This window comes from uncultured Clostridium sp. (assembly GCF_934754925.1).
Lineage (GTDB): Bacteria > Bacillota > Clostridia > Clostridiales > Clostridiaceae > Clostridium.
This window is the reverse complement of sequence record NZ_CAKVJA010000007.1, coordinates 1-57671: the sequence shown is the minus strand read 5'-3', so window position 1 is coordinate 57671 and position 57671 is coordinate 1. Positions and strand designations below refer to the sequence as shown.

Annotated in this window: 52 protein-coding genes and 1 pseudogene (1 of these 53 running past the window's edge); 14 read left to right on the top strand and 39 right to left on the bottom strand. The window is 27.9% G+C overall.

The window, feature by feature from the left end; translation table 11 throughout:
* The 12 genes from asrC to Q0G30_RS04430 all read right to left on the bottom strand — a co-directional run.
* Positions 1-154: the beginning of a sulfite reductase subunit C gene (gene asrC / locus Q0G30_RS04485; RefSeq protein WP_294387075.1), read on the bottom strand. Its footprint begins 818 nt before the window's first position; the window shows 154 of its 972 coding nt (coding positions 1-154); its start codon is at positions 152-154; its stop codon lies off the left edge, out of view.
* A gap of 13 nt (positions 155-167) precedes the next feature.
* Positions 168-962 carry an anaerobic sulfite reductase subunit AsrB gene (gene asrB / locus Q0G30_RS04480; protein WP_294387073.1) on the bottom strand — a complete coding sequence of 265 codons (795 nt, stop codon included), beginning with the start codon at positions 960-962 and terminating at the stop codon, positions 168-170.
* Positions 955-1971 (bottom strand): anaerobic sulfite reductase subunit AsrA, encoded by a 1017-nt coding sequence (gene asrA, locus Q0G30_RS04475; protein ID WP_294387071.1) that lies wholly within the window; start codon positions 1969-1971, stop codon positions 955-957. Before asrA ends, asrB begins: the two co-directional genes overlap by 8 nt.
* Before the next feature lie 149 nt (positions 1972-2120).
* Complete coding sequence (locus tag Q0G30_RS04470) at positions 2121-2810, bottom strand: Crp/Fnr family transcriptional regulator (protein WP_294387124.1); 690 nt, start codon at positions 2808-2810, stop codon at positions 2121-2123.
* Positions 2811-3032: 222 nt separating this feature from the next.
* On the bottom strand, positions 3033-5684 hold the full coding sequence (gene adhE / locus Q0G30_RS04465) for a bifunctional acetaldehyde-CoA/alcohol dehydrogenase (RefSeq protein WP_294387068.1): 2652 nt from the start codon (positions 5682-5684) through the stop codon (positions 3033-3035).
* Between the two features lie 483 nt (positions 5685-6167).
* Positions 6168-6971, bottom strand: a complete 804-nt coding sequence (locus tag Q0G30_RS04460) for an ATP-binding cassette domain-containing protein (RefSeq protein WP_294387066.1) — start codon at positions 6969-6971, stop codon at positions 6168-6170.
* Entirely contained in the window at positions 6937-7857 is a 921-nt protein-coding gene (locus Q0G30_RS04455; protein WP_294387063.1) for an ABC transporter permease, read from the bottom strand. The genes Q0G30_RS04460 and Q0G30_RS04455 overlap by 35 nt, the downstream gene beginning before the upstream one ends.
* On the bottom strand, positions 7857-8897 hold the full coding sequence (locus Q0G30_RS04450; protein WP_294387062.1) for an ABC transporter substrate-binding protein: 1041 nt from the start codon (positions 8895-8897) through the stop codon (positions 7857-7859). Before Q0G30_RS04450 ends, Q0G30_RS04455 begins: the two co-directional genes overlap by 1 nt.
* Before the next feature lie 266 nt (positions 8898-9163).
* The gene (locus Q0G30_RS04445; protein ID WP_294387061.1) at positions 9164-9586 is read right to left on the bottom strand and encodes a HutP family protein; all 423 of its coding nucleotides are present in this window, start codon (positions 9584-9586) and stop codon (positions 9164-9166) included.
* A gap of 52 nt (positions 9587-9638) precedes the next feature.
* Positions 9639-10097 carry a MarR family winged helix-turn-helix transcriptional regulator gene (locus tag Q0G30_RS04440; RefSeq protein WP_294387058.1) on the bottom strand — a complete coding sequence of 153 codons (459 nt, stop codon included), beginning with the start codon at positions 10095-10097 and terminating at the stop codon, positions 9639-9641.
* Positions 10098-10258: 161 nt separating this feature from the next.
* A complete protein-coding gene (locus Q0G30_RS04435; RefSeq protein WP_294387055.1) occupies positions 10259-10672 on the bottom strand; it encodes a hypothetical protein in 414 nt (137 codons plus the stop codon).
* A gap of 298 nt (positions 10673-10970) precedes the next feature.
* The gene (locus Q0G30_RS04430) at positions 10971-12095 is read right to left on the bottom strand and encodes an SEC-C metal-binding domain-containing protein (protein WP_294387053.1); all 1125 of its coding nucleotides are present in this window, start codon (positions 12093-12095) and stop codon (positions 10971-10973) included.
* A gap of 337 nt (positions 12096-12432) precedes the next feature.
* Here Q0G30_RS04430 and Q0G30_RS04425 point away from each other — a divergent pair, with 337 nt between their 5' ends.
* Positions 12433-13383 carry an alpha/beta hydrolase gene (locus Q0G30_RS04425; RefSeq protein ID WP_294387050.1) on the top strand — a complete coding sequence of 317 codons (951 nt, stop codon included), beginning with the start codon at positions 12433-12435 and terminating at the stop codon, positions 13381-13383.
* A gap of 69 nt (positions 13384-13452) precedes the next feature.
* Here the strand turns inward: Q0G30_RS04425 and Q0G30_RS04420 are convergent, their stop codons facing one another.
* The 5 genes and pseudogenes from Q0G30_RS04420 to Q0G30_RS04400 all read right to left on the bottom strand — a co-directional run bounded on the left by Q0G30_RS04420 (position 13453) and on the right by Q0G30_RS04400 (position 18619).
* The gene (locus Q0G30_RS04420) at positions 13453-14415 is read right to left on the bottom strand and encodes a tRNA-dihydrouridine synthase family protein (RefSeq protein ID WP_294387047.1); all 963 of its coding nucleotides are present in this window, start codon (positions 14413-14415) and stop codon (positions 13453-13455) included.
* Between the two features lie 72 nt (positions 14416-14487).
* Positions 14488-15468 (bottom strand): U32 family peptidase, encoded by a 981-nt coding sequence (locus Q0G30_RS04415; RefSeq protein WP_294387044.1) that lies wholly within the window; start codon positions 15466-15468, stop codon positions 14488-14490.
* Between the two features lie 14 nt (positions 15469-15482).
* The gene (locus Q0G30_RS04410) at positions 15483-16823 is read right to left on the bottom strand and encodes a hypothetical protein (protein ID WP_294387041.1); all 1341 of its coding nucleotides are present in this window, start codon (positions 16821-16823) and stop codon (positions 15483-15485) included.
* A gap of 3 nt (positions 16824-16826) precedes the next feature.
* Positions 16827-17930: a metallophosphoesterase gene (locus Q0G30_RS04405; protein ID WP_294387038.1), complete on the bottom strand. Its 1104-nt coding sequence runs from the start codon at positions 17928-17930 to the stop codon at positions 16827-16829.
* Positions 17931-18183: 253 nt separating this feature from the next.
* Positions 18184-18619, bottom strand: a pseudogene (locus tag Q0G30_RS04400) (MerR family transcriptional regulator).
* 288 nt (positions 18620-18907) lie between these two features.
* Here Q0G30_RS04400 and Q0G30_RS04395 point away from each other — a divergent pair.
* Positions 18908-20326, top strand: coding sequence for a DUF4317 domain-containing protein (locus Q0G30_RS04395; protein ID WP_195467014.1), 1419 nt, complete (start codon positions 18908-18910; stop codon positions 20324-20326).
* 60 nt (positions 20327-20386) lie between these two features.
* Here the strand turns inward: Q0G30_RS04395 and Q0G30_RS04390 are convergent, their stop codons facing one another.
* A complete protein-coding gene (locus tag Q0G30_RS04390; RefSeq protein WP_294387034.1) occupies positions 20387-21088 on the bottom strand; it encodes an MgtC/SapB family protein in 702 nt (233 codons plus the stop codon).
* Positions 21089-21262: 174 nt separating this feature from the next.
* On the opposite strand from Q0G30_RS04390, the gene Q0G30_RS04385 reads away from it, so the two are divergent.
* Positions 21263-21775: a L,D-transpeptidase gene (locus Q0G30_RS04385; RefSeq protein ID WP_294387032.1), complete on the top strand. Its 513-nt coding sequence runs from the start codon at positions 21263-21265 to the stop codon at positions 21773-21775.
* Between the two features lie 145 nt (positions 21776-21920).
* Here the strand turns inward: Q0G30_RS04385 and Q0G30_RS04380 are convergent, their stop codons facing one another.
* A complete protein-coding gene (locus Q0G30_RS04380) occupies positions 21921-23441 on the bottom strand; it encodes an NAD(P)H-hydrate dehydratase (RefSeq protein ID WP_294387031.1) in 1521 nt (506 codons plus the stop codon).
* 201 nt (positions 23442-23642) lie between these two features.
* On the opposite strand from Q0G30_RS04380, the gene Q0G30_RS04375 reads away from it, so the two are divergent.
* Both Q0G30_RS04375 and Q0G30_RS04370 read left to right on the top strand, forming a co-directional pair.
* The gene (locus Q0G30_RS04375) at positions 23643-24329 is read left to right on the top strand and encodes a Crp/Fnr family transcriptional regulator (RefSeq protein WP_294387029.1); all 687 of its coding nucleotides are present in this window, start codon (positions 23643-23645) and stop codon (positions 24327-24329) included.
* Positions 24326-24748, top strand: a complete 423-nt coding sequence (locus Q0G30_RS04370) for a cytidine deaminase (RefSeq protein ID WP_294387027.1) — start codon at positions 24326-24328, stop codon at positions 24746-24748. The genes Q0G30_RS04375 and Q0G30_RS04370 overlap by 4 nt, the downstream gene beginning before the upstream one ends.
* Before the next feature lie 96 nt (positions 24749-24844).
* Here Q0G30_RS04370 and Q0G30_RS04365 read toward each other — a convergent pair whose 3' ends face one another.
* The gene (locus Q0G30_RS04365) at positions 24845-25294 is read right to left on the bottom strand and encodes an NUDIX hydrolase (RefSeq protein WP_294387025.1); all 450 of its coding nucleotides are present in this window, start codon (positions 25292-25294) and stop codon (positions 24845-24847) included.
* 169 nt (positions 25295-25463) lie between these two features.
* On the opposite strand from Q0G30_RS04365, the gene Q0G30_RS04360 reads away from it, so the two are divergent.
* Together Q0G30_RS04360 and Q0G30_RS04355 are read left to right on the top strand one after the other, a co-directional pair.
* A complete protein-coding gene (locus Q0G30_RS04360; RefSeq protein ID WP_294387021.1) occupies positions 25464-26153 on the top strand; it encodes a YoaK family protein in 690 nt (229 codons plus the stop codon).
* 171 nt (positions 26154-26324) lie between these two features.
* The gene (locus tag Q0G30_RS04355) at positions 26325-26576 is read left to right on the top strand and encodes a hypothetical protein (RefSeq protein ID WP_294387019.1); all 252 of its coding nucleotides are present in this window, start codon (positions 26325-26327) and stop codon (positions 26574-26576) included.
* A gap of 90 nt (positions 26577-26666) precedes the next feature.
* On the opposite strand, the gene fliB is transcribed toward Q0G30_RS04355, so the two are convergent.
* The 9 genes from fliB to Q0G30_RS04310 form a co-directional block, all read right to left on the bottom strand.
* On the bottom strand, positions 26667-27815 hold the full coding sequence (fliB, locus tag Q0G30_RS04350) for a flagellin lysine-N-methylase (protein ID WP_294387013.1): 1149 nt from the start codon (positions 27813-27815) through the stop codon (positions 26667-26669).
* 326 nt (positions 27816-28141) lie between these two features.
* Positions 28142-29386, bottom strand: a complete 1245-nt coding sequence (gene purD / locus Q0G30_RS04345) for a phosphoribosylamine--glycine ligase (RefSeq protein WP_294387010.1) — start codon at positions 29384-29386, stop codon at positions 28142-28144.
* Positions 29387-29480: 94 nt separating this feature from the next.
* Positions 29481-30986, bottom strand: coding sequence for a bifunctional phosphoribosylaminoimidazolecarboxamide formyltransferase/IMP cyclohydrolase (gene purH, locus Q0G30_RS04340; protein WP_294387007.1), 1506 nt, complete (start codon positions 30984-30986; stop codon positions 29481-29483).
* Positions 30987-30999: 13 nt separating this feature from the next.
* Entirely contained in the window at positions 31000-31602 is a 603-nt protein-coding gene (gene purN / locus Q0G30_RS04335; RefSeq protein ID WP_195467028.1) for a phosphoribosylglycinamide formyltransferase, read from the bottom strand.
* Positions 31590-32591 (bottom strand): phosphoribosylformylglycinamidine cyclo-ligase, encoded by a 1002-nt coding sequence (gene purM / locus Q0G30_RS04330; RefSeq protein WP_294387004.1) that lies wholly within the window; start codon positions 32589-32591, stop codon positions 31590-31592. The genes purN and purM overlap by 13 nt, the downstream gene beginning before the upstream one ends.
* Before the next feature lie 18 nt (positions 32592-32609).
* On the bottom strand, positions 32610-34031 hold the full coding sequence (gene purF, locus Q0G30_RS04325; RefSeq protein ID WP_195467030.1) for an amidophosphoribosyltransferase: 1422 nt from the start codon (positions 34029-34031) through the stop codon (positions 32610-32612).
* Positions 34032-34194: 163 nt separating this feature from the next.
* Positions 34195-34899, bottom strand: a complete 705-nt coding sequence (purC, locus tag Q0G30_RS04320; protein WP_294387002.1) for a phosphoribosylaminoimidazolesuccinocarboxamide synthase — start codon at positions 34897-34899, stop codon at positions 34195-34197.
* Positions 34899-35378, bottom strand: coding sequence for a 5-(carboxyamino)imidazole ribonucleotide mutase (purE, locus tag Q0G30_RS04315; RefSeq protein ID WP_294386999.1), 480 nt, complete (start codon positions 35376-35378; stop codon positions 34899-34901). The genes purC and purE overlap by 1 nt, the downstream gene beginning before the upstream one ends.
* 101 nt (positions 35379-35479) lie before the next feature.
* Positions 35480-39226, bottom strand: coding sequence for a phosphoribosylformylglycinamidine synthase (locus Q0G30_RS04310; RefSeq protein ID WP_294386996.1), 3747 nt, complete (start codon positions 39224-39226; stop codon positions 35480-35482).
* 298 nt (positions 39227-39524) lie between these two features.
* On the opposite strand from Q0G30_RS04310, the gene Q0G30_RS04305 reads away from it, so the two are divergent.
* The 3 genes from Q0G30_RS04305 to Q0G30_RS04295 all read left to right on the top strand — a co-directional run bounded on the left by Q0G30_RS04305 (position 39525) and on the right by Q0G30_RS04295 (position 44010).
* The gene (locus tag Q0G30_RS04305; RefSeq protein WP_294386992.1) at positions 39525-40166 is read left to right on the top strand and encodes an undecaprenyl diphosphate synthase family protein; all 642 of its coding nucleotides are present in this window, start codon (positions 39525-39527) and stop codon (positions 40164-40166) included.
* A gap of 26 nt (positions 40167-40192) precedes the next feature.
* Entirely contained in the window at positions 40193-41677 is a 1485-nt protein-coding gene (crtI, locus tag Q0G30_RS04300) for a phytoene desaturase family protein (RefSeq protein ID WP_294386990.1), read from the top strand.
* 155 nt (positions 41678-41832) lie between these two features.
* Complete coding sequence (locus Q0G30_RS04295) at positions 41833-44010, top strand: UvrD-helicase domain-containing protein (RefSeq protein ID WP_294386987.1); 2178 nt, start codon at positions 41833-41835, stop codon at positions 44008-44010.
* Between the two features lie 251 nt (positions 44011-44261).
* Here the strand turns inward: Q0G30_RS04295 and rbr are convergent, their stop codons facing one another.
* The 3 genes from rbr to Q0G30_RS04280 all read right to left on the bottom strand — a co-directional run bounded on the left by rbr (position 44262) and on the right by Q0G30_RS04280 (position 46303).
* Positions 44262-44804, bottom strand: coding sequence for a rubrerythrin (gene rbr / locus Q0G30_RS04290; RefSeq protein ID WP_294386985.1), 543 nt, complete (start codon positions 44802-44804; stop codon positions 44262-44264).
* A 127-nt stretch (positions 44805-44931) separates the two neighbouring features.
* Complete coding sequence (locus Q0G30_RS04285) at positions 44932-45864, bottom strand: SPFH domain-containing protein (protein ID WP_294387121.1); 933 nt, start codon at positions 45862-45864, stop codon at positions 44932-44934.
* 10 nt (positions 45865-45874) lie between these two features.
* A complete protein-coding gene (locus tag Q0G30_RS04280) occupies positions 45875-46303 on the bottom strand; it encodes an NfeD family protein (protein WP_294386982.1) in 429 nt (142 codons plus the stop codon).
* 349 nt (positions 46304-46652) lie between these two features.
* Between Q0G30_RS04280 and Q0G30_RS04275 the strand changes: the two genes are divergently transcribed.
* The gene (locus Q0G30_RS04275; RefSeq protein ID WP_294386978.1) at positions 46653-48557 is read left to right on the top strand and encodes an NAD(+) synthase; all 1905 of its coding nucleotides are present in this window, start codon (positions 46653-46655) and stop codon (positions 48555-48557) included.
* 81 nt (positions 48558-48638) lie between these two features.
* On the opposite strand, the gene Q0G30_RS04270 is transcribed toward Q0G30_RS04275, so the two are convergent.
* The 6 genes from Q0G30_RS04270 to Q0G30_RS04245 all read right to left on the bottom strand — a co-directional run bounded on the left by Q0G30_RS04270 (position 48639) and on the right by Q0G30_RS04245 (position 53674).
* Positions 48639-49244 (bottom strand): hypothetical protein, encoded by a 606-nt coding sequence (locus tag Q0G30_RS04270; protein WP_294386975.1) that lies wholly within the window; start codon positions 49242-49244, stop codon positions 48639-48641.
* Positions 49245-49368: 124 nt separating this feature from the next.
* Positions 49369-50019: a deoxynucleoside kinase gene (locus Q0G30_RS04265; protein WP_294386972.1), complete on the bottom strand. Its 651-nt coding sequence runs from the start codon at positions 50017-50019 to the stop codon at positions 49369-49371.
* 136 nt (positions 50020-50155) lie between these two features.
* The gene (locus Q0G30_RS04260; protein ID WP_294386970.1) at positions 50156-51019 is read right to left on the bottom strand and encodes an NAD(P)/FAD-dependent oxidoreductase; all 864 of its coding nucleotides are present in this window, start codon (positions 51017-51019) and stop codon (positions 50156-50158) included.
* A 12-nt stretch (positions 51020-51031) separates the two neighbouring features.
* Positions 51032-51346, bottom strand: a complete 315-nt coding sequence (gene trxA, locus Q0G30_RS04255; protein WP_294386967.1) for a thioredoxin — start codon at positions 51344-51346, stop codon at positions 51032-51034.
* A gap of 139 nt (positions 51347-51485) precedes the next feature.
* Entirely contained in the window at positions 51486-53195 is a 1710-nt protein-coding gene (locus Q0G30_RS04250; RefSeq protein WP_294386964.1) for an ABC transporter ATP-binding protein, read from the bottom strand.
* A 104-nt stretch (positions 53196-53299) separates the two neighbouring features.
* Entirely contained in the window at positions 53300-53674 is a 375-nt protein-coding gene (locus Q0G30_RS04245) for a DNA mismatch repair protein MutT (protein ID WP_294386960.1), read from the bottom strand.
* Between the two features lie 190 nt (positions 53675-53864).
* On the opposite strand from Q0G30_RS04245, the gene Q0G30_RS04240 reads away from it, so the two are divergent.
* The 3 genes from Q0G30_RS04240 to Q0G30_RS04230 all read left to right on the top strand — a co-directional run bounded on the left by Q0G30_RS04240 (position 53865) and on the right by Q0G30_RS04230 (position 55866).
* Positions 53865-54464 (top strand): restriction endonuclease, encoded by a 600-nt coding sequence (locus tag Q0G30_RS04240; RefSeq protein ID WP_294386958.1) that lies wholly within the window; start codon positions 53865-53867, stop codon positions 54462-54464.
* The gene (locus Q0G30_RS04235) at positions 54442-54957 is read left to right on the top strand and encodes a restriction endonuclease (RefSeq protein ID WP_294386954.1); all 516 of its coding nucleotides are present in this window, start codon (positions 54442-54444) and stop codon (positions 54955-54957) included. The genes Q0G30_RS04240 and Q0G30_RS04235 overlap by 23 nt, the downstream gene beginning before the upstream one ends.
* A gap of 195 nt (positions 54958-55152) precedes the next feature.
* The gene (locus tag Q0G30_RS04230; RefSeq protein ID WP_294386951.1) at positions 55153-55866 is read left to right on the top strand and encodes an HAD family hydrolase; all 714 of its coding nucleotides are present in this window, start codon (positions 55153-55155) and stop codon (positions 55864-55866) included.
* A gap of 360 nt (positions 55867-56226) precedes the next feature.
* Here the strand turns inward: Q0G30_RS04230 and Q0G30_RS04225 are convergent, their stop codons facing one another.
* Positions 56227-57504 carry an MFS transporter gene (locus tag Q0G30_RS04225; protein ID WP_294386949.1) on the bottom strand — a complete coding sequence of 426 codons (1278 nt, stop codon included), beginning with the start codon at positions 57502-57504 and terminating at the stop codon, positions 56227-56229.
* Between the last annotated feature and the right edge of the window lie 167 nt (positions 57505-57671).

Genomic DNA, 57671 nt, shown 5'->3' with positions numbered 1-57671 from the left:
TTCCATTACCATATGTCTCAGCAATTTCTTGAATAAGACCTAAATATTTAGCATTTAAATGTCCACCTGGTACTCTTATTCTTGAAGCTGTAAGTCCTCTATGTTTTGTAACTCTAAAGGCATTCTTTTTAAGCTTTTTAGTATTGATATCCATTAATTACTTCCTCCTAATCAATTAAAGATTTTCCTACTGTATAATTAAATACTGGACCATCTAAACAAATGTAAGTATCATCTATTTTGCAGTGTCCACATTTACCTATTCCACAGCACATTTTTCTTTCTTGAGAAATCCAAATGTTTTCTTCTTTGATTCCAAGTTTTAAGAATTCTAAAACTGTAAACTTCATCATCATTGGAGGTCCAACAACTACTACTTGTACATTTTCCATATCTTTAATTTCAAGTTCAGGAATATATTTAGTAACTAAACCTACTTTACCTTCATAACCTTCTTTAGCAGTATCAACTGTTAAAATAAGATTCATTGTCTTTTCCCATTCTTTCATGTCTTCTTTAAATAAAACATCTTCTGGTGATTTAAATCCTGATATTAAAGTCATACCCTTGCAATCTTGGCTATTTCTTGAGAAATATTCTACTATTCCTCTTACTGGTGAAAGCCCTGTTCCCCCAGCAACTACTATAACTTCTTTGTTCTTATAGTTTTCTATATCAAAGCCATTTCCATAAGGCCCTCTTAAGAATAATTTATCTCCTACGTAGTTCTTAAATATTTCATTAGTAACTTTACCAACTCTTCTTATTGTTAAGTCTACATATCCTTCACCAATTCCACTTACTGATATTGGTGCTTCACCATACTTTGGAAGAGATACTTCAAAGAATTGACCTGGTTTAACATCTCCTTTATAAGCCATTCTAAAAGTGTATTCTATTGGAGTATGCTCAATTACCTCTAAAATTTCTGATCTAAATGGTATGTATTCATTCTTAGTCATTATTCTTCACCTCGTTCATAGCATCTTCTAACTTGTTTATTATAGTAGAGAAACTGATATATTCTGGACAGATATCATCACATCTACCGCATCCAACACACATGTGATATCCCCATTTTTTCTTGTAATCATAGACTTTATGAAGAGTCTTAAATCTCATCTTTTGTCCTTTTTCTTTTCTAAAGCTATGTCCACCTGCCATATCTGTATATCCATCTACATGACATGAAGCCCAAACTCTTCTTCTTTCACCTGCGTTTTTATTATCTTTATATGATATATCTTGCATAGTGAAACATGTACATGTTGGACAGACAAAGTTACATCTACCACAAGTTATACATCTTTCATTATATTCATTCCACATTGTAGATTTCATAACTTCTAAACCTAAGTTTTCTGGAATATTAACCTTAACAGGATTTTCTGTAACAAAGTCAGGTGTAACTTCCTTTTCTTCTTTTTCTATAGAAGCTATTATATTTTCGATTTCTTCATCTTTAATATCTAAGTACACATCTTTTCCATCAACTTTAATGTATGCATTGTACTCATCAGTTTTATTTGATCCCATGCTTACACAGAAACAATTTTCAAAGCTCTTTTCACAACCAATTAAAACGAACTTTGCATTTTCTCTCATTTTCTTGTAATAAACATCTTCAAATCCATTTCTTAAATAGATATCATCTATTCTCTTTAATGAATGTATTTCACAGCTTCTTAAGAATATTAAAGACGGTCTTTCATCTACTTCAGCTTCTTTACATTCATCATCTGTAAAGAAAAATAAAGTTTGTCTTGTAGGTAAAATTGTTTCTTTATATGAATAACTTGATTTTTGATCAAATTCAATTTCTTCTATAGTTGAAATTTCCCCATATCTTACTCTATCAGTATCTGAAAAAGTTCCTGCACCTTCAAAAACCTTTGGAGCATAGATTTTATATGTTTTCTTTAACTCATTTAAAGCTAAATTCATATTTTCTAAGTTAAGTTTATATCCCATGTAAAACACCTCTTAGCTTATTTTTTCGCGTTCTTGTTAATTGATTAACAAGATTTCATAAGGCTATTATATTTTTTTTATAAAAAAAAAGATGTGACGTTTATCACATCTTATTAATTTTCTTTAATAAGTAATTATTAATAATCTATCTAATTTTCTTTAAAGAATTTCACTAACTTATCTCTATTTGGAACTATGATTTTTTTATTTTTATTAATAATTAAACCTTTATTACTTAAGATTTTTAAAGCTCTTGATATTGTTTCTCTAGGTGCTCCAAACATATCTGCTAAATATGTAATCGTTATATTTAAATCAATCAATGTACCTTCTTCTATTTCTATTCCATAGTCTCTTGATAGTTTCCATAATTTAGCCGCAACCCTTTTTTCTACCTTTATAGGAATAGAATTCTTACCTTGTCTATATAATCTTCTAACCTTTATTGCTAATGAATTAATTATTATCTTTGATAGTTCGAAATCCTCCTTCATAACTTCTAAGAATTTAACTCTATCAAAGCACAAAATTTCTGCACTTTCAAAAGCTTCACAATTAATTGATGCTGGTAGATTATCAATTATTACCTCATTTATTACAGTATCTTTTCCTAAAATAAATATTACTTTCTTTTGAGCTGATTCGCTTTGCTTATATAGAGCAACCTTTCCACTTTTAACTACATATATACTCTTTATAACTTCCTTATCTCTAAATAAATGGTCTCCTTTTTTTAATTCCTTTATAAAACAAATCTCATTTAATTTACAAATTGTACTCTTAGCTACTTGAGAAAATAGTGAACTTTCATCTAAATTTAAACTGCTCTTTTCCAAAATCTTATCTCCTAGTATTATTATTGTGAATATTATATCACAACTATATAAAAATATATCTTTTTCTTTTATAAATATTATAGATATATTTTTATTAATATATAGTTATATTCAATAACTTAAGCCTATAATATAGAAAAAATATAATTATTAGGATAAAAAGAGCATATATCTCAATAAAAAAGCCCTAGCTTTCACTAGGACTTTTCAAATATATATTATTGATTATTTATTTTTCTTTTCTTTTTTAGCTGTAGCTTCTACTGCTGCTTCTTTAACAGCTTCTTCTTTTTCACCATAGTAGCTAGTGATATACATTTCTTTTAATTCTTTCATTAATGGATATCTTGGGTTAGCTCCTGTACATTGGTCATCAAAAGCTTGCTCAACCATTTCATCTAATGTTTCGAAGAATTTAACTTCGCTTACACCAGCATCTTTAATTGTCTTAGGCATATTTACTTTGTTTTGTAACTCATCTATAGCCTTTAATAATAATTCAACTTTTTCAGCTTCAGTGTTTCCACCTAATCCTAAATGATCTGCAATTCTAGCATATCTCCATGCTGCATTTGGATATTTGTATTGAGCAAATGCTGCTTGCTTAGTTGGAGCATCAGTAGCATTGAACTTAATAACTTCTTTCATAACTAAAGAGTTAGCCATACCGTGTGGTAAGTGGTGGAATGCACCTAGCTTATGAGCCATTGAGTGGTTAATTCCTAAGAATGCATTACTGAATGCCATACCTGCCATACAAGATGCATGAGCCATTTTTTCTCTTGCTTTAATGTTAGTTGTACCTTCGTTATAAGCATCTGGTAAATACTTGAATACTAATCTAATTGCTTCTAAAGCTAATCCGTTAGTGTATTCTGATGCCATTACTGAAACGTAAGCTTCAACTGCGTGAACTAATACGTCAATACCAGCACAAGCTGTTAATCCCTTAGGAGAAGTCATCATTAATTCAGCATCAACGATAGCCATATCTGGAGTTAGTTCGTAATCAGCTAATGGATATTTAACTCCTGTTTGTTCATCAGTTATAACTGCGAATGGAGTAACTTCTGATCCAGTACCAGCTGAAGTTGCTATAGCAACCATCATAGCCTTTTGACCCATTGTTGGGAATTTGTATATTCTCTTTCTTATATCCATGAATGTCATTGCTAAATCATGGAAGTTAACTTCTGGATGTTCATACATAACCCACATGATTTTAGCAGCATCCATAGCTGATCCACCACCAAGTGAAATTACAACATCTGGTTGGAAGTTATTCATTTCTGCAGCACCAGCTCTAGCACATCTTAATGTTGGGTCTGGTTCAACATCTGAGAATATTTTATATTGAATTCCGTGAGCTTCTAAAACTTCTGTAACTTTGTTTGTATATCCCATTTCGAATAATACCTTATCTGTTACAATGAATGCTTTCTTTTTACCCATTTCACCTAATTCAGCTAAAGCTACTGGTAAACATCCGTATTTGAAGTAAGTTTTTTCTGGAACTCTAAACCAAAGCATATTTTCTCTCCTTTCAGCAATGCTCTTAACGTTAATTAAGTGCTTAGGACCAACGTTTTCTGAAACTGAGTTTCCTCCCCATGATCCACATCCTAATGTTAATGATGGTGCTAACTTAAAGTTGAATAAGTCTCCGATAGCCCCTTGTGCTGCTGGCATGTTAATTAATGTTCTAGCAGTTTTCATTCTTTCTCCGAATGTTAATACTCTATCTCTGTTCTTTAATTGATCAGTATATAGAACTGATGTATGACCCATACCACCTAATTCAATTAATCTATCAGCTTTATCTAAAGCTTCTTCAAATGACTTAGCTTTGTACATAGCTAATACTGGAGATAATTTTTCATGTGAGAATGGCTCTTCTAATTCAACTGAAGTAACTTCCCCAACTAAAACTTTAGCTGTTTCTGGAACATTAACTCCTGCCATCTTAGCAATCTTATAAGCAGATTGACCAACCATGTCAGCGTTTAATCCACCTTTTTCATTTAAGATTATATTTCTTACTTTATCTATTTCTTCGCCTTTAAGGATGTATGCTCCTCTTTCAGCTAATTCTCTCTTAACTTCATCATAAACTTCTTCTAAAACAATGATTGATTGTTCTGATGCACATATAACCCCGTTATCAAATGTCTTAGAAAGTAATATTGAGTTTACAGCCATTTTAATGTGAGCTGATTCATCAATGATTGCTGGAGTGTTACCTGCTCCAACCCCTAAAGCTGGTCTTCCTGATGAGTAAGCAGCTTTAACCATTGCTGGACCACCTGTAGCTAATATTATATCTGATTCTCTCATAACGTTTTGTGATAATTCAACTGATGGTTGATCTATCCATCCGATTATTCCTTCTGGAGCCCCTGCTTTAACTGCAGCTTCTAAAACTATTTTAGCAGCTTCTATTGTAGAGTTCTTAGCTCTTGGATGTGGAGAGATTATGATAGCATTTCTAGTCTTTAAAGCTATTAAACACTTGAATATTGCTGTTGATGTTGGGTTTGTTGTTGGAACGATAGCTGATATAACACCGATTGGTTCTGCTACCTTTGTGATTCCACTTGTTTTATCTTCTTCTAAAACTCCACAAGTTTTCATGTTCTTATATTGGTTGTATATATATTCAGCAGCAAAGTTGTTCTTTACAACTTTATCTTCTACTATTCCCATTCCAGTTTCTTCTACAGCCATCTTAGCTAACTTAATTCTGTTGTGGTTAGCTGCTAAAGCTGCTTGTCTGAAGATTTCATCTACTTGTTCTTGAGTGTAAGTAGCGAATTTCTTTTGAGCTTCTCTTAATTGTTTAATTCTTGCTGTTAATTCTTGAGCGTTTGTAACTTTCATTTATTACATCCTCCTAAATAATCAATATTTATAATAATTTTCATTGATATCTTAATTTTCAGGGACTTTGTTAAGTTTTTGTTTTGATTGTTAATTCTTTAACTTGTCCACACCATTATTGTACTCGTTTGTTTATTTTTTGTCAAACTTTTTTTGAGCTTTTTTTTATTTTATTTTAAACTTATATTTCCAACAACTTCTAAACCCTTGTCTTTTCAATCATGTTAACATTTTCAATTGCTTTTATATTTTTTTGACATTTTTTAAATTTCCAGTATTTATTTTTTATATTTATATTTTTATTCGACTAATTTGTCTTTTTATTAACCTTTACCCTCTTTTGTTATATTAATAACAAACTTCATTTCTTTTCTTATTATATTTTGTTATAATCTATTTTTATATTCAAAAAAAAGATTGAAATCTTAAATTCTTCCTATTTTATAGGAAAACTTAAATTTCAATCCCTTTTTATCAGTTATACTATGCCAATGAAGTTAGTAAACTTTTATCACTTACTTCATCAATAATATTAGAGTTGCTGAACATTTCCATTAATTTTTCTGTTGTTAATTCTCGCTTCTCTTTTCCTTTAATATCAAAAAGTACTTTTCCTTCATGCATCATAAGTAATCTATTACCACACTCTAATGCATGCTTCATATTATGAGTTACCATTAATGTAGTGATATTATTTTCTTTTATAACTTCTTGTGTAATCTCCATTATCTTAGCTGATGTTTTAGGATCTAATGCTGCTGTGTGCTCATCTAACAATAAAAGCTTTGGCTGTGACATAACTGCCATCATAAGAGTTAATGCTTGACGTTGTCCTCCAGATAATAATGTTACTTTATTATAAAGTTTATTTTCCAGTCCCAAATCAAGCTTCACAAGCAATTCCTTATAATATGATATTCTTTTTTTATTAATTCCAAAAGAAAGTCCATAAACTTTTCCCTTATTGTCTGCCAAAGCTAAATTTTCTAAAATAGTCATATTAGGAGATACACCTACCGATGGATTTTGATAAACTCGCCCAATTTCCCTTGCCCTAGCATACTCCTCCTTGAATGATACATCCATTCCATCTAATAATACCATTCCAGAATCTATAGGTATATTACCACTAATTAGATTTAATAAAGTTGATTTACCTGCACCATTTGAACCTATTATAGTTATAAATTCACCTTTCTTTACTTCTATACTAAAATTATTAAAAACTTTATTTTCATTTATGGTGTTAGGATTAAATACTTTGCATAGCCCTTGAATCTTTAGCATTTTCTTCACCACCTTCACCATTATTACCATTTAATCTTTTTCTTTTATTCTTTATTTTAAATACACCACTATTTGATGCTAATGCTATAGCAACTAATATGGCTGTTAATATCTTTAAATCATTTGGATTTAATTTCATCCATAATGCTATTGCCACAACTAACTTATATATTATTGCACCAAATATAGATAATGTTGTAACCTTTATAATAGATAATTTTCCAAATATGGATGTCCCTATTATTACTGCTGCTAATCCCATAACAACAATTCCAGTTCCCATGGTAACATCAGAAAACCCTTGATTTTGTGCTGTTAAAGCTCCTGACAATGCTACTAATGCATTGCTTATAGATAATCCTAAAACCTTAATTATATTCTTATTTACTCCTAACGATGACACAACTTGTTCATTATCACCAACTGCAATTAATAAAAATCCTGTTTTTGTCTTTAAAAATAAATCTAATATTACTTTTAATAAAATTACTATCGCTAAAATAATAAATATTGAATTAATAGCAGGATTCCTAAAAATATAATTAGTATTAAATAACGGTATATTGGATTTTCCCATTATTCTCAAATTTACTGAATATAATCCCATCATAACTAATATACCTGACATTAAATTACTTATTTTTAGTTTTACATTTAAAAAACCAGTTACAGCACCAGCACAAGCTCCTCCTAACGTAGCAACTAATATAGTAATCCATGGATTTATTCCGCGAATTAACATAGCTGCTGAAATTGACGCTCCTAACGGAAATGTTCCATCAACAGACAGATCAGGAAAGTCTAATATCTTATATGTTATATAAACTCCCATTGCTACCAAGGAAAATAATAGTCCCTGCTCTAATGCGTTAAGTATTACCTCCACTATTGAACCCCTCCAGTTACTTTATTAGCTTTTGCATCAATATCTTCTGGAATTGTTATATTTAACTTTTCTGCTACATCTGTATTAATAGTAATAGACATATCGCTTAAAGTAGTTATTTTAATATCACTAGGTTCTGTTCCATTTAGAATCTCTGCCGCTTTATATCCAGCTTCTTTTCCTAATTTAAAATAATCTATACCAATAGAGCAAAGACCACCCTTTGATACCCCTGCTTCCTCTCCACATAGTATAGGAACTTTTTTATTGACACAAATATTTCCAACCAAATCATAAGCTGAGGCTACTGTATTATCTGTAGGTGCATATAAGGCATCTATTGATCCTATTGCTGAATTTAAGTTTTGATTTATTTCATTGACAGTTGTAACTGATATTTCTTTAATATCTATTCCCTTTTTATCTGCTTCTTTCTTAAGTTCTTGAACTTGAGCTAATGAATTAGCTTCTGATGAATTGTATATTACACCTAACGTTTTTATATCTGGAACTAATGTTATTAATAGATTTAATTGCTCCTCCATAGAAACCATATCAGATGTTCCTGTAACATTTGTATCTGAACTTTCCCAACTTTTTGCTACTCCGGCTTCAATAGGATCTGTCACTGCAGTAAAAACTATTGGAATATCTTTTGTAGCATTATAAGATGCTTGAAGACTCGATGTAGCTATAGCAAATATCATATCTACATTAGATGTAACAAATTGATCTGAAATAGTTTTAGCAATTGATATATCACCTTGAGCATTTTGATAATCAATCTTTAAGTTCTTTCCTTCTTCAAATCCCTTTTCCTCTAAACCTTCTATAAACCCTTCCCTCGAAGCATCTAGAGCATCATGTTGGACTAATTGATTTATTCCAATTGTATACATCTCTTGAGATTCATTTGAATTTTTACTTACATCCTTTGTTTTTCCACCTTCATTTGAAGAATTTGTCTTACTACAAGAAACTAATCCTGCAATAATTAAAACTCCACTTAAAATTAGTGCTAATTTTTTCTTTCCTACCATGTTTCCATCCCCCTAAAGTTAAAACAACTCAAACTTTTTCCTACTATTCTACTTTTCATAATAAAAGAAAAGATAATATTTTTTTCTTTTCTTTAAACATATTATTATTTATTTATTTTTTTGTTACTAAACATTGAGTTATTTTATTAAATTGTTATTATTTATGTTATCACATTTTCAATATATTGTAAATATTTTAATTTTTATCCATATTATTCGTAAAAAATAGATTAGTATAAAATTTTTTTCTATACTAACCTACTATATTATTCGGGCACAGCCCTATGGCCAATCCCAATTACAACCTCATCTAAATGTAGAAGACCTACGCTTAAAAATATACAAACGCTCATATGTTGTCCTTTTCTAGCTATTCCAACTTTTCCTCCAACATTTTGTCCGCTAGCTCTCTCTCTAATTTGCATTAATGCATCTCTAGTTGCTCCAATAATTCCACCTTCATGTAAGTGTTCATCCCTTATAACATTACTTCTTTTAGATGCCACTAAAGCACGCTCTAATATTTTAGATGTAGATTCATTAATATTACCGCCTATATTAACTGCTGTAACTAATATTCCCGATTTTTTATATAACTCCTTTAATTGCTCTTCTTCTTCTCTTGTTGATATTGCCATTTGTGTAGCAATCTTAGCAACCTCCATACTTGAACTATAACTCATTCCCATACCCCTTTAAATATTAAAATATTTTACAAAACGAAGTTTATAATTTAATTAACTAACCAAGAAGATTATATTTTTCTTCAAAAAAGTTAGTCATTCTCTTTAATGATGTTATAAGTACAGTTTCCTCAGTCTCCGGAAGCTCTTGTATAATACTTTTTATCATATCATCATGAAACTGTGCATGACTATCAAATGCCATTTCTCCTTTGTTTGTCAGTTTTATTAAAACTACTCTTCTATCTTCTTCTATTCTTCTTCTCTCAACATACTCTTTTTTTATTAATCTATTTATAGCAGTAGTTAATGTTCCTACTGTAATATCTAAATCTTTTGCTACCTCTGTCATAGTCATCTCTCTATCCTTACCAATAGCTTCAATAATATGATTTTCAGTAACAGATAGATCACTAAATTCGCCTTGCTTTATAGCTGCAGCTTCAATTTTTAAAATATCATTAAATAATTTTACTAATAACATATTTAAAACGTCCTCAGACTCTTTACGTATCATTTGTTTCACTCTCCCAAAAATAAAAATACACTATTATTATAAAATACATTAATACATTTTATCCAGTATTATTTGAAATTATTTATCATTTATAATTTACTAATATTGTTTATTACAAATGAATAAGAGGAGATATAAAATACTCTCCCCTATTTATAAATTTATATTACTATCAAACTTATAGAAATTATCATGATTATAAATGATATTATTCCAAACCAAATTGACTTTTTAAGTAATTCATATTTTGAATATCTAGTTATCTTTTTTATATTTCCTTCTGGATAAATAAGTTCTACTTCATCTCCTTCATTCAAATCTGACATTTCATCATAGTCGTGATAATCAATTCTTAATTTTTCATTTCCTAAATCAATTTCTAAAACAGGATTTATATCTACATTATATATTTTATTTCTTTCACTTCCATAAGTTATATAACTGAAACCCTGTAATTCTATAACCTTTGCTTTTTTCTTTATACCTTTATTAATTAAATTCATTTGTTTTACAAATAATTTTACAGAAATTATCATGAGTATAGAAGCACCTAGTAACATTATTGCACTAAACATTTCAATTCACCTCACAAATATATTTTTTATATAATTTTCTTGGGTCTAATATATTTTATGACGCTAAAATCACGATGTTTACCTTTACAAAATATTTAATTATTCTATACTTATAATATTTATTAGCTGTAATAGTTTCATTTTTAGTTAATTTAAATTGCACTTTTTTAGCTTAGATTATGATTTAATTAACAAATAATTATTTTTTTTAATTCACTTTAATTTTTTTAGATTATTAGAACTTTATTATTCATGAAAAAAGGAATGTATTTAAACATTCCTTTTTAGTATAATTAATTTATCCACAACATTTTTTATATTTTTTACCGCTACCACATATGCATGGATCATTTCTACCTATTTTAACTTCATTAACAACTCTAGCATTTGCTTTTTCTATTTCATCTTCAGTATATCCCTTTAAAGACCATTTTCTAATGCTTTTTGCAAAAAGTTCTAATTCATATACAAAAATATTTCTTTCTTCTTCTGATTGTATTTCATAAGCTTGTAAAAATATATCTATAGCTTCAGACTTTTCTACTTCATTTTTTATAGCAACTATAAAGCCATCCATTTCTTCCTTTAGGATACTCTTATCAATAACAAATAATTCACCAAGAACTTTCTCTAATTTAGCTCCTTGTTTATTTTCTTCAACAAAATCAACTTTACCTGCTTTTACTAATGATTTCTTATCAAATTTATAATAATCATTTTTACATTCTTCTTGAAGCTTTAATATCTTTTCTACATCCTCTACATCTATATTGCAAAGCATATCTCCATCAACAACATAGTCATATCCAAGCTCTTCCCCATTTGTTATTAATGTATTTATATATGATTCATCAAAGCTTGTTCCAAATATATTTTTTATATTAGATTTGATAAAATCTATTTTGCAAACACCATAGTAATAAACCATTCCTGAAATAGCTTTTATTACTTCTTCATTTAATCTAGCTTTATCTTTTAAATCCTTATTTAAGTGACCGCTAATTACGCTCTTTAATTCTTCTGGAATAACTACAAATGCCTCATCATTTTTAACTCCTGAAAAAGCTAAGCCTCTATTTCTTAAATAATTAATATAAATCATCTCATTACATTCATATTTTTTTAGTCCGTTCACCTTAAGTAATTCTTCTATATATTTTAAAGAACTTTCTTCCATTAACTCTAAAGCAACTTTAGCATTCTCTAATACTACAGTAACCATTTTTTCAACAACATCAGCCTTCTTTAATGTTGTAATTCCTCTAACCGCATATTTCTTAGCTATTTTAACTAATTCATCTTTAGTCATTTTTTCTAAGAAAGCTCTTAAAGTATGATCCTCATCTATACTTTTCCACATTTTTTCAACTGTTTTATTATCAGCCTTCATTATTTCTTCTTGAAGTTTATTCTTATCTTCCATTTAATTTATGTCACCCCATATTATATTCTACAAAAAAAATCACTTATTCTATTATATATATTTTTTCGTTATAGTCAAAATTATTTTTTACCAAAAAATCGAATATCTATATGTTAATTTTTTATCATATATAAGTGATACTGCCCCCTTTTAATTTAGTTGCTATTATCCTGTATTAAATATGTATACAGTTAACTTTAATATACTATATCACTTATCTCCATTAACATTTCCCTTTATTTACTTGTTATTCTTTTCTAAAATATGATAGAATAATTTAAAATAAATTTTTATTTTCAAACTATTTGATTTTAGTAATTCACAAAGGAGAGTAACGATGAAAAAAAAGAAACTTTTAGGAATATCATTAGGGCTTATTAGTATTATTCTAGTAATATCCCTAAGTCTTGTTGGAAATTACTTTTATAATTTAGCTTTAAATCCAAATACTCCAAAAGATATAGTATTTGGAACACCAGAAGAAGCAGAAGCAACAAGTGGACAAGTTTTGGATTCTGATATTTCCTGGTTATTAAACAATTCAAATTATACTGATGAATATTTAATATCTTCAGATAACTTAAAGCTTCATAGTTATCAAATTAAAAATAAAACCTATTCTGATAAATGGGTTATTACTGTACATGGTTATACAAGTGAAGGAATAAATATGAGCACATACGCTAAACATTATTATGATAATGGCTATAATGTACTTATTCCTGATTTAAGAGGCCATGGATTAAGTGAAGGAAGCTATATAGGAATGGGATGGGATGATAGATTAGATATTATCTCTTGGATAAACTATATATTAAATGAAAATTCAAATGCTGAAATAGTCCTTCATGGAGTTTCTATGGGAGCTGCTACGGTATTAATGACTTCTGGTGAAGAGATATCTCCTAATGTGAAAGTAATAGTTTCAGATTGTGGTTATACATCAGTTTGGGATGAATTTGCATATCAATTAGATACCCTATTCTCATTACCTGAATTTCCAATACTTAATGTTTCATCTATTGTTGCTAAAATAAGAGCTGGTTATTTCTTAGGTAAAGCTTCATCTATAGATCAAGTAAAAAACTCTAAAACTCCAATTTTATATATTCATGGAGATCAAGATGATTTTGTTCCTTACTATATGATGGAAAAACTTTATAACGCAACAAGTTCCGAAAAAGAAATGTTAACAATAAAAGGTGCAGAGCATGCTAAGGCCTCTGAAGTAGATCCAATAACTTATTGGACAACCGTAAATAATTTTATAAATAAATATATAAATTAATATTATTTTCATAACTTTAAAATGAGGATTCAAAACTTTTATTTTTGAATCCTCATTTATTATTATGTATTATTCACTACTAAATAATCCAGCACCTTTTATAATTTCTTGCTCTTGAAATAAACTTGAAACAGCTTCTCTATAATCTTTAGCTTTTTGTGCTTTCTTAATTTTTTTATAATACTTCTTATTATCTGTAAATATATGTGACATATATCCCCAAAGTTCTTTCATTCTATACATGGCATTTTTGTCTTCATTTAAAAGAATTGTATAATTTTCAAAAATTTCATCATGGAACTTTTTCAAAATTTCCTTACTAATAAAATTATTATCTCTAATTTCACCGATTAATCCTGGATTAGCTAATATGCCTCTTCCAAGCATTACTTTATCTATTTGTGGAAACTCATTTACTATGTTATGATAATTTTCAGTAGTAAAAATATCACCATTATAACATACAGAATGTTTACTTAAAGATAATGCTTCTTTAAACATTTTTAAATTTGGTGTATTTCCGTAAAAATCCTCCCTAGTTCTAGGATGAATTATTAATTCTTCAAGAGGATACTTATTATAAATCTCAATAAGCTTATAAAATTCTTCTGGCATTTCTTTTCCTAATCTAGTTTTTATTGATATTTTTATATTATCAATTTTATATATTTCATCTAAAAATCTCTCTAATTCATCTGGATAAGCAAGAAATCCTGATCCTCTCTTTTTTGAAACAACTGTTCCTGCTGGACATCCTAAATTTAAATTAATTTCATTATATCCTAATTGCTTTAACTTATTTGCAGTTAATATAAATCCTTCTGCATCATTAGTTAATATCTGTGGCACTACATTTAAACCTTCATTGTTTTCTGGTAATAAATCTCTTAGCTCTTTAGTTTTAAGACTTAAACTTTGATTAGGTACAATAAAGGGTGTAAAGTATTTATCTATATTATGAAAGTATTTTTCATAAGCATTTCTATATATATGCCCTGTAATTCCTTCCATTGGTGCTAAATAATATTTCATGTAATTACTCCTCGTTTGTAAATATTCTAAAAAATATTATATCAGTCAAACACCTTATAATCTACATTAATATTAATAATAACACTCTTTGCTACATTTACCTTTAAATAGCTTATTTTTTATGGCCTTTTTATAATCCCTATCATTATCAATGTTTTCAATCATATTAATGGCTTCTTTTAATCCTATAATATCCTTTTCAATATCATCTACATACTTACCTCTCCCAACAACTTTTAGGTGAGTAACTCCTGCTTCCTTTAACTTTTTCAATTCGCAAATACCACATCCTGTATTTCCTAAAATATATGACTCGCTTTTATTTTCTATATATAATTCTTTCTCTTCAAAATCCTTATAGTAAAGTTGAAGCTTCTTATCAACATCCTGAAAATAATTAGATTCCTCATTTATTTTAACTAAATCATATGGCATCTTACATAAATGACACATTTCATCACAATGCAAAGAGCTACAAAAGGCACCACTATAATGACATTTTTCATTTAAAATAAAAGCTTCATATTGCAAGTTTTTTATCCTATTATTTTTTATACATGATTCTATATCTTCAATTGTATTTTTTCTATGAAAAACATATCTAGCTATATTTAGTTTATTTAAAAAATCTATTGCTAGGCTATTAATTTCTGCACATTCTCCACTTAAATGTATAACACACTTTATTTCCTTTTCTTTTAAATATAATATAAGTGCAATATCAGCTATAATAAATTCATTAAATCCAATCCTTATTAAATCTTGTATTATATTAGCTATTTCCTCATATTGCTCTTCTATATAATATAAATAATTAAATGCTATGCTTACTGGAACATTATAAATATCTACCATTTTCTTTAATATCTTCATGTCTTCTAAAGAATTTATTTGGATATTATAATAAAGCACTTCTCTTCTATTTAAAGGAAAAAGACTTCCATACTTTTTATTCCACTCATAAGGAACATATCCACAAAAAACTTCATCTGCCCCTGCTTTAACTAATCTTATATAATCATCAATACACCCAAGTCCTGCTACTATTTTCATTTTATTTTCCTCATTTATATAAAATTTAAAACTATTCTATCTATTCCATTATCTATATAATGCTCTAACTTCTCAAAATCCTTAAGTAATGTGTCATCAAAAGCAAATATTGAATTATATCTTCCTACCATTTTTAAGTGCTTTGGATATGAAAATATATATTCCTTACAGTACATTGGACATCCTTTAACAAGTTTTTGATTACCTCTATTCATTGTTGTACACATTGCATATAATGTACAATACTGAGATGTATTAGTTACATAAAAAGGAATATGTAAACTATGATTTCCTTCTGCAATTTCAATATCATATCCACAATTTTCATACTCATATCTTTTTATATTATTTTCATTTAGAAATCTATTAAAAATATAACTATTAAGATTATTTTTTCCTATTAACTTATTGTTTTCCTTATACCCTTTTTTATAAACATACCTTGGATCCTTCTTTCTTTTATTTAATAATACTCCTAGGTTAAGAATAAAATAATCACTTTTATCCTGTACTAACTTTATCATTCCCCAATCATTTATTACAATTTCTATATTTTTATTATTTTCAATACACCAATCATATATCTTCTCTATTATATATCTAGTTTTTTCTATATAGCACTCTCTTATATATGTAAAACATATTGTAATTTCTAGATTTTCTTCTTTAGCCTTGTTAATCATTTCAATTAACAATTCAAGGCTTGGAAATAAATTATGACAAAACTCATTTCCAATATAAATTCTTGATATATTTTTATGCATAAGCTTATGCTTTTCTATAAAATTATTTTTTAAGTAATTATCAACAAATACCTCTATGTCTTCATTTAAATATTTATTATACAGCTCATAATTATCTATATTAATGGCTAATTCTACTGAATTTAAAATACTATAATTAAAGCTATCATAATTTAAATTAGTCATCCACTCTTGCTTTTGACTTATATAATCTTCATAGAAATCATAATCTTTTTCTGAAGGATATCCTACCATCTCATTAGAAAAATAATTATCATCACTATATGACTTTAATCTAATATATCTAGTATAATTGTTAAAAGTATTTCTCACATTTTGTAAATAAGCTTCGTCCTTAATAGAAAAAACATAAGTTATATAAAACTCATGCTTCTCCTTATTTATCAAATTATATTTTTCTATAGTTATTTCTTCATATCTATTTTCATCAAATATATGAAATATAACCTTTAATTCATTTATCTCCTTTATCTCTTGTGCTAATCTTATAGTTAACCTTTCAGGAGATATTTTCATTATTCTTACTTCTTTAATATTTAATAAACAGGTTATTAACCCTGATGGTAATAATTCTACTTCTTCTCTTTCCAAAATTTATTTCCTCACAATATCAATCACTACATATTCACAATGTTTTTCTGTTCTTAATGGATATCCCCAACCTCCTATTCCACAAGAGACTATTATATCCATATTGTCTTTTTTTTCATATCCATATTCCATTTCATTAATATTAAACAATTCCATCAACTGTCCTATTGGCCATATTTGACCATAATGTGTATGCCCAGAAATCATTAAATCATATCCACTTTCACTATTTTCTTTTAATTCACAAGGCTCATGATCAACTATTATTTTATAATAATCATCACTTACTTCTTTTGATAGTTCTTGTGATGATTTTCTAGTTTCATTTGCATAAGATCTATCTTTTCTTCCTATTATACACAGTTCATCATTTATTTCATATATATCATCGGCAAGTATTTTTATTCCTGAATTTATTATTGCTTCCTCTAACTCTTCTTCAGTATAGTTAGGATCTATTGTATATTTAGATTTATCATGATTACCATATACATAATATATCCCATAATTACTTTTAATAGTTGATAATATTTTAAATGCATCTTGCATTTCTTTTAAAGTCGTACTTTCATCTACAATATCTCCACCTAATATTACTATATCTGCATTAGTTTCTGATATTTTATCACAGTATTTTTGCAATGTCTCATTATCCATAGTAGTGCCAAAATGGAGATCTGATATAAAATCTACTCTATAGGCTTTGCTCCCAATATTTTTATTTGTATACACAGTATAATCTTTTTCAATTATATTATGAATATTTATATATCCATATACAATTAAAATTGCTGTTAATAATAACGGTATAATTCCACTTCTATAAGTTACTTTAATAAAACTATTATTAGTAAATTTCTTTATAATAAAATAAATTAATTCAACTACCCATGCAATTATAACAATATGAAATACTACAACTGCCCATGTTCCCCATACCTTTAATGCTGGTATCATTATAAGTAATGTTAAAACTAAACTTATAATTTTTTGTTGCTTGATTTTCTTATCTTTCATAAGCAAATTTAAGATTCTTCTAATAAAAAAATATATATATATTCCAAAAGGAATCATAAATATTACTGGTAGTACAATATAGAAAAACATTTTTTATTCCCTCTTTCTCAATATTTCTTTTTCCAAACACTTTAAAAACTACTCACTATATATTTCATTCATTATTTGTGCAGATACCATATTAAAATAATACTGCACCTTACCCTTAGTACAATAAATTAAATCTTCTCATTTTTATATTTATTTTTTGCTTTTTTCAAGAAAATGTCAAGTTGTTAAATACATAATACCTGCAAAAAATCCACAACAATTGTTGTGGACTTTATATTATAAATATAAGCTTTTATTTTGAGCAATATATCTCAATTGCCTTTGCCATGAATTCTGAAGTTCCTTCTCCATATTTATCTATATTTTCTTTAAATCTTTCATCTCCTATATACATTAATCCTAAACAACTTAAAATTTCCTTTGTGCAATTATAAAAAGGTAACTAATCCATCTATTCTTTTTCTTTTTTCTATAAGCAATTCCTTATGCTTATTTAACGCTTCAATTTTATCATATTTTGGATTTATCATTATTTCTTTTATTTCATTTAATGGAAAATCTAATTCTCTAAAAAATAGTATTTGTTGTAACTTTTCTAAATCCTCAATTGAATACATTCTGTATCCAGCTTCCGTAGTCTTACTTGGTTTTAAAAGTCCAATTTCATCATAATAATGAAGTGTCCTTACTGTAACTCCGCTTAACTTTGCTACCTCGCTTATTTTCATTTTTATTCAACCTCTTTTTATAGATCAGTAGATATTTTCAATTGAATTATTATAGCTATAATAAATTTTCCCTACCACAATATAACTATAATCTATAACGTAACGTTATAGTCAACAAAAATTTAAAATAATATTTTATCCATTATAATATCTTATATTCAAAAATTTATAACTTACTAATATAATCTATTTCATTCTTGCAGAGGTTTCATGAGAATATTATACTTATAATTAGTAACATATTTTGCTATATATTAATAAATAAAATTTGTAATGAAAGGATTATATATGAGAAAAAAAGATATATTAGAGCTAAAAAAACGTTTTAAAAAAGACCACTGTACTTTTACAAAAATGTGTGGTTGTTACGTTAATGGCGAAAAAAATATTTTATTAAAATTTAGGGAAACATTTTTAAATTTAGAAGAAGATGATTATTTTAAATACTTAGAAATTGCTAAGAAAGTTTTATCTGGAACTATTGGTAACAATATTTTAGAACTTAATTTTGAACTTAACGAAGAACACATAAACGAAAAACAACTTTCTTTTATGAAACTAAAAAACAGTGGATTAAAAGATGATGCTTTACTTGATGAATTCTACAATTCAATTATAGAAAGTTATGATTATACCGGTAACTTCCTAATACTTATATTCCACGATGCTTACGATATTATTACTAAGACTAAAGATAATGCAAAACTAGATGAATCTGAAGAGGTTTATGAATATATTCTTTGTGCTATATGCCCTGTTGAACTATCTAAGGCGGGACTTAGATACTTTGAGGAAGAAAATACTATTAAATCTCGTACAAGAGATTGGGTTGTTGAAGCACCAAGTAATGGATTTGTATTTCCTGCCTTCATAAATCGTGGTTCAGATGTTAACTCTATTATGTACTATACAAAAAATTCAAAAGATACACATCCTGAATTAATGGAAAATGTTCTAGGCTGTCCTTCAAAACAAACTCATACAGAGCAAAAAGAAGCATTTAATGATATTATCCGAGATGCTCTTGGTCCTGATGAAAAAAAATCTGAGCATTTCTTTATGGAAATTCAAGAAAGCCTAAATAATAAAATTGAAGAACATAATAGTATTTATGAAGAGTCTGATACACCAATAGTTTTAACTAATGATGTTGTTCAGGAAATACTATCTCTAAGTGGTGTCCCTGAAGAAATTACTACTAAAATAGAAAAATCATATACAGAAAACTTTGGCGATACCCCTCCTGTAGCTGAAATATTAATAGATAATAAGGCTCTTGCCGCAAAAGCTCAAAAGAAAAAAGAAGAAATGCTTGAAAGACAGGTAAAAATCCTTGAAAATAAACTTGAAAGAGTAAGTCAAGCCTCTTCCCCAGATTCAGAAAGCGAAAAGATTTCATCAGAATTAGAAAATGAAGCTGCTATAGAAGTAGATTCTTCTAATATTACTTCAGAAGATATTAATGATTCTATATCAAAAGATAATTCTGATACCGACCTTAATACTAACATAGGGACATCTGAAGCTTTAGATGAAAGTATTGATAATTCTAATACTACAAATGAAAACTATGATATTGTACTAAAAGTAAAACCTGAAAAAGTACCTCAAATAAAATCACAAATAATTGACGGTAAAAAATACCTTGTTATTCCTGTTGATGAAAATGAACAAACTACTGTAAATGGAATTGATAGCTTAGTTTAATATAATTTAATAATAAAAATGGTATGTATCATGCTTTCTGACACATACCATTTTATATGTTTAATGCTCTATTAAATCTACCTTTTCAACTTCATTTATACACATTATATCTGTTAATATATCGCTAATATCAAGTTCATCATCAAGATTTATTTTAAATCTAAGTCTAACACCTTCACCCTTAGATCTCTTTTGCATTTCAATAGATACTATATCTCCCCCAACATTTCTTATCATGTCCTTTATAGCCTCAACTGTTACTGATATATTCTCACTTATTCTAACTTCTATATGGGCATGTGAATTTCTAGATATAGTAATTAAATTTTTTATTCTAAATATATCATTTAAAAATGCATATGCAACAAGAGTAACAAGTATTGAAGCAAGATATATACCTGATCCTACCGCTAGACCTATTATAGCTACTAAACATATAGATGCTGCTGTAGTTAACCCCTTTACGCTTCTTTTATCTTTTAATATTGTTCCTGCACCTAAAAAACCTATACCTGAAATATATTGTCCAGCCAATCTGAACACATCATTATCCCCACCATTAATACGATAATATTCTAAAGATGTTATTTGAATTAATAAGCCAACAAGTCCAACCATAACATGAGTTCTTATTCCTACTACCATGCCTTTTTTCTCTCTATTATATCCTATTGCTCCTACAAGAATTACACATACAATTATCTTAAATATAATAACTATTGATACTTTAAATGTTTCACTATTAATAAGCTCACTTATCATAAAATATTCACCTCCAGAAGTTTAATAAAAACTGTATACTTTTATAATTTAATTTATTATTTGTAATATAAATAAATTTTAAGAATATTTGTATTCTTAATTTTATTGACTGAACACTTAAATATATTATTTCATAAAATAATATATTTAATAATACAAGAAGAGAGAATATTTATGCAATTTAATAATATCCTAAAAAATATATATCATAATATTATTTTTTCAAAATCTGTAATATCTAATAAATTTAGAGTTCCATCAAATTACAATGATACCTCTACAAAATTTGTAAATAACAATAATTTATCTAGCACTACCAAATATCTTATTTGGGTAGATACTAATAATTTTCATGTGAATATTTTTTCAGGCTCTAAAAATAACTGGAAGCTAGTGAAGAATTATATTTGCTCTATTGGAAAACCATCCACCCCTACACCATTAGGAACATTTAAAGTTGGTGCTAAAGGATTTTCATTTGGCGAAAATCATGGGTATATTTGTTATTACTATACACAATTTAAAGGAAATTATCTTTTCCATTCAATTATTTATAACTTAGATAATACAGTTAGAGACGGACGTCTTGGATATAAAATTAGTAATGGCTGTGTTAGACTTGCTAAAGTAAATGCTAAATGGATTTATGATAATATTCCATATGGAACTACCGTTTTTATAAGTTAAAGAATTGATTATAAAAGTTGAGAATCAATAATAAAACTATATATTTATAATTTAAGCTGTATCCCACATATTTGGTAGAATACAGCTTATTTTTATTATATACGTATATAATCACTTCTCAATATCATCTCTAATTTTCATTTCTCTACTGTAATTTAAGTTGATTTTCATGTTTATTTATTAAATCTTCAATTATATATGGGAGCTTTTCAATAATATGAGATGCATTAACACAAAACATATCTTTTGATAATATATCTCCACAATATCCATGAATATATGCTCCTAATATTGTTGCCTTTAAAACCTCATATCCTTGCCCTATAAAGGAAGTAATAATTCCTGTAAGTGCATCTCCCATACCTCCTGATGCCATTTTACTACTTCCTGTTGAGTTTATATAAACTTCTCTACCATCAGTTATTATAGTATTATATCCCTTTAATAATACTACTACATTATATTCTTTAGCAAAATTAACAGCAATATCAATTCTATTTTCAACTAACTCTTTGATATTAATACCTGTAATCCTAGACATTTCTCCCATATGTGGTGTTATTACAATCTTTCTATTACTATTCTTTAATAATTCTAAATTATCCTTTAATACATTTAATGCATCTGCATCAAGAACTACAGGACATCCTTCCTTAGAAAGAATACTTCTTACCTGTTTAAATGTAAATTCATCATTTCCCATACCAGGTCCCATTGCAATACTATCACTATTTAATATAACCGCTTCAAATGTATTATCCTCATATGACATTGACATAGCTTCTATTAATTTAGTCTTTAAAATATCTACTACAGATTTCTTTGTACAAAGAGTAACTAACCCTGAACCAGTTCTTACAGCTGCCATAGTTGAAATATACGCTGCACCTGTAAATTTTTCAGATCCTGCTATAATAGTAACCCTTCCAAAATCACCTTTGTGTGAATACTTATTTCTCTTTTTTATAATACTTTTTATATCATTTATTTCTGTCATGTATTCTTTATTATGAAATTTATTAACTACATAATCTGGTATACCTATTTTTTCAATTATTATATCACCTGTATATTTTTCACTTTCATAATCTAAAAATCCCTTTTTATAAACTTCAAAAGAAACAGTTTTATCTGCTTCAATAGAATTACCTAGAATCCCAAAGCTATCGCATTTCATTCCTGAAGGTATATCTATAGAAAGTGTGTAAGTGCTTTTTTCATTTATTATTTTAATTACTTCATCATATATTCCTTCTATTTTTCTGCTTAAACCTATTCCAAAAATTGCATCAATAGTCATGCTATTTTCACTTAGTGCTTCCCTTAAATTTATAATATCTTCACTTTTAATAATATGCTTTATATTAATCCCCATATTTTTTAAAATATTATAGTTTGTTTTACAGTCTTTACTCATTGAATGATTACCTATTATAAATATATCTACTTTCATATTCATACTAAAAATATGACGTGCAACAGCTAAGCCATCACCTCCATTATTTCCAGTTCCACATACTATAGTAAATGATTTAAATTTTTCAAAATCTATATTTTTATTAACCTTTAATGCAGCATTTTCCATAAGAATAATTGAAGGAACTTTTAAATTATTTATACAGTAATTATCTATATTTCTTATTAAATCTGAGTTTCCTATTTTCAAAATCTCATCACCTTTTATAAAATTAATTTATATATTTATAATTATACCATCATTTAACTATTTTATATTAATTTTAATAATTTGTTTCTTTAGATTATCTTTCTAAAATTTTGGACATTTGTCCTTAATTTTTCTATTACCACTTTCTAAAAAAATTTAATATGATATAATTACTTTACTTAACTAATAAGGAGACTTGCAATGAACAACTTACCTTATTTTTTAGACACTTGTCCTAATTATATAAAAAATAAATTTATGTATGTTAAATTTAATACTTTCGATAAAATACTTATACAAAATGAAGATCCTAACTTTGTATATATAATAAAAAAAGGAAAAGTCAAAGTTTATTCACTAACACCAACTGGAATTAAATATCTAGAAAGGACTTATTGTGAAAATGATTTATTTGGGGAGTTAGAAGTATTCGCTAATAAACCTATATTAAATTATGTAGAAGCACTTGAACCTTGTGAAGGAATTAAAATTTCCAAAGAATCCTTTTTAGAATGGATTAAATATGATAGTGAATTTTCTTTATATATTCATACAGAGCTTTCTGAAAAGATGTATCATACTTCTATTAATAGCAAAGCAAATGTTGCTTATAATTTAAAAGATAGAGTACTCTTCTTTTTATGGAAGTTTTTAAATGAACATAATCTAAATACCGTTCATAAAGACATACTAGTAGAAGGTGTAGGTTCTAATATTAGAAGTATTAATCGAATTATTAAAGAGTTAGTAGATGAAGGTATTATTGAATATAATAAGGGATCTATTAAGGTAAAGGATATAAATAAACTTGCTGATATAAATTTCTCCTCTAATAGTAATAATAACTTAGTAAGTATTTTTAATAATAATTCAGGAGGTAACCAATGATTAATAAGAAATTATTGATAGAAAAAGCATTCGATGCTCAAAAACATTGTTATACACCATACTCAAATTTTAATGTAGGTGCTGCTCTACTTTGTAAAAGTGGTGAAATTTATCAAGGATGCAATATAGAAAATGCTGCATATACACCAACAAATTGCGCTGAAAGAACTGCTTTCTTCAAAGCAATTTCTGAAGGTCAAAAGGAATTCACTGCTATTGCAATTGTAGGAAATAAAGCAGGCATAAAACCTGGAGACGGAGATTTCTGCGCACCTTGTGCTGTATGCAGACAAGTAATGGCTGAGTTTTGTGATTTAAAAACTTTCAAAGTAATAATTGCTAAAAGTACAGAAGAATATTTAGAGTATACATTAGATGAACTTTTACCATTAGCATTTACAGGTAAAAATTTAGAATAAACTATTAAAAGCTATTGATTTTTTAATCAATAGCTTTATCTATATAAAAAATCTATTAGAAGTTATCTTTAATTTACTCTCTAATAACTATTTATCTTATATACTATAATATTTTTCTATAAATACCTTATGACTTCTAGGTATATTTTCTGGCAATTCGTCATAACTAAAAAAACATAAGTCCTTTGTTTCAAAATTATCTATACTTAATTTACCACTATAACTTTTACATACATATCCTATAGTTATAAAAAAAGCTTTATCTCCATGAGGAAACTCTATAAAACAATCTTCTCCTGAAGTTGTTCCTAAAAGAGTTAACTCTTTTATATTTAATCCAGTTTCTTCTTTTGCTTCTCTAATTGCAGTAGTTTCAAGAGACTCACCTAACTCCGTAATTCCACCTATTAATCCCCATTTGTAAGGGAATGTTCCTCTCTTTTGTAATAATATTTGATTATCTTCATTTATTATCAATACATTTACCCCTGTTAGATTTATTGGGTCATGACCTACTCTTTCTCGTATATATTTAACATAATCCATATTTATAACCTCACTACTATTCATTAACCTAAACAATATAATTAACTTTTTCTCACTTCTATTATACCTATAACTTTTTGTTATTAAATAAAAAGAAAGATAATTTTTAAATTTAGGGCATAATATATAGGTCATTTCATTAATATTTATGTCTTTAAGGTGGATTTATATGAAAAATAACAATAACAAAATACAAAAGATACCACCATTTGAAAAGCCTTTATTTATAATGATAATAACTTTTGTTGGTGGATATATGAATGGATATACTTATATTACAAGAAATAATATATTAGCTAATATGCATACTGCTAATATGTCTAAATTAGGAATTAATATTGCTCTTGGAGAATGGTTAGAGGCACTACACTACTTCATTCCAATTGTAACCTGTATATTAGGTGCTGCTTTTAGTAAATTAATTGAAACTATACTTATAAACTTTAATTTTAAAGGAGATTGGAGAAAGTTTGCTCTTGTTTTAGAAGGAATTGCATTATTTTTAATAGGGCTAATTCCTAGTTCTTTTCCTGATATTATTGTTACTAATTTAGTTTCTTTTTTAATGGGATATCAATTATGTTTATTTAGAAATTGTCTTGGTGTTCCTTTTAATACAACTATATGTACTGGTAATATTAGAACTGTTGGATTATTCTTATTCGGTGCATTAGATAAAGAAAGCAATGACTCTTTTAAAAAATTAATTACTTTTACAATACTTACTTTTTCTTTTGCAGTTGGTGCTATTCCTGGTACTTTAATATCTCTTGCTTTAGGTATTAAATCTGTATGGGTTTGTAGTTTTATATTATTTCTACAAGCTTTTTGGATATATATTTATGAAAAGAAACTTTAAACAAACTCATCTTTTTTAAATACTATATAGTATGAAATCTAATGATAGGAGATGAGATACATGTCAAAAAATTGTTGTAATATACAATCAGATTGTTGTAATAATAACCGCTATAATCCCTGTAATAACTCTGGTAATACCTTATCGCCTTTTGGTGGCTCCTGGTTTTACATGCTAGCAATATTATTATTGTTTGCTGGTGGTGGCTTTGGACCTAGTAGCTTTTGGGGAGACTATAATAAGATATTTAGTTGCAGTGGATTTAATAATGCTTGGTGCAATAGTATTGGAACTAACAACAACTTTAGTACTGGAAACTTTAGTAGTAATAATCTTTCTAACAGTAACCTTGCCGGCCTTATTGGTGGTCTTTCTGGCAATAGTAGTTCTAACATTAATAACATCACTGATTCCTACAATTAATATACTGCAAAAAAAGCTATTGGGATTAATTTTCCTAATAGCTTTCTACCTTTTTATTATAAATATAAAACTGATATGAAATTACAATTGTTAATATAAACTTATGAAGCATATGTATCCAATTTCTAAAATTTCACTACCAAAGCCTTCACTTATGAAATCCATGACAGCTTCTGAATTATTACCAATAACTCTTGAAAATACAACTATATAATCCTTTATATCTTGAATATCTAATCTTTGACTTTCACTAATACAATATTTTAAGAAAAGTGCATATCTAATTAATAAATATTCTAATATAATTATCTCAAAAGAAAGTGTAATTTCTTCGATATTATTACTATTACAATTTGCTAAAATTTTAGATACTATACAATTTTCAAGTAAATGGTTATGCTCTTCAAATACCTTTTTATACTCATCCCATTGTTCACAAAGATACTCTATGTCTATTTCTTCTGCAAAATTTGAAATATCACCTAAAATAGCTTCTAATCCAGAAACATCTCTATAATTTTCTACAATATCTATAAATAAATTATTAATTTCTTCTATAGACTCATATATATTTAAATCTATTTTATTATACATATTTTGAAGCTCTTTTAAGTATTCTCTATTTTTATATTCCTTAATTTCTGCTAATAATTTTCTCTGATTAATATGTATATTTTCTAAAATAGTTAATAGCATTTGAAAACTAATTACTAATTTATAATCTAATGAAAATTCATCTTGCTTAATTATATTCACTAAAGTTTCTCTAATTTTAAACTCTAATGATGAATCTAAATAATTATTTTCCTCTTCAGGTATCATATCTATTTTTTCGCTAATATTGCTTATAATTTCTATAACCTCTGGACATGCACACGATAAAGAAAATTCAGTTCTATCTTTAAATTCATTTTTTATTCTAGGAAATGTATGACATGTTAAGGATATATATTCTTCACCATGATTCTTTACTATTTCACATAAACCATTTTCATCTAATAATGGACATATGTCATGAGTATCTTTATTTATAAAATATTCTTTCTTATTTTTAGACTCTTTTATTTTTAAATTTTTTAAAATATAACCAAATTTAATTTCTTCATTTTTCCACTTATTTAAAGTATTATCATCTACATTTATATCCCAACCTTCGCAGCATGTAAATTTACATTTATCTGCACTGCACTTAAAGCTGTCATAGCCTGTAATTTTTGATATATTTATTTTTTTATTCATTTTTGTCTCCAATTCACATTTATTTAAATCTATACTTTCTATAAAAATTAGAATTCTAAGAAAGATAGCTAATAAAATATCCTTCTCACTAGCTATCTTAACTTACTTATAAGTATAAGTATATAATTATTTAAATTCATTTTCATGTTTCCTAAAAAAATTATAATATTCACGTATATTTTTTAATTCAGTCCATCTATTTATATCAATTAGATTTTCATATAAGACGTATATTCTTACCCTCTCTTATAGAAAGCTCTAATGAAAGCAAAATAAAAAGCAACCCAAACATTTATATTAAGGTTGCCTTACTATTTTTATATTTATTATCTACCTATGTCTCTTCTAAAATACTTTCCTTCAAAATTGACCATCTCAGTCATCCTATAAGCCTCTTCCCTAGCCTCTTCAACAGTTCTACCTCTACCAACAACAGATAAAACTCTTCCTCCACTAGTTCTAAAAACTCCATTTACTAATTGAGCTCCAGCTAAGAACACCTTATCCTTAATACTTTCATCAATAGTTATTTCAAACCCCTTTTCAAAAGTTCCTGGATACCCATTAGAAGCTAAAACTACATTAACACAAGCTCCATCATACCACTTAACTTCAACTTCATCTAATCTACTATCTAAAGCTGCTTCAACTAAATCAAGTAAATCACTTTCCATTAAAGTTAATACAGATTGAGTTTCAGGGTCACCCATTCTTACATTGTATTCTAATAAATAAGTTCCCTTTTTAGTTATCATTAAACCAAAGAAAATAATTCCCTTAAAATCAAACCCTTCTTCTTGGATTCCTTTTAAAGTGTTAGCAACTATGTTTTCTTCAAAATCCTTCATTACTTCTTCAGTAACAAACGGATTTGGTGCTAAAACTCCCATGCCTCCAGTATTTGGCCCCTTATTACCATCAAAGATTTGTTTATGGTCTTTTCCTGAAATAAAAGGTATTAAAGTCTTACCATCAGTAATTGAAAGGATTGAAGCTTCTACACCTTCAAGGAATTCTTCAATAACAACCTTTTGTCCTGCCCCCTTGAAGATATCAGAAATCATAAAATCATCAATTGTATTCATAGCCTCTTCCTTAGTTGCTGCAATTACAACACCTTTACCAGCAGCTAATCCATCTGCTTTAATAACTATTGGATATTCACAGTTTTCTAAATAAGCTTTAGCTTCATCACATTCTGTGAAAGTTCCATATTGAGCTGTTTTAACTCCATATTTCTTCATAAAATCCTTTGAAAAAGCTTTACTTCCTTCTAATTGAGCACCAGCAGCATCTGGTCCAAAACATCTAAGTCCTGCTACTTTAAATTTATCTGTTATTCCCTTTGTTAATGGATCTTCTGGTCCAACAAAAGTTAAATCTATATTATTTTCCTTTGCAAATACTACTAATTCATCTATATCAGTTATATTAACATTTTCACATTTATTTTCAATTGCAGTTCCACCATTACCAGCCGCCACAAATATCTTACTTACTTTTTCACTCTTAGCTAACTTCCAAGCAATAGCATGTTCTCTTCCACCAGAACCAACTAATAATATTTTCATAATATTAACCTCTCTTATAACAACAAATTACTTCCAATTAATGTATGGACCCCGGAGCCACTTCCATATATTGTATTTACCACTGTGGTAACTTCTAGTGCTTAAAATGTCTTATTCCTGTAAACACCATAGCAATTCCATGTTCATTACAAGCATCAATTGATTCTTGGTCTCTCATTGAACCACCTGGTTGAATTATTGCTTTAATTCCATATTTAGAGCATTCATCAACTATATCTCTAAATGGGAAGAAAGCATCTGAAGCTAGTATAGTTGCTCCTTCACCTCTTCTTAAAGCATCCATTGTTGGCCAAATTCTATTAACTTGTCCTCCACCAATTCCTACAGCAACACCATCTTTAACTGTAACTATAGCATTTGATTTAACATATTTAACAACCTTCATACCAAATACTAAATCTCTCATTTCAGCTTCAGTTGGAGCTTTTTCTGTAACAACTTTTAATTCATCTAAAAGTTTAGTATCTTCTTCTTGAACTAAAATTCCTCCATCAACAGTTACCATGAATTTCTTATCACATGGCTTAACGTTACATTTAATAACTCTTAGGTTTTTCTTAGTTCTTAAAACTTCTAAAGCATCTTCATCAAAATCTGGAGCTGCAACTACTTCTAAGAATATTTTAACCATTTCTTCAGCAGTAGCTTTATCAATCTTCTTATTGATAGCAACTATTCCACCAAATATTGAAGTTGGATCTACATCGTGTGCTTTAGTGTAAGCTTCTACTGCAGTATCACCTATTGCAACACCACATGGAGTGTTATGCTTTAATGCACAGCAAGCTGTTTCTTCAAATTCATTGGCAACTTTCCATGCGATATCTAAATCCTTGATATTGTTGTAAGAAAGTTCTTTACCATTTAATATTTCAAAGTCATTCATACCACCATCAAATTCATTTGAAACATAGTATGCAGCACTTTGATGTGGGTTTTCACCATATCTTAAGCTTTGCTTCTTCTTATATGAAATTGAAAGATATTCTGGATATTCTTCTTCATCATTTAACATAAAGTTAGAAATTGCTGCGTCATAAGCACTCATTAAATTAAATACTTTACCAGCTAATTTCTTTCTTAACTTGTAGCTGACATCTCCAGTTTCATTAATTTCATTCATTACTAATTCATAATCCTTAACATCTGAAATAACAACAACATCTTGGAAGTTCTTAGCTGCTGCTCTTAGCATTGTAGGACCACCAATATCTATAAATTCAACTTTTTCTTCAAAGCTTAAATCTTCTCTTACTTTTTCAAAGAAAGGATATAAATTAACTATAACCATATCTATAGTTTCAATATTTCTTTCTTTTATAGTTTTCATATGCTCTTCATTGTCTCTTATAGCAAGTATTCCTGCATGAATAATTGGGTGAAGAGTTTTAACTCTTCCATCTAGCATTTCTGGGAAATTTGTAACTTCATTAACTTCTGTTACTGCAACTCCATTTTCCCTTAAGTGTTTATACGTACCTCCAGTTGAAATAACCTCAACTCCGTTTTCTGCTAAAAACTTTGAAAAATCTAAAATTCCAGTCTTATCAAATACGCTAATTAATGCTCTTTTAATCATGTAAAAATCCTCCCTATTTTAAAATATTTACTCTGCCGTCTATAATCTCAATTTTACCTCTACTTATTAAATCAATAGCTTTAGGTAATAATTTATGCTCTTCCACTAGTACTCTCTTTTGTATATCTTCTGCCCTATCATCAAAATATACTGGAACTGCTTCTTGAAGTATTATTGCCCCACCATCTACTTCTTCATTAACAAAATGAACTGTACATCCAGTAAACTTAACACCTGAAGCTCTTACTGCATTATGTACATGCATCCCATACATTTTATCTCCACAAAAACTTGGTATAAGTGAAGGATGAATGTTTATTATTCTATCTTTAAATTCTTTTAATATTTCCCCATCTAATATTGAAAGATAACCAGCTAAAACTATTAAATCAACCTTACCTTTAGTTAATTCTAATATCTTATTAGAAGCTTCATTTCCATATTCCTTTTTAGAAACAACATATGATGGAATTCCAGCATTTTTAGCTCTTTCTAAACCATAAATGCCTTCTTTACTTCCAATAACCATTTCAACTTTAAAAGTTTCTTCTCCATAATCTAAAATTGATTGGAGGTTTGAACCTCCACCAGATACAAGTACTGCTACTTTAAGCAAACTCCTTCACCTCCAGCTGTTACAACACCAATTTCATAAGCTTTTTCACCTAATTCATGAAGTTCTTTTATAACAGCATTAACATCTTTTTCATCAACACATAACACAAAACCAATTCCCATATTAAATGTGTTATACATATGATCTCTATTTACACCTTTGTTAATCATATCTTCAAAGATTGCTGGTAATGGATAACTATCTTTATTTATTTCTGCAGTTAATTCTGAGCCATTAAACATTCTTGGGACATTTTCAATAAATCCTCCACCTGTTATATGAGACATACCCTTAATATCAAATTTTTCAATTAAGCTTAATATTGGTTTAACGTATATCTTAGTTGGAGTAATTAATGTTTTCCAAACTTCTTCTCCATTAAATTTTTCATTTAAATCTGTATATAATTTTCTAACTAAAGAGAATCCATTTGAATGTACCCCTGAAGAAGTAATACCAATTAGCTTATCGCCTGGCTTAATATTTTTTCCGTTTATTATTTTATCTTTATCAACGATACCTACTGCAAATCCTGCAATATCATATTCTCCTTCTTTATAAAAACCTGGCATTTCAGCAGTTTCTCCACCAACTAAAGCACAATCTGACATAACACAACCATCTGAAACACCTTTAACTAAATCAGCAGCAACTTCTGCTTCAAGCTTTCCACAAGCTATATAATCTAAGAAAAATAATGGCTTTGCTCCATGACATAAAATATCATTTACACACATAGCTACACAGTCAATACCCACTGTATCATATTTCTTAGTTTTAAATGCTAATTCAAGCTTAGTTCCAACCCCATCCGTACCTGAAACTAAAACAGGTTTTTTATAACCTTCTGGTAATTCAACCATTCCAGCAAAACTTCCTAAGCCATTTAAAACATATTCACTCATTGTTCTTTGTGCATATTCTTTTATAAGCTTTACTGACTTATAACCCTCTTCTATATTAACTCCAGCATCTTTGTAAGTTATCATTATAAATTCCTACCTTTCTTAGTTATGATTTTGGTTTTCGATTGGTGTTGCAACAGGATATACTCCATTGAAGCATCCTACACAATAACCTTGATTTGCATTAAAGCATTTGTACATACCATTCATAGTTAAATATCCTAAAGAATCACAACCAATTATTTCTCTTATTTCTTCTAATGAGTGATTAGCCCCAATAAGCTCTTTTCTATAAGGAGTATCAATTCCAAAGTAACATGGATATTGAACTACTGGTGATGCAACTAAGAAATGAACCTCTTTTGCTCCAGCCCTTCTTAAAGATTCAACTAAATGTTTTGAAGTAGTTCCTCTTACTATTGAATCATCTATAAGAATAACTCTCTTACCTTTTATATTTACTTTTAAAGGATTTAACTTAACAGCAACTGCTCTTTCCCTAACTTCTTGAGATGGAGTAATAAATGTTCTACCTACATATCTATTTTTTACAAATCCTGTATCATAAGGTATTCCTGAAGCCTTAGCATATCCTATTGCTGCTGGTATACCTGAATCTGGTACTGCAACAACTACATCTGCATCAATTGGATTTTCTTTATATAATTGTTCTCCAGCTCTTACTCTTGATTCATGAACATCTAATCCATCTATAATAGAATCAGGTCTTGCAAAATAAATATATTCAAAGGCACAAGTTTGACATTGAGTATTTTCAGAATATCTATATGAATTAATTCCATTTTCATCAATTACTACAATTTCTCCTGGCTCAATATCCCTAACTAATTCTGCACCAATTGCATCTAAAGCACAGCTTTCAGAAGTTAAAATATATCCTTCCTCAATTTTTCCTAAAGAAAGAGGCCTTATTCCATGTGGATCTCTTACACCAATAAGCTTGTTTTCAGTTAATATAACCATTGCAAATGATCCTCTAACAGCTTGAATTGCATCTAATACTGCTCTTTCAACACCTTTTTTAGCTCCTCTTGCAATTAAGTTAGCAATTACTTCTGAATCAATTGATGTATGGAATATATGTCCTCCATCCTCTAATAACTCTCTAATAACATCTGCATTAACTAATGTTCCATTGTGTGCCATAGCTATTGGTCCTAACTTTGTTTGGCTTAATAATGGTTGGGCATTTTCGATTCTAGTATCACCACTTGTTGAATATCTAACATGTCCAATAGCAGCAAATCCCTTTAAACTATTTATATCTTCTTGAGAAAATGCTTCTGTAATAAGTCCCATTCCCTTTTTAATATTTATATCTTCACCATTAGCAACAGCTATACCTGCACTTTCTTGTCCTCTATGTTGAAGTGCATATAAACCATAGTAAGTCAGCGATGAAACATCTAGTGGCTTGTTTGAATACACACCAAACACTCCACATTCATCTTTAAATTTATCATTACTTGGATCCATTATTATATTATCTAACTTTGGATTCATACTCCTACCCCCAATTAATTAGTTTTTGAGTGACAAGTTATAAGTTACAAGTTTCAAGTTAATGAATAAATTCAGTTAATACTGAATGTAAAATATATATTTTTAGAAACTACACAAGGAGTTTCATCCTCAACTTGTCACTTGCCACTTGTCACTATCTAAACTATTCTTGTATTCTCTTTAATATCTCAACATAAGCATCCTTAACATTACCAAGATCTCTTCTAAATCTATCCTTATCTAACTTTTCTCCAGTTGTTGCATCCCAGAATCTGCAAGTATCTGGTGAAATTTCATCAGCTAAAACTATATCTCCATTATATCTACCAAACTCTAATTTAAAGTCTATTAATCTTATGTTAGATTTTAAGAACATATCCTTTAAAATATCATTAATTTTTGCTGTTAAAGAATAAATCTTTTCTAATTCATCAAAAGTTGTTGCTCCAATACCAACTGCATGGTAGTCATTTATTAATGGATCTCCTAAAGAATCATCTTTATATGATAACTCAAATACTGTTGTTTTAAGTTCAGTTCCTTCTTCTAATCCTAATCTCTTAGCCATAGAACCAGCTGCAACATTTCTTACTATTACTTCTAAAGGAACTATTTCAACCTTTTTACATAATTGTTCTCTATCACTTAACTTTTTAATAAAGTGAGTTGGTACTCCTTTACTATTTAACATCTCAAATAACATTGAAGTAATTGCATTATTTAAAACACCCTTATCTTCTATTTGCCCCTTCTTTTCTCCGTTAAAAGCAGTTGCATCATCTTTGTAATAAACTATTACTTCATCAGCCTTATTTGTAGCATATATTTTCTTTGCCTTACCTTCGTACATCATCTCTAATTTTTCCATTATAAATCCACTCCTTCACCATTTTCAGCTATAAACTTTTCTTTCATTTCTTTTCTATATTGAACTAATTTAGCTTTTAATTCCTTATCTCCAACAGCTAACATTTGTACAGCAAGCATTCCAGCATTATAGGAATTATTTATTCCAACTGTTGCAACCGGAATAGATTTCGGCATTTGAACTATTGAAAATAATGCATCTAATCCTTCAATTGCTCCTTTACAAGGAACTCCTATAACTGGCATTGTTGTTTGTGAAGCTATTACTCCTGGTAAGTGTGCTGCAAGACCTGCACCTGCAATTACAACTTCACATCCTTGTGCTTCACATTCTCTTAGAGTTTCTTCTAACTTTTCTGGAACTCTATGAGCTGATAAAACAAATGCTTTATACTCAATACCAAATTCCTTTAAGCAGTTAGCTGCTCCTCTCATTATTTCTGTATCTGACTTAGAGCCAAAAAATATTGCTACTTTCATTTTAATTCTCCCTACACTTTAAATTTTATTTCATTATTTATTCAAGAAACTCCCTAAGGAGTTTCCACCTTAACTTGCCACTTATCACTTGAAACTTGAAACTATTTAAAGTATCTAACCCCTGATTCGAAAATCTTTTGATCAAAGTTTCCTGGTACATTTTTATAAAGATTATCTCCTATTCTTTCAGAGTGTCCCATCTTACCAAGAACTCTACCATCAGGGCTTGTTATACCTTCTATTCCTAACATTGATCCATTTGGATTAAATGGCATGTCTAATGCTATATTTCCCTTATTATCAACATATTGAGTTGCTACTTGTCCATTTTCAACTAATTGCTTTAATAGTTTTTCTGGAGCAACGAATCTTCCTTCTCCATGTGAAATTGCCACATTGTGTATATCACCTAATTTAACTCCACTAAACCATGGCGATTTATTAGAAACAACCTTAGTTTGAATTATTGAACTCATATGTCTATTAATTTCGTTATAAGTTAATGTAGCCATATCTTCTTCAATATCAACTATTTCACCATAAGGGACTAATCCTAATTTAATTAGCGCTTGGAATCCATTGCAAATACCTAATACTAATCCATCTCTATTCTTTAATAAATCCATAACAGCATCTTTAATTCTTTCATTTCTAAATACTGTTGAAATAAATTTACCTGATCCGTCCGGTTCATCTCCTGCAGAGAATCCTCCTGGTAACATTATTATTTGGCTTTCTCTAATTTGCTTTTCTAAATTTTCAATTGATTGTACAAAAGCGCTATTAGAATAATTTCTAAATACTAGAGTTTCTGTTTTAGCTCCAGCATTTCTAAATGCTCTTTCACAATCATATTCACAGTTTGTTCCTGGAAATACTGGAATTATTACTTTTGGTTTAGCAACCTTTATAATAGGTGACTTAGTATTTGCCTTATTATATAAAACTTCTTTTACAGTTTCATTTTTATCATCAGTTTTTATTTTGAATACTTTAGATAACTTTTCTTCGTAAGTTTCTTCTAAAACATCTAATTTTAAATCTAAATCATATTCTTCTGAAATTATTGCTTCATCTTTAACTGTGTACCCTATTGCTTTGTAAGCGCATCCTTTAAATTCTTCATCTATATTCACATTTGATTTAACTTCTAAAACTAAACTTCCGTAGTTTAATCCAAAAAGTTCTTCTTTAGTTAGATTAGAGAATTTAACCCCAATTTTATTTCCAAAAGCCATTTTAGAAAGTACTTCTGAAACTCCACCAAATTTAACTGATGATGCAGATATTACTTTTCCTTCTAAAATAAGCTCATGTAACTTCTCTAAATTCTTTTTATATCCTTCTACCTTTAATGTATAATCTTCATTTCTTTCAGCCATTAAGTATACTAATTTTGAGCCTACTTCTTTAAACTCTGCTGAAATTATATTTTTTGCTTTTTCAACTCCAACTGCAAAGGCTACTAATGTTGGAGGCACATCTATCTCTCCAAAGCTTCCAGACATTGAGTCCTTTCCACCAATTGCAGGTATTCCTAAATCTATCTGAGCTTGGTATGCTCCAAGTAATGCTGCAAATGGTTTTCCCCATCTTTCCGGAACATTTCCTAATTTTTCAAAATATTCTTGAAGAGTTAATCTTGCTTTTCTATAGTCTCCACCAACTGCTGCTAACTTTGTTACTGCTTCAATTATTGAGTAATATGCCATATGGTATGGACTCCACATTCCTAAATCTGGATTAAATCCATAACTCATTATTGTTGCTTCTTTACTTTCACCATTTAATACCGGAATCTTAGCAACCATGGCTTCTTGTTCAGTTGTTGCATACTTACCACCATATGGCATAAGGACTGTTCCGCTTCCTATAGTTGAGTCAAATCTTTCAACTAGTCCCTTTTGTGAAGCCACATTTAATTTCTTTAAGTTATTTATCCATTCTTCTTTAACATTTATATCTGCAACTACAAAAGGATATTCACCTGGTAATTTAACTTCTACATTTGTTGTTTGTCTTGCACCATTTGTATCTAAGAAACTTCTCTTTAAGTTAACTATTTCTTTTCCTCTCCAATACATTCTTAGATGCTCACTATCAGTAACTTCTGCAACAACTACCGCTTCTAAATTTTCTTCCTTAGATAATTCTATAAATCTATCTACATTTTCCTTATTTACTACTACAGCCATTCTTTCTTGTGATTCAGAAATTGCAATTTCAGTTCCATCTAAGCCTTCATATTTTTTAGGAACTTTATCTAAATTAATATCTAATCCCCTAGTTAATTCTCCAATTGCAACTGAAACCCCACCAGCTCCAAAGTCATTACATCTTTTTATCATCTTTGCAATTTCAGCATTTCTAAATAATCTTTGAATTTTTCTTTCTGTTGGTGCATTCCCTTTTTGAACTTCTGCTCCACATTCATTTATTGAATCTTCAGTATGTTCTTTTGATGAACCTGTAGCTCCACCAACACCATCTCTACCAGTTCTTCCTCCAAGAAGAATTACTATATCACCGGCTTTTGGCTCTTCTCTTACTACATTTTCCCTTGGCGCTGCTGCTATAACTGCACCAACTTCCATTCTCTTAGCAAGATAGTTTGGATGATAAATTTCTGAAACTTGTCCAGTTGCTAAACCAATTTGATTACCATATGAGCTATAACCATGTGCTGCTCCTAAAGTAATAGTCCTTTGTGGTAATTTACCTTTAATTGTATCTTCAACTGGTACTGTTGGATCTGCTGCACCAGTAACTCTCATAGCTTGATATACATATGTTCTACCTGAAAGTGGATCTCTTATAGCTCCTCCTAAGCAAGTTGCTGCTCCACCAAAAGGTTCTATTTCAGTTGGGTGATTATGCGTTTCATTTTTAAACATCACTAAGTATTCTTCATTACCCTTATCTGTTTCTATGTTAACTTTTATTGAACAAGCATTTATTTCTTCAGAAATATCTAGATCATCTAGAATCCCTCTCTTTCTCATTTCTTTCATAGTAATAACTGCTATATCCATTAATGTTTCATCTCTATCTGTTTCTCCATAGATAAACTCTCTTGATTTTAAATATGACTCATATGATTTTTGTGCTGCATTATTTAATTTACCTATTTCAAATGTTACATCTTCAATTGCTGTGCTAAATGTTGTATGTCTACAGTGATCTGACCAATAAGTGTCAATAACTTTTATTTCTGTAATTGTCGGTACCTTTTCTTCACTCTTAAAATAATCTCTTATCATTAATAGATCTTCCAAACTCATTGCTAGTCCTAATTCCTTATGGAATTCTTCTATTTGATTTCTATCTTTACTAACAAAATCATAAAGTACTTCTACATCGTTAGGCTCTGATAATTCTGAAGAAAGTTCAATATTATCTATTGCTACTTCCCTAGAATCTACTGGATTTATATAATATTTTTTTATTTTTTCTATATCTTCTTTACTTAAATCACCTTTTAAAATTATTACTTTAGCTGATTTTACTTCTACTCTTTCCTCAGCGCCTAATAATCCAATACATTCAGATGCTGAATCAGCTCTTTGATCATACTGTCCTGGTAAAAACTCAACTGCAAACGCAATTTCACTTTTATCAATTGGAAGAGTTCCTTCATATAAATTATCTACTGTCTTTTCAGCAAATATTGTGTATAAAGATTTTTTATAGTACTCTTCTTTCATTTCACCTAATATATATTTATTAACTACTCTTACATCTTTAAGAGTATCTATTCTTAAATTACTTTTGAAATCTTCCATAAGACTTTTTGCTTCAACATTAAAACCATTTTTCTTTTCTACAAAAATACATTTAAATCCTAACATTATATACCTCCATATACACATTTAAAACACGAACATTTTTGTCTTTTTTATATTTATTCTTCGTATTACTTAAATATTACCAATTTATTTTATTAATGTCAACTTTATTGTTTTTTTATAATACAATTTTCGTCATATAAGCGAATTTTATTATGTTTTATCTAAATTTAATTCGTACTATTTCTTTTTTATTAAATTTATATACTTAATAAAAAAATTTTATTGTATTAACAATACAATAATTAGAAATACTATAAAAGGTTAATTAGATTAAAAATATATTTTAAGGAGTGGTTTTATGAGACTTCCTAAACATATTGGAATTATTCCTGATGGTAATAGACGTTGGGCTGAAAATAATGGCCTCTCTAAGGAAAAGGGATATAATATTGGTATTAATCCAGGCCTTTTACTATTTAAAATATGCCAAAAACTAGGCATCGAAGAAATAACTTATTATGGTTTTACTACTGATAATACAAAAAGACCTGCAAAGCAAAAAGATGCATTTACTAAAGCTTGTATAGATGCTGTAAAATTACTCTCTCATGAAGATGCCGAATTATTAGTTGTAGGTAATATAGAATCTCCTTGCTTTCCCCCTGAATTAATGCAATTTACCAAAAGAAAGGTTTTTGGTAAAGGCGGATTAAAAGTGAACTTTTTGGTTAATTATGGTTGGGAGTGGGATTTAAATCTCTCTAGACAGACATATCATAAAAGAAATAATTTTGATTTAGTCTTACACTCAAAAGATATTTCAAGAATAGACTTAATTATTCGTTGGGGTGGAAGAAGAAGATTGAGTGGTTTTTTACCAATACAATCTGTTTATTCAGATTTTTATGTAGTAGATGATTATTGGCCTGATTTTAAACCTCAACATATATATGATGCATTAGATTGGTACGCAACACAAGATGTTACATTAGGAGGATAAATCATTAATTTAAGAAGGTGATTAAAATGAAGAAAGCAATTGTTATAGGAGGCGGTATAGGAGGACTATCCATAGCCGCTAGATTATTACATAATGGTTTTAAGGTAGATTTATATGAAAAAAATAAATTCTTAGGTGGTAAAATTAATTGTCTAAAGTATTCTAATTTTAAATTTGATTTAACAGCCTCTTTGTTAATGATGCCTAACGATTACATAGAGATTTTTAATTATTGTAACAAAAATTATAAGGACTATTTTTCTATTGTCCCCCTTAATACTTTGTATAAAGTATTTTATTATGATGATACAAATTATAGTTTTAAAACTGACTTACCTTCACTTTGTAAAACTATAAATTCTATAACAAACAATGATTTAGATGATTCATACTCTTACTTTAATTTTTTATCTATTAATTACAAAAGATATCTATTAGCAGAAAAATACTTTCTTAATAAACCATTTATTCAAAGTAAAAGCCTTTTTAATCCTTTAACTTTGAATAAAGCATATAGTTTGCACTCTTTAAGTTCTTGCTATAAAGATTGTAAAAAATATATATCTTGTGAAAAATTAATAAACTATATTCTATTTCAATCTATGTATGTAGGTATATCTCCTTTTGACTCAAGATGTATTTATAACTTAATTCCATCATCTACACAATATAATGGCCTATACTATATAAGGGGAGGTATATATTCCTATATTGAAGCACTAAGAAAATTAATTTTAGATTTAGGTGGTAAAATTCATACTTCTTCAAATGTAGATGAAATTATATTAAATAATAATAGAGCATCAGGAATTAAAATTAAAAACAAATGTATTTATTCTGATTTAGTAGTTTGTTCAAGTGATTACTGTTACACTATTAATAATTTAATAAAAAATAAATCCTTTAAAACTCTATCAGAAGATATAACTAATTTTGAGCATTCTTGCTCAACCTTTATTCTCTATTTAGGGTTAAATAAAAAATATCCTTCTCTTGATGTACATAATATTTTTATTAATAAGAATTTTAAAAAGAATCTAGAAGCTCCTTTTAAAGGGAAGTTATCATTAGATCCATCACTTTATATTTATTGTCCTAGTTCTATTGACACTTCACTTTGTCCTATAGGTTGCGAAACAATAAATATTATGTTAAGAGTACCTAATCTACTTTATAAAAATATATCTTGGTCTAATAATGATATATTTAAACTAGAAAATCAACTACTAGATATAGTTTCAAAAATACCTGGACTAGAAGATATTTCTTCTCATATTGTATTTAAACATCATCTAACTCCTATAGACCTAAAAAACATATTCAATACCTATGCTGGTTCAGCTTTTGGAATAGGTCATAACTTAAGTCAGAGTTTAATTTTTAGGCCTCAATGTGTTTTATCTGATATTAAAGATTTATATTTTACGGGAGCTTCTGTACATCCTGGGAATGGAATTTCAATGGTATTAAAAAGTTCAAAAATCTGTGCAGATATTATTAATAATAAATGAAAAAAGCCGCAAGATAATACTTGCGACAAAATCCTACGTAACCTAAAAGGTCATTAATATTTTAACCCATTAATGATCTTTTATTCTTCCATACTTGACACATTGAATTATAAACATTAAAATTTAATGACCGTATTTATAAGGAGAAGGATAAAATGCTAATTGGAAAAGACCTATGTGATGAAAAAGTATATTTAAAAAATACACTAGAAAAAATAAATGACCTTTTAAAAAGTTATGGTGCTTCTAGTGATGAACAAGATAAAGAAATAATCAAGCATAGAAAATTTCTTTGGGATAATAGAAATGAGCTTGATGAAATTGAAATTAACGAAAACTGTGGACAAGTGGCCTTAAATGAACAACTTCATTCAAAAAAGATTTCAAGAATTAGAACCTTGGAAAAACAACTATCTAATCCCTACTTTGCAAGATTAGATTTTAAGGAAGATGGAGAAGATGCTGAAAGCTTTTATATAGGATTATCAACAGTTGAGGATGAAGATAATTTTGATATTTTTGTATTTGATTGGCGTTCCCCTGTTGCTAACATGTTTTATGACTTTGAAGTGGGTCCTGCATACTACGATGCTCCTGTTAGAAGAATTCAAGGTGAAATTGAATTTACAAGACAATACAATATAAAAAATGGTGAAATTGTATTTATGCATAATTCTAATGAAAGTTTATGTGATGAAGCTTTAACTTCTATGTTAAGTGGGAATGCTACAGATAAAATGAAAAACATAGTTGCTTCTATTCAAAAGGAACAAAATGATATTATTAGAAGTGATGATAGTAAAGTATTATTTATACAAGGAGCTGCTGGTTCTGGTAAAACTTCTATAGCACTACATAGATCAGCTTATCTTTTATACAAACATAGAAAAAATTTAAGTGCAGAAAATATTTTAATATTTAGTCCAAATGAAGTCTTTGCAGAGTATATATCTGATGTATTACCTGAACTTGGTGAAAGTAATATTCGTCAAACTACTTTTGAACTTTATTCAAAAAGATTTTTACCTACAAACTATTTATATGAAAGTAAAAATGATCATTTAGATTATATTTACTCTAATATAATAGATTTAAATGAATTTAAGAAAAGAACTAAAGCTATGGAATATAAAAATACCCTACAATTTATGGATGTATTAAATAGCTTCACTTTAGATATTCCAAGACTTATAACTAACGTTAAACCAATAGTAATTGAAGGTTCTCAAATAGTTAGTAAAAAATCAGTTGAAAATACATTCTTTGAAAGATTTAAAGATATTCCATTCTTAAATAGAATTGATGTTATTAAGCAAAGTTTATTTTCACAAGTTGAAAATAAGTATTTATCATCAAAAGATAATTCACATTTTGATTATGTAGAAGATAAAAAAACATTCTATGATTATTGTAAAAACCAAGTAGACATTCAAGTTGATTCTATGGTAGATACATTAGATAATGTTGCTATATACAAATTACTTTGGGATAATATAGAAAAATATACCGATTTAGATTTAACTGATATAAAAGAAATTACATTATCTTCTTTAAATAATAATGAAGTTAAATATGAAGACATTACTCCAATAATTTATATTAGAGCTGCCTTAGAAGGTTTCAGAACCTATGGAAACATGAAACACCTTCTTGTAGATGAATGTCAAGATTATAGCCCTTTATTCTATGAAATAGTTAAAAAGTCATTTCCAAATGCATCTTTAACTATTATGGGTGATTTAAATCAAAGAATTGATAAACATTCAAATGTGAAAAGCAGAGATGCTATTACTAATGTTTTTAATGATATTAAAACTGTAGTCTTAACTAAAAGCTATCGTTCAACTGCAAATATAACTAACTTTACAAAAGATATTCTCGATACTCATGAACCTATTGAAGCTGTTGATAGAATTGGAGAGAATCCTACTATTTATTTAGTAAATAATAACTTAAATGAACGAATTTCTGAAAAAATTATAGAAATGCAAAATAAGTGCTACAAATCAATAGCTATTATTTGTAAAAATAAAGAAAACTGCGAAAAACTTTATTCTTCATTAAAATCAATTGGTACTGATGTAAATTTAATAGTAAGTGATAAATGTGAATTTAAGATTGGTATTAATATAATATCATCTTATATTGCAAAAGGATTAGAGTTTGATGGTGTAATTTTAGCTGATGGCGAAAATTATTTATCTAATGAAGATAAACATTTATTCTATACAGCTTGTACAAGAGCCTTACACGAATTGCATATATTCACTAATACTTCACTTGAAGAAATACTACCAAAAGATTCATCTTATTATTCTATTATTAAGTACTAGAATAATGTTTCACACCACATTAAAGCGAAAAATGAAATATTTATTTTCTGGAACAGTGAAAATAAGCAGTAGAATTTAATTGCTTTTGGAAGAAAAAGTCCGTTAATAAGCTAAGATAAACAATAGTTAACTTCGAAGCTTTAGGACTTTTTCTGAAAAAACAATATAACTTCTTAACGAAATTCACACTCATTCCTGGAGGTAATATCATTAATTTTCATCATCACCATACTTAAACCTTAACTAACAATTTAATAATTAATAACTCTTAGTTCAAAATATGCTTGTGGATGTTTACATACTGGACACACTCCTGGTGCAGTTAAGCTGTCTACTATATGTCCACAGTTACGACAAATCCAAACTGACTTTGTGTTTTTAGCAAAAACTGACCCATCTTCTACATTTTGAAGAAGCTTTAAATACCTTTCTTCATGAGTCTTTTCAATCTTTCCTATGGATTCAAATAAATAAGCTATATCATTAAACCCCTCTACTCTTGCTTCCTTAGCCATTCTATCATACATATCTGTCCATTCATAATTTTCCCCTGCAGCTGCTTCTTTTAAGTTTTCTGCTGTTGTACCTATATCACCACCACATAAAAGCTTAAACCATATTTTTGCATGTTCCTTTTCATTTGCAGCGGTTTCCTCAAATAAGGCTGCTATTTGTTCATAACCTTCCTTTTTAGCTTTAGCTGCAAAATAAGTATACTTATTACGTGCCTGGCTCTCTCCTGCAAAAGCTTCCATTAAATTTTTTTCTGTTTTTGATCCTTTTAAATTTGGCATATTTCTATACTCCCCATAACCCTTATTACTCATAAAATTATATGTTAATATTTCTAATAATTATTACTGCTTGATATAAATATAATAAAAAAGTATCGCATTTGCATACGATACTTTTTATTAAATATTACTTATCTTTTTTAAGCATTTCTCCAATAGCAGCTATACTACCAAGTGATGATAATGTTTCATTTGGTAATATAAGCTTATTAGCAGGATTATTAGCCATTTCCTTAAGAGCTTCTACTTGCTTTAATGCAATTACTGTTTCATTAGTTCCTGATTGAATAATAGCTTCATTTACTTTTCTTATAGCTTCTGATTCTGCTATTGCAATTTGTTCAATTGCTTTCGCTTTACCTTCTGCTTCAAGTAATTGTGATTCTTTTAAACCTTCTGCTCTTCTAATATTAGCTTCTTTTTCAGCTTCTGCAGCAAGTATCTTAGATTGCTTTTCACCTTCAGCCTTTTCAATTTGAGATTGTCTTAAACCTTCTGCTTGAAGAATCATAGCTCTCTTATCTCTTTCAGCCTTCATTTGCTTTTCCATTGCTTGTTGTATTTCAGCTGGTGGAATTATGTTTTTAATTTCAACTGATAGTACTTTAATACCATAAGCATCTGTAACTTCATCAATAATACCTAATAATTGTTGGTTAATGCTATCCCTTCCTGCTAATACTTCATCTAATGTCATATTACCTAAGATATTTCTTATATTAGTTGTTGCTGAATAAACTATACCTGATTTATAATCTTCAATATTATATACTGCATCTTTAGCATTTAACATCTTATAGAAAATAACATTGTCAACACTTATTTTAACATTATCCTTTGTAATCACTGATTGTGGTGGTACGTCTAAAATTTGTTGTTTAGTTGATACTTTTTTTCTTACAAAATCTACACCTGGAATTACAAAGTGCCAACCTGGTTCTAGAATCCTATGAAATTGACCTAACCTTTCTACTACATATAAATAACCTGTATTTACTACTTTAATTGATGATAACAATATTAGAAATACAATAACTAATACTGCTACTAAAAAAATCATACCTGGCATATTAATCCTCCTTTAATTTAACAATTAATTTATTTCCTTCTATACCTGTTATGGTATATTTTTCACCCTTTTTAATTATTTTCCCTTTATTATAAGCAGTCCAGTAAATACCATCTACTTTTATCTTTGATTTTTCTTCCATGTCCTCATTAGCAATCATTTCTTTACCAATATAAGTTTGCTCCATTGTTGGTACATGATTTACATCTGCTTTAAATTTTTTCTTTGCCCAAGGATATCCAATAGAAACAGTTGCTACACCTACTACTAAAAATGCAACAATTTGCCATGCTACTGATATTTCAAGTAATGAAAGCATTATAGCTACAATAGCTCCTAATGAGAACCACATAAAAATAAAACTACTAGTAACAATATCAATAACAATTAATGCAATAGCAACAAGTAACCAAACAATAACCTCAACCATTAATCTTCCCCCTTTCTATTATTATACATTCATTAGTAAATACTTATAAAAGATTTAATAATAATATGTATTATTTTTATTATATAATATAATTTTCCATTTTTGTAGCTAAGCTTATTACAGTCACTTTCTTAACCACAATTTAATTATATATTATTCCCAAACCTATTGCAAGTTATTTTTTATCTTAAAAAGAGTTATTTTATATCATTTAATATATTCTACCATACTTTTCTTTTAAATCCATTGCTTTTCTAGTACTTTCCTTTTATTATTGATTTATATGTATTTTATTAACCTTGGAATACAATACTAAATTTATATAATAAAACGGAATGGAGATGAATATATGGACTTTATTAAAGTAGGTGCTGCTTGTCCAAAAACAAAGGTATCTGATATTAAATATAATGTTGAAAATATATGTCTTTGTATAGACGATGCATATGCTAAGGGAGTAAAATTCCTTGTTTTCCCTGAACTTTGTATTACATCTTATACATGCGGAGACTTATTTTTAACTTCTGTACTTTTAAATAAAACTTTAGATGGATTAAAGGAAATTTGCGAGTATACAATTGCTAAAGACATACTTATTACTGTTGGTGCTCCATTAATCCACAATAATGTTTTATACAACTGTGGATTTATGATTTTTAATGGTAAAATCCTAGGTATTGTACCAAAATCATATATTCCTAATTATAGTGAATTTTACGAAAAAAGATGGTTTACTGAAGGTGTTAATTTAATTGATGAAATTGTAACATTACCTTTCCAAGAAAATATACCTTTTGGTACTAATTTAATTTTTACAAGTGGTAATTATAAATTTGCATTAGAAATTTGTGAAGATTTATGGGTAACTATACCTCCTAGCTCTTATCTTTCTCTTCTAGGTGCTAATATTATTGCAAATCTTTCTGCTTCTAATGAACTTGTAAGTAAAAAAGATTATAGATTATCTTTAATTTCTAATCAAAGTGCTAGATGTATGACTTCTTATATTTATTCATCTGCTGGAGTTTATGAATCTACAACTGATCTTTTATTTAGTGGTCATTTAATAATAAGTGAAAATGGATCTATATTAAAAGAGAATCAAAGATTCCAAAGAGAAAATGAAGTAATTACATCTTGTATAGATGTATTTAAGCTTAATTCTGAAAGACTTAAAAACTTAAGTTATAGAGATGCATCAAATATAGTACCTTTTAAAGCTAAAAATATACTATTCAAATTTAATAATACTGAAATTAAAGATTTTGATAGGTATGTTGATAAACATCCTTTTGTTCCTTCAAATGAACATGAAAGGGAAGAAAGATGTAAAGAAATATTTAATATTCAAGCTGCAGCTCTAGCTAAGCGTTTAGAGCATACAGGCCTAAAAAAAGCTGTTATAGGTATTTCTGGCGGTCTTGATTCAACATTAGCACTTTTAGTGGTAGTTAAAACATTTGAGCTTCTAGGAATGGACAATAAAAATATTATAGCAATTACTATGCCTGGCTTTGGTACAACCGATAGAACTTATAATAATGCTTTAACTTTATGTAATGAGTTAGGAACAGATTTAAGAGAAATAAATATAGTTGATGCTGCCCTTCAACACTTTAAAGATATTGGTCATGATAAAGATATACATGATGTAACTTATGAAAATGTTCAGGCTAGAGAAAGAACTCAAATTCTTATGGATTTAGCAAATAAAGAAGGTGGCTTATTAATAGGTACAGGAGATTTATCTGAACTAGCACTTGGATGGTGTACTTACAACGGAGATCATATGAGTATGTACTCTGTAAATCCTTCAATTCCAAAAACACTTGTTAGATATTTAGTTAAATATGTTGCTGAAAAAGAATCTAATGAAGAAGTATCACACACACTATTAGATATATTAGATACTCCTGTTAGTCCTGAACTACTTCCAAAAAGTGATAATGGTGATATAGTTCAAAAAACAGAAGATATTGTAGGACCTTACGAACTTCATGATTTCTTCCTTTATCACTTTATAAAACATGGTTCATCTAAAGAAAGAATATTACTTTTAGCCAAAGCAGCATTTAAAGATGATTATTCTGAGGAAGAAATTGAAAAATGGCTTGATAAGTTTATTTATAGATTCTTTACTCAACAATTTAAAAGAAGTGCTTTACCTGATGGACCTAAAGTTGGTTCAATATCTCTTAGCCCACGTGGTGATTGGAGAATGCCTTCTGATGCATCATTTAATTCCTTTAAGTAAATTTATAAGCTTAAAACTATTTAATTAAATTATTTATTCAAGAACTATAATAATTATTTTTTAATAAGAAGAGTGAAATTATTATTCACTCTTCTTTACTAATTCTATTCCAATTTCCATATATTCATCTGCTTTATATTTTAATAAGTATACATTATCCTTTAAAAGTTCTCCACCAAAGGTTTCTACTCCTTCAGATGTTAACTCAATATTTTCTAAAATTTCATCATTATTATTTAAAGAAACAATATTTAGACTTTCATATTTATCTTCATCTAATGAAACTAATATAAGAAACTCATGATTATTTTCTTCAGATAACTCTATCATAGCTACAGAATTACTTGCTTTTATTATTTTATCTAAATTTAATACTTTATGACTTCCTAGATTAAAACATTCTTTATACTTAGCAATTCCATATTTATTTCCATTAATATCTTTAATAGAGAAAAATCCAAAATATGAATCATAAATCTTTTTTATTGATAGTTCTTCAATCCTTCCGTCATAATTTTTTCCATCATCAATTCCAATTATTCCCTCAACTTGATCTACTATATAATTTTCTGTTGTATATGTATAAAATTTAAATCCTTTATTATATAAATTTAATACTATAGCTCCTATTATCAATATTGATATAATTATAATTGCAAGTGATATTAATTTTGTTTTCTTTCTCATATCATTCCCTCCATATTTTATCCTTATTTTTAATTATTCTACATTTTTCTTAAGTTTCCTTTAAATTCCTTGAATAAAAATAAAAATAGAGAAGTTAATATAAATATTAGCTTCTCTATTTTTATTACTTTCTAACTTCTTTTAATTTGTTCTCTACCATTTCAATTAATTTCTTTTTATCATCTTCATTATTAACTACATCCATAACATTCATATCTATAACTAAAACTTCAGATGCATTATAATAATTGTTAACCCAATTATCATATTCCTCCCATAAGAAATGATAATACTCTTTTAAGCTATCATCAATTTCAAATTCTCTTCCTCTTAGATTAATTCTATTAATTACAGTTTCAAAAGATCCCTTAAGATATATCATAATATCTGGTGCCTTTTTAGGTAGAGATTCTAATTCTTCCATCATATTGTTTAACAAATTTTCATATATATTCATCTCTAGTTCTGATATTCTGCCAAGTTCCATATTCTTCTTAGCAAAATACCAATCTTCATATATAGATCTATCTAAAACATTATTATCATTAACTAATGCCTCTTTAATACTTTTAAATCTAGTATTTAAAAAATATAATTGTAATAAGAAAGGATATCTCTTTCTTTGTATCTCTTCTTCAGATTCACTGTAAAACAATGGTAAAAGTGGATTATCATCGACAGATTCATAAAAAACATCTGAATTAAAATGTTCTCCTAAAATTTTTGCTACCGAACTTTTACCTAATCCTATCATCCCACCAACAACTAACAACATACTTCACCTATCCTTTATTATTCATCCTTAGTGCTAATTTATGATACATTGTATTTATATTTAAATCAAGTCTTGACAATATTTAAATATAAAATAAGACATGCCATTTATAATAACATGTCTTATTTTATATAAGCTATTTATTCTTCATGATATCTATATATCTTACTGCACTTAATGCAGCTATATTTCCTTCGCCTGCTGATTTTATATATTGATATGGCTTACCTACACAATCTCCAGCTGCAAAGCATCCAGGAATATTGCATTTCATTTCTCTATCCACATTAATATGCCCATCAACTATTTCAAGACCCGGAACTAATTGTCCTGGTGAAATACTATCCTTAAGAACAAATACTCCATCTGTTTCTAAATCTAATCCATCAAGTTTTAATGATGAAACTTTAGTATCTCCAACTATTTCTAATGGCTTTTTATCAATAACTTCTATGTTATCTCTAATGTCATAATCATCATTATACATAGGTATATAATAAACTTTGCCTGCAAGTTCACTTACATAGTTAGCTTCCTCTTCAGCTTCTTTATTATATCCTACTATTGAAACTGTTTTTCCTTTATAAAGAGGTGCATCGCAAGTTGCACAATAACCTACACCTCTACCTAGTAATTCAATTTCACCCTTAATAGGCTTAGTATATTCCATTCCAGTAGCTAAAATTACAGCTGTAGCTTCGTACATTTTATCATTTACCATTAAAGTAAAATAATCACCCATAGCATAGATATTATTTACTCTTTCCTCTGTAATTTTTATTTCCATCTTATCTATATGCTCTGCAAACTTTTCTTTTATTTCAGCTCCATTCATTCCATAAAAACCTAAATAATTATTTATCTTAGGAGCTTTCATTATTTTATTGCTTAAATCTTTACTTCCAAAAATAATGAATTTTTTATTTCTTATTTTTGCGTTAAGAGCAGCTGATAATCCGGCCGGACCACTACCTACTATGGCTAAATCATATCTCTCCATAGTATTCCTCTCTTATAAATGTTTTTCAACAGCAGCTTTTAATTGAGGTTTTGGCATAAATCCAACTAATGTATCTATAGGTTCTCCATTTTTAAATACCATTATTGTTGGAATACTTGCAACTCTATATTTTCCTGCTAAATTAGGACATTCATCCACATTAACTTTTGTAAATTTAGCATTTGTTAATTCTCCTGCAACTTCTTCATAGATAGGACCTATCATTTTGCAAGGACCACACCATTCTGCCCAGAAATCTACTATACTAACACCATCAAAATTAATAACTTCTGAATTAAATTCATTTTCTTTTAAATGTTGAACCATTATAATTCCTCCTACTCCCCCTTAGGGGGCCATTAATATTATTTGTTTTATTGTACAGCGATAATTATTATTAGTCAATAATTTTATCCTTATATTTAGTTTACCCTTTTTTCTTGTAAAAATTCTGTGATAAAGTTACTTAATTAACTTTTGCATATCTATTTAATTCATTATAAATTCCTCCTTTTTTAATAAGCTCTTTGTGACTTCCTCTTTCCTCTATACCTTTGTCATTTAATACTATTATTTCATCTGCACTCTTTATTGTAGATAGTCTATGTGCAACAACTATAGTTGTTCTATCCTTGCAAAGTTCTTCTAGAGATTTTTGAATTAAATATTCAGTTACATTATCTAAAGCAGATGTAGCTTCATCTAAAATTAAAATTGGTGGATTCTTTAAAAATACTCTAGCAATTGATATTCTTTGTTTTTGACCACCTGATAACTTTATTCCTCTCTCTCCGATATATGTATCATAACCATCTTTTAATCCCATTATAAATTCATGAATATTAGCCTTTTTCGCAGCTTCCACAACTTCATCGTCACTTGCATCTTGCTTTCCATATTTGATATTTTCTTTTATCGTTCCTGTATATAAAAATACTTCTTGCTGAACTATACCTATATTTTTTCTTAAAGAATCCAACTTAATATCATATATACTTTTTCCATCTATTTTTATATCACCCTTGTCCACATCGTAAAATCTAGGTATTAAATTACAAAAAGTAGTTTTTCCTCCGCCTGATGGTCCTACTAATGCTAACATTTTTCCTTTTTCTATAGATAGTGTAATGTTATTTAATATTTTTTCATTTTCGTAACTAAAGCATACATTATCAAATTTTATATGACCTTCTACTTTTTCTAATTCTATTGCATTATCTTTTTCCTTTTCTTCTTCAACACTCATAATCTCAATAAATCTTTTAAATCCAGTCATTCCATTTTGATACTGTTCTACAAAGTTAATAAGTTTTTTTATTGGATCTGTAAACAACTTGACATATAGCATATAAGCTAAAAAATCACCTAATTTAATAGCATTATAATAAGTAAATATTCCTCCTGCTATTAGAACAACATAGTCTAATATATCTACACCAAAATTAACTCCAGCAAAATACTCTGCCATAACTTTATAAGACTGTTTTCTTACTTCCTTAAACTTATTATTTCCTTTATTAAATTTTTCATTTTCATATTCTTCTGCAATAAATGCCTTAGATATTCTTATACCTGCAATTGAATTTTCTAATGTTGAATTTATAGCCGATGTGTGCACTCTTGTTTCCATAAAGCACTTATTCATCTTTTTTCTCTTTTTTAGAGTAAATATTACTATAAATGGAACAAAGGCAAATATTAAAATTGTAAGTGGTAAATTTATAGTTGATAATATTATAAATGAACCTAAAAACATTATTATTGAAATAAATAAATCTTCTGGTCCATGATGAGCAAGCTCAGAGATATCCATTAAATCATTTATCATTCTGCTCATTAAATCCCCAGTTCTTGTATTATCAAAAAATGAATTTGGCAATTTTTCAAGATGCTTAAACATATCTCTTCTCATATCACCCTGCATTCCAACTCCAACAAGATGTCCAAAATATTGCATAAAATAACAACATCCAGCCTTAACTAGATATAACACCATTAGAATTACTGAAAATATTCCTATAACCCTTATTTCTTTATTAGGTATAGCATCATTAACTAAAGTCCTTGTCATCATTGGATATATTAAATTGCATAAAGTTGCTATAGTAGCAACTATTAAATCTGCAAAAAATAACGCCCTATAGGGCTTATAGTATGAAATAAATTTCTTAATCATATAATCTCTCCTTTTTATTTAACACATAAAAGAAGAACAAGGGGTTATTTGTTCCTTGTTCTTCTTTTGCTTTATTTATTGATAAACACCTATATCAAGGTTATTTAAACTTTAAAATAATCATTTAATATCATTTTATCTTCATCATTAAAAATATAATCTTGAATACTTCTTTTTCCAATCCATTTTATACTATTTATGCTTTTATGACAAGTTATATATTCTTTTACACAGCCTGTAAAAACTTTTAATTTCTGATCACCTTCTAAGCTATATTCTTTAAAAGGTTTTAAATCAAATATTGTACATTTTATATCCTTATCAACGGCTTTAAAAATACACTTTTCTTCGGTTTCTTTTCCCTTTACTTCTTTTCCAAAAGTTCCCCATTTTCTTTCATTTCTTTTTCCTCTTTCCGCAATTAATACATTGCCAAAATCATCATAAATAATAATTGAACATCTTGTAACCATCCCCATTTTTACCTCCAATTAACACTTAATTCTTGATGAATTTATCTATTATTATAATTATAATCCCTTTTTGTCCAATTTAAAACATTATTTTCTGTTTTATTACAAATTTATTTATTTTTTTCAGTAAAATTTATTTATTAAGCAATGTATATACTATACAAAATTTGTTAATAATCAAACTGAGGTGATTTTTATGATTTTTATAAAATATTTACCAATTACTATATTATTATTTTTCACATTAAAATTTTTAATTTCATATATAGAAAAATCTACTATTTCTATAAATAAAAAGATAATAAAAAAACAAATTGAATTTGGGATATTATCTATAAAAGATATTCAAAAAAATAATTACAATACCTTTATTAAAATTATCAATTTATATATTGATATATTAGGATTTAAAGACAAATTATCACTACCTAATGAATATAGCAATCTAACCAATTTTAAAGCATCATTAAATAATGAAGATGTATTTATTAGTTGTATTCAAAATGATTTATTAAAAGATACGTCTGCAGATGAAGATAAGTGGGAATTAATAGATAGCCCTGATGTACAAAGCTTTTTAGCTAGAATGGTTATTAATGATTGTAAAAAAGGAATAATTATAACTAATAGTAGCTTTTCTAATGAAGCAATAAAATTTATAAATAATTTTAATAATAAAAATCAAGAAAACCAAATTAAACTTATAGATGGTTATGAGCTTACCAAAACAATAAGAAATCATAAATTCTATATTATGAAAGAAGGTCTAATGAATGAAGTTAAATACAATATATAGCTACTTTATAATAATACTATTTGCTCCTTTAATAGGTAAATTAATTAATAAAATTATTATATACTATAAATCATATAAACGGTGTGAAAAAGATACTCACCTTTATAATATACTTCATAAATTAACTCCTCATGAATTTGATGTTTGGTGTAGCGAATATTTATCTAGTTTAGGATTTACTAATATAATTCTTCTTCCTATTGGGTCTGATACCGGAAAAGATATTATTTGCGAAAAAGATTCCGAAAAATATTACGTAGAATGTAAAAGATTTTCCAGTGATAACTCTATCTCACCATTTCATATTGAAAAACTCCTTGGTGTTATGATTTCAGATAATATAAATAACGGAATAATTATAACTACAGGTACTATTTCCGAGGATTCACAATGTATTTTAAGTAAAGTAAATAAATTATATAATATTCAAGTAATAAGTTCTAATGAATTAGATATTCCATACAATGAATATATACTTAAAACCAACATTTAATTAGCTATCTCATTTCCTCTCAATATATTAGGGATATGTCACTATAGTGCATATCCCTTCATAAGTTTCTCCAATTTCACATTATATAATTTATACTTTTTGCTAAATTGATTATTTTTGTAAGAAAATACAATATTATTCTATCCACTATAATGATATAATTAAAAAAAATTTTATATGTACTAAGGAGATTTTATGTATACTAATTATATTTTTGATTTATATGGAACACTAATTGATATTAATACTGATGAAGAAAATCCAGAATTTTGGTACAAGCTATCATTGTTTTACTCTTTTAAGGGAGCATTATATACTGCTAAAGAACTAAAAGAATCATATACAACTTTAGTTAAGTCTTATTTAAATAGTATAGATGATACAAACTATCCTGACTTTCCACTAGAATATGTATTTTCTACACTTTATACAAACAAGAATATTATTCCTTCTGAGGAATTAATAATTGATACTGCTCATTTCTTTAGAACATCCTCTATAAAGTATATAAAATTATATGATAATGTGATTAACTTATTAGAATTATTAAAGAAAAAAGGAAAAAAGATATACTTACTATCAAACGCACAAAGAATATTTACACTTTATGAAATGAGATTATTAGGAATAGAAAAATATTTTGATGATATTTTATTTTCTGCTGATTATAAAATGTGTAAGCCAGATAAAAACTTTTATACAACTCTAATTAATAAACACAATTTAAATATAAAAAATAGTATTATGATTGGTAATGACTATATATGTGATATTGAAGGTGCTTCAAATGCTGGCCTAGACTCATTATATCTACATTCTAATCTTTCACCTGAAATTAAAGGAGAACTTAAAAGCACATATTCAATTATGGATTTCGACCTAACTAAAATCTACGAGCTTATTGAATAAACTGCGAACTACAGTGAGAACGAAAAATGGAATATTACTTTTCCGGGAAGCGGTGAAATTTTCACTTTGAATTTATATAATTGATTCCATAAAATTTGCTAAAGTTTTTAAACTAGCTAGCGCGTCAAACAGTAAAAACTTCTTCACGCAAATTTTACTACATCAATTATTAAATTCTACAGCTTAATTTCAATGCTTCTCTCCAAATTAATATTTCATTTTTTCTCTTCACTGTTTTTCTTAGTTTCCCAACTTATAGTTAACGACTCCTGCTACAAATTTGTATTACAAGTCGTTAACTTTAGGAAAATTCGGCTTAAATTGCAGACTTAAGCTTTAGTTCGCAGTTTATTTCAACTTCTACATAGTTTTATTCTCTTCAACTACTATTTTCTTATCTAAGTCCGGAACCCTAATCATAATAAGCCCACCAATAATGAATAATATTATTAAGCTTATAATTCCGTTATTGGTCTTTCCTGTTATTTGAGTTACAACTCCAACTAAGAATGGTCCTAAAACTGCTGCAAACTTTCCAAAAATACTATAAAAACCAAAATACTCTGCAGATTTTTCCTTTGGAACAAGTTTTGCAAAATATGATCTTGAAATAGCTTGTATACCACCTTGTGCTGATCCAACTAACATTGCTAGTATCCAAAAACCTACTGCAGTTTTAATAAAATAACCATAGCAGCAAATTAATGCATATGTTACTATTCCAACTAATATTAACTTTTTGCCACCATACTTTTCTGAAAGCTTTCCATAAATAATCGTAAAAGGAAAAGCAACAAATTGTGTTAAAAGCAATATTATAAGTAATGCTGTCATTGATATTCCCAAGTCTGTTCCATATGAAGTTGCCATACCAATTATGGTATGTACACCATCTATATAAAAGAAATATGCACTTAAAAATAATAATATAGCCTTATCCTTCTTTATCTTTCTCAATGTATTAAGTAAATCCTTAAAAGAGTTTTTTATTATCTGACTTTGCTTTTTAACATAATATTTTTGATTAACATTCTTTAATAAAGGAATTGTAAATCCTCCCCACCATAAAGCAGTAATTAGAAATGTAATTTTACATGCTAATGGCACACTTATTTGTATAATTCCATTTTGAGATAATAAAACTACAATAATACAAATAATAAAAGGAATAGTACTACCTATATATCCCATACCATATCCCATAGAAGATACGTAATCCATTCTATCTTCAGTAGTAACATCTACTAAAAAAGCATCATAAAAAACGTTTGCTCCACAGAATCCTATTGTGCTTAAAGTATATACTATCAATAAAAATACTGGTGCATCTTCAGGTACAAATATCAAAAATATCGTAGAAACTAATCCTAATATAAAAAATAAATTAAATAACCTCTTCTTATTTCCTTTATAATCTGCAATATTTCCTAATATAGGTGCAATCATAGCTACTATAAACGTTGTTATAGATATAGTATATCCCCATAATGCTGTAGAAGTTGATGACTTCATTCCCCCTTGTTCTGCAACCATTTTAAAATATATAGGTAATATAGTTGAAGTAATTGTCAGTGAATATGCAGAATTTGCCCAATCATATAAAATCCAGCTCTTTTCACCTTTACTTATTTTCCCCATTCTCTTCCCCCTAAATATTTAATATTCTTTCTTCTACCTCTCCATCTATGTTATCTAAATTCAAGTCCATAAGTTTAGCTATTGTTGGCCCATGATTTATTAACTTTCCACTTTTTAGTACCACCCCTTTTTTTATACCTTTCCCTGCAGCAATAAAAAATGTTTTA

Coding starts and splice junctions, on each gene's coding strand:
- purC (WP_294387002.1), bottom strand. CDS start 34,899: ATGGAAAAATTAGAGATGATGTACGAAGGTAAGGCAAAGAAAATATAT.
- Q0G30_RS04275 (WP_294386978.1), top strand. CDS start 46,653: ATGGACTTTATTAAAGTAGGTGCTGCTTGTCCAAAAACAAAGGTATCT.
- Q0G30_RS04270 (WP_294386975.1), bottom strand. CDS start 49,244: ATGAGAAAGAAAACAAAATTAATATCACTTGCAATTATAATTATATCA.
- Q0G30_RS04370 (WP_294387027.1), top strand. CDS start 24,326: ATGATTAATAAGAAATTATTGATAGAAAAAGCATTCGATGCTCAAAAA.
- Q0G30_RS04230 (WP_294386951.1), top strand. CDS start 55,153: ATGTATACTAATTATATTTTTGATTTATATGGAACACTAATTGATATT.
- Q0G30_RS04405 (WP_294387038.1), bottom strand. CDS start 17,930: ATGTTTTTCTATATTGTACTACCAGTAATATTTATGATTCCTTTTGGA.
- Q0G30_RS04445 (WP_294387061.1), bottom strand. CDS start 9,586: ATGGGAATGAGTTATAGTTCAAGTATGGAGGTTGCTAAGATTGCTACA.
- Q0G30_RS04385 (WP_294387032.1), top strand. CDS start 21,263: ATGCAATTTAATAATATCCTAAAAAATATATATCATAATATTATTTTT.
- purD (WP_294387010.1), bottom strand. CDS start 29,386: ATGAAAATATTATTAGTTGGTTCTGGTGGAAGAGAACATGCTATTGCT.
- Q0G30_RS04280 (WP_294386982.1), bottom strand. CDS start 46,303: ATGGTTGAGGTTATTGTTTGGTTACTTGTTGCTATTGCATTAATTGTT.
- purM (WP_294387004.1), bottom strand. CDS start 32,591: ATGATAACTTACAAAGATGCTGGAGTTAATATAGAAGAGGGTTATAAG.
- purE (WP_294386999.1), bottom strand. CDS start 35,378: ATGAAAGTAGCAATATTTTTTGGCTCTAAGTCAGATACAGAAATAATG.
- Q0G30_RS04450 (WP_294387062.1), bottom strand. CDS start 8,897: ATGGTAGGAAAGAAAAAATTAGCACTAATTTTAAGTGGAGTTTTAATT.
- Q0G30_RS04390 (WP_294387034.1), bottom strand. CDS start 21,088: ATGATAAGTGAGCTTATTAATAGTGAAACATTTAAAGTATCAATAGTT.
- Q0G30_RS04435 (WP_294387055.1), bottom strand. CDS start 10,672: ATGTTTAGTGCAATAATGTTACTAGGTGCTTCTATACTCATGATAATT.
- Q0G30_RS04285 (WP_294387121.1), bottom strand. CDS start 45,864: ATGATTTTTTTAGTAGCAGTATTAGTTATTGTATTTCTAATATTGTTA.
- Q0G30_RS04440 (WP_294387058.1), bottom strand. CDS start 10,097: ATGATACGTAAAGAGTCTGAGGACGTTTTAAATATGTTATTAGTAAAA.
- Q0G30_RS04260 (WP_294386970.1), bottom strand. CDS start 51,019: ATGGAGAGATATGATTTAGCCATAGTAGGTAGTGGTCCGGCCGGATTA.
- asrB (WP_294387073.1), bottom strand. CDS start 962: ATGACTAAGAATGAATACATACCATTTAGATCAGAAATTTTAGAGGTA.
- crtI (WP_294386990.1), top strand. CDS start 40,193: ATGAAGAAAGCAATTGTTATAGGAGGCGGTATAGGAGGACTATCCATA.
- Q0G30_RS04245 (WP_294386960.1), bottom strand. CDS start 53,674: ATGGGGATGGTTACAAGATGTTCAATTATTATTTATGATGATTTTGGC.
- Q0G30_RS04265 (WP_294386972.1), bottom strand. CDS start 50,019: ATGTTGTTAGTTGTTGGTGGGATGATAGGATTAGGTAAAAGTTCGGTA.
- Q0G30_RS04415 (WP_294387044.1), bottom strand. CDS start 15,468: ATGAAAATAGTAGCAGGACTTGGGTGTATTGATGATTATATAAGATTA.
- Q0G30_RS04360 (WP_294387021.1), top strand. CDS start 25,464: ATGAAAAATAACAATAACAAAATACAAAAGATACCACCATTTGAAAAG.
- Q0G30_RS04355 (WP_294387019.1), top strand. CDS start 26,325: ATGCTAGCAATATTATTATTGTTTGCTGGTGGTGGCTTTGGACCTAGT.
- adhE (WP_294387068.1), bottom strand. CDS start 5,684: ATGAAAGTTACAAACGCTCAAGAATTAACAGCAAGAATTAAACAATTA.
- Q0G30_RS04310 (WP_294386996.1), bottom strand. CDS start 39,226: ATGTTAGGATTTAAATGTATTTTTGTAGAAAAGAAAAATGGTTTTAAT.
- fliB (WP_294387013.1), bottom strand. CDS start 27,815: ATGAATAAAAAAATAAATATATCAAAAATTACAGGCTATGACAGCTTT.
- Q0G30_RS04240 (WP_294386958.1), top strand. CDS start 53,865: ATGATTTTTATAAAATATTTACCAATTACTATATTATTATTTTTCACA.
- Q0G30_RS04395 (WP_195467014.1), top strand. CDS start 18,908: ATGAGAAAAAAAGATATATTAGAGCTAAAAAAACGTTTTAAAAAAGAC.
- asrA (WP_294387071.1), bottom strand. CDS start 1,971: ATGGGATATAAACTTAACTTAGAAAATATGAATTTAGCTTTAAATGAG.
- Q0G30_RS04420 (WP_294387047.1), bottom strand. CDS start 14,415: ATGAAATATTATTTAGCACCAATGGAAGGAATTACAGGGCATATATAT.
- Q0G30_RS04365 (WP_294387025.1), bottom strand. CDS start 25,294: ATGGATTATGTTAAATATATACGAGAAAGAGTAGGTCATGACCCAATA.
- Q0G30_RS04425 (WP_294387050.1), top strand. CDS start 12,433: ATGAAAAAAAAGAAACTTTTAGGAATATCATTAGGGCTTATTAGTATT.
- Q0G30_RS04460 (WP_294387066.1), bottom strand. CDS start 6,971: ATGCTAAAGATTCAAGGGCTATGCAAAGTATTTAATCCTAACACCATA.
- trxA (WP_294386967.1), bottom strand. CDS start 51,346: ATGGTTCAACATTTAAAAGAAAATGAATTTAATTCAGAAGTTATTAAT.
- rbr (WP_294386985.1), bottom strand. CDS start 44,804: ATGCCAAATTTAAAAGGATCAAAAACAGAAAAAAATTTAATGGAAGCT.
- purF (WP_195467030.1), bottom strand. CDS start 34,031: ATGAATCCAAAGTTAGATAATATAATAATGGATCCAAGTAATGATAAA.
- Q0G30_RS04235 (WP_294386954.1), top strand. CDS start 54,442: ATGAAGTTAAATACAATATATAGCTACTTTATAATAATACTATTTGCT.
- Q0G30_RS04375 (WP_294387029.1), top strand. CDS start 23,643: ATGAACAACTTACCTTATTTTTTAGACACTTGTCCTAATTATATAAAA.
- Q0G30_RS04225 (WP_294386949.1), bottom strand. CDS start 57,504: ATGGGGAAAATAAGTAAAGGTGAAAAGAGCTGGATTTTATATGATTGG.
- Q0G30_RS04305 (WP_294386992.1), top strand. CDS start 39,525: ATGAGACTTCCTAAACATATTGGAATTATTCCTGATGGTAATAGACGT.
- Q0G30_RS04250 (WP_294386964.1), bottom strand. CDS start 53,195: ATGATTAAGAAATTTATTTCATACTATAAGCCCTATAGGGCGTTATTT.
- Q0G30_RS04430 (WP_294387053.1), bottom strand. CDS start 12,095: ATGGAAGATAAGAATAAACTTCAAGAAGAAATAATGAAGGCTGATAAT.
- purH (WP_294387007.1), bottom strand. CDS start 30,986: ATGATTAAAAGAGCATTAATTAGCGTATTTGATAAGACTGGAATTTTA.
- Q0G30_RS04295 (WP_294386987.1), top strand. CDS start 41,833: ATGCTAATTGGAAAAGACCTATGTGATGAAAAAGTATATTTAAAAAAT.